Source organism: Arthrobacter sp. NPDC090010 (genome assembly GCF_044748305.1).
Lineage (GTDB): Bacteria > Actinomycetota > Actinomycetes > Actinomycetales > Micrococcaceae > Arthrobacter_E.
In genome coordinates, this window is sequence record NZ_JBIVFT010000003.1 from 112,688 (window position 1) to 165,925 (window position 53,238).

Sequence of the window (53,238 nt, forward strand, 5' to 3'; positions counted from 1 at the left end):
GAGTGCAGTCAGCGCTTCTTCAGGATCAAGAGCAACCGCATCCTTGCGCAAGCTGGAGTGCAGCACTTCCTCGTTCATGGCGATCAACACGACCGCCGCCTGATGAGCACTGAGTCCATTCGCCGGTTCCCGAGAGCCTCGCACCCTGTCGATCACCTCGGCGGCGCGCCGCACCCGGTACGTGTGCATTTCCTCCATGACACGACGGACCTCAGGGTTCCAGCTCTGAGCGTCGAACGCCGCCAGGACGATCCGCGGGCGCCGCAAGTACACCTCGTGATGTGCGGCGATCAGCTCCCGCCACCACGGGCCGGTCTCCCCGGCAAGGCGGCGCTGCGCTTCGTCGCCGGCCTCCAGAGCCTCCTTCACGAGACGCTTGAGCAAGGCCACCAGCACTTCTTCCTTCGAAGCGAAGTAGAAGTAGAAGCTCGAGCGCGACAGCCCGGCGCCCGAGGCCAGGTCCATCACCGTCACTTCGTCGAAGCTCTTGACCTCAAGGACCCGCTCCAGGGTCTGAAAAACGGCGGCCTCACGCTCATCGCCCGTCAACCGATCGACCTTCCGACGGCGGCCCACCTGATCTTCCACTAGCACCACACCACGGACCCTAGCACCGATCGACGACCCGTCCGGACAATCGACAGATCGTCGGGTTGATCGACGCCGTGTTGATTAATTTGATCATTGGTCAGATAATGGATGTCAGAGCTCCTGAGGCAGGCTTCCTCCCCAGGTACTCCTTCCTCAGGGCTCTGCAGGGGGAACGCTGCTCGGGTGAACGCAGCACGGCAAGGAGGAGCCCAGAAAAGTCACCCGTTTTCGCGCCGCGCGTGATGGACGCAGGTCATTAGGAGGCCCTACGTCCGAACTCCGCGTTCTGCCGCCATGCCGGAACAGTTCCGGGCGTGCCGTCCCACGGGACGGGCCGTCCGCGGCTGCCCGGATCCGATTCATCTGCACTGATCCGATTCATCCGCACCGAGTGAACAGAAGAACCGTGACCCGAAGCGTCGGGGCTGGAGAGCCCTGACGCGGTATGACGTACGCCGTGCTCACGCGGCAGACCAAGAAAGGCCTTTTCACCATGAAACGCACCACGACCGCAGTCGCCGAGCTGGGAAACAAGCAGGTCACCCGCCGCAACGTCACCCGGGGCGCCGCCTGGGCCGTGCCGGTCATCGCAGCCTCCGTGGCCGCACCGTCGGCCGTTGCTTCTGGCGGCGACTGGAACATCAGTGTCACAGCTGGGTGTTTCTCCCTGATCGGCATCAACACCGGCGCCGGCTACTCCATCTGCAACAGCGGGTCCGCCCCGATCCCGGCCGGCACGGTCTTCACGTGGACGGAGACCTTCGTGATCACCGCCACAGACGCCATCACCGGAACAGGCATGGAGGCCATCTGGAAGGGCGAGGACGTCCTCTTCGGTTACTGGGACAAGCCGATCACCGTCTCGAGGTGGTCCACGAAGCGCCGCCAAGTCGGGCTTTTCAAGTACGTGATCACCAAGACCCGCACCGTGACCCTCATCGTCCCGGCCGGAGGAATGGCACCCGGAACCTGCCTCGGTCTGGGCTACCGCCTCATGCTCTCCGTCCTCGGCAACATCGAAGGATGTCTGTCCTTCACCAGCGGCAACCCGGGTTCGGTAGCCGGCGACGAAAGCACCTGCTACAAGCCCAACGCAATCCTCGGCTGCAAGGGCGACACAGCAGACCCCGCCACCCTTCCAGACGCAGCAGCGACCGAGGCCCGGCTGAAGGCGCTCACCCCGCAGCAGCTCGATGTTTTCGCCGGCGACGCCGCGGACCTGGACTTCGACGAGGCCCTCGCCATGGCCGAGGCCCGCTGATCTGCAACTGCAACCGAGGCAAGCCGGGTTCGGGGCACCACAAGATCCCCGAACCCGGCGGAACATCACAGCATCATGAAACTCTTCACCACCATCACCGATCCGCACACCGGCGAACCCCAACTCCTGGAAGCCGAGGCACCGAGCTATCGCGAAGCGCTGGAAATGCTCCAGGAGAAGGTCCAGGAGCTCGCGTCCCTCACGGACCGTGAAACCGCCATCGCCGCCTGAAGGCCAGATCCACCAGCTGCTGCCATCCCGGCAGCTCCTCGACTTGGGCACCCAGTGATGACCATTGGGGGGCACTAGGTGCCCAAGATGCACGACCGCCGCTCAACGGCGCGTGCATCGGCTGTGCTCTTCCCACCTGGAAGGGAGGAGCACAGCCACCTTCGCAACGAATCTTCCCGGCCGGCCGGGACCTCGCCGATCAGTCAAAACCCTGACGGTGCCGATCACTCCCGGAACCTTCAGCACGCAACGAACCCATCGATCCGCACGTACTGGCCGCGTGGCACCGTCAGGGTGACCACCGTGCGCCAGTCCGGCGACCAGACCATGAGGGAACGCTCCGCGTCCGGGCCGGCATGAATCGTACGGTGCAGGTCAGCCACCCCAAGACCGTCGCCGCTTTGCTGGGCGGGAGGAGTCAACCTCCCGAGGGCCCGCCCGATGACGTCATCCGCCGCATCGTTCTGCTGGGTGAACTTCCCGGGTGTCAGAGACGCCGACCATGCCAGATCCGCCTTCTGGTTGACACACGCGCCGATGGCGACGACGGGGCGCACCGAAAGCAGACCCCTGCCGTTGAGAGCCGCAGAGAATTGCTCGATTGCGGTGCGGGCGCGGGCGGTATCGTCTCGCGGCGGCTGAGGTTCCGGACTGCACCCAGCACACAGCAGCGCCGTCGTCACGGCCGTGACGGCCACCCACCTGGGCGACCAGATCGATTTTCCGGGCACCATGAGTTGTTCAGCCTTCCTACGCAGATGACGGTGTCAGACATAAAGACAGAAAGGGTGCCCCGACGGATCTCGCATGACGACCACCGTCTCCTGCGGCTGATGTTCAGCACGGACCGCACCGCAGCTCATCGCCCAGTCAGTGGCGGCTTCCAGATCATCCACGCGTAGGTCCAGGTGCTGAGTGCTCGTCTGCTCTCCACTCTCTGCCGGCCAATGCGGGGGACGCCAATGCCTTTCCCATTCCAGATTGATGGTCAGCGGCTCTGCCCTGACCTGCGCCCACCCGGCGTCCTCGGGTTCACCGGGGCGCGCCGGCTCAGACACCGTGACCTCCCCCGAGAGCAGCGCGGCGTAGAAGGCCGCGAGCTGCCGCGGACGGGGCGTCATGATCGTTACAGAGGTCACGGTGATCGATGGACGCATCATGCGTCCAGCTGGCGTCGCAGTGAATCAGTGTCGAGATACTGGCGATCCTGAACGATCATGCCATCGCCATCGAGGACAAGAACCTTGGCGTACTCCAGAGTGAAATGTCGCCCCGGTGCATGGGGTATCAAAGCACGGCCGAATAACGTCAGATCCGCGGACGAGGTGCCCTGACCGGAGAGTTCGTACGCCACGCCGTCGGGTGAGCTGTAGACACTTCGCACCTCTTCCCGGTAGTCAGGGAATGCGGTGAACCACGCCAGACTCCACTCCAGGGTCTGAGCCAGATCAAGGCGGATCGTTGGGGTGAGCTGGAATCGATAAGAGTCAGCGCACCTCACACGCCAATCATCCCAGCGCTGCTCAGTCCAGGCCTGTTGCACGATACGTTGAACGTCGTTCGGATGCATGGGGGCTCTCTCCCTTGGCGCCACGCTCTCTTGGGTTTCGACGAATCACACGGCCCATTGCTCTGATCGGGAGCGAAACGGGCTCCTTTGCATACTAAGACTTGGCCAACGGGCGAAGTCAATGCCTCCAGAGACGTCGTTCTTCTTCACCCAGGACTTCCCTGACGGACGCCGCGGACCGACGGCTCAAGCATCATCGATATTTCGATGCAAGAGCCCTCGTCAGCCGTCCGTTCGTCTACCCTGAATGATCATGGACTTCACCATCCGGCCACGGACGGCCAGGGATCTCCCGGCCCTCGCCGAGCTGCTCGAACGGCAGCAGCCCGTCAGTCGCTATCCCGCCGTCTGGCCTTTCCCTGGCGGCGTCGAGTCCTTCCTCGTACGGACCACGGAACGCGGTTCCTGGGTCGCCGAACTCGCCGACGGCACACTCGCCGGCCACGTCTCCATCACACTGGTCGACGACGACGGGCTGGGACGGCATTGGGCGGACGCCCTTGATGCGGAGATCGACGATCTGCGCTGCGTCAGCGCCCTCTTCACCGACCCAGACCTCGCCGGAGCCGGTATCGGCTCGGCCCTGCTGGACCACGCGACGCAGCGCGCTTCCGCGGACGGCGGCCGGCCGGTGCTCGACGTCGTCGCGGCGTCAGAGCGCCCCGTGGCGCTCTACCAGAGGCGCGGCTGGCGGATCATCGCCACCGTCCAAGCGCACTGGCACCCTGGACTGGAGCTGCCGATCCACCTGATGGTGCTTCCCGGCACCGGTCACCGTCCCACAACGGCCTAGCGATTCCAGAACCGCAACCACTTCTGAACCACGCTGTTTGAGACATCAAGAAACCCTTCGATGACATGGAGCGGATCAGGACTCTCGCCCCATCCCACCTCGAGGCCATCAAGATGATCGTCGAGCTCCACGATCTCCTGTGCGATTTCAGGCCCGCCGTGTCCGATGACCGAGTGGGCCCATGCCGTGAACTCCCGCGTCGCAAGACGGCCTCCGATCACCTGCCGGGCATAGTGATTCGCGCCGAGCACGAGCGAATCCTCCTCCGTCATAAGGGAGGCCGGCACACCCAGGCTGGTGAGAGACGCTTCGATGAGATCGCCGAGTTCGAAGGTGCCGATGGTCCTGGGCACGCCTGCGAGCTCGCGGAGGGCTTCACCGTCCAAGCCCGCCGCGAGTGCACGGGCGGCAGCCGCGATCGCAAGCGGTGCAGCATCCTGCCTGATGAGCCACAAGGCGCGGGCGGTGATCAATTCGAGGACCGCTGCGGCTGCTCCTGATGGCTCTCCACTCATTTTCCAGTCCTGCTCATGTCCCAGATACTGCAAGAAGATCGACGGCGGCGCTTCGAACATCGGCCGAGTCAGAGTCGTGGCGCAAGCTGAGGACGAGAGCCATCAACCGTTCACGCAGCCGTCCGGCCTCCCCCAGGTGCTCCCACCATACGGAAAACAGCTGCTGTCCCGTCCCTGACTGGTCGTCCATCGTCAAGGTGTACGCCCGTACGAAAAGCTCCACGCCGAGCCGGTCACCGCGACCCAGGAGCGCATTCGCCACCGCCTCGCTCACTGCGGTGTCGGCATCAGCCACCAGAAGCTGAAGCAGGGCGTCCTCGTGACCCTCCGGAGAGTTGGCTGCCAGCCAAACACCTCCGACAGCACGGGACTGCCATCCCTGGTCATGAATCAACCGCACGGCAGACTCTTCGGAGACTGCGCTGCGTTCGGTCATGGAGCCATGATACGGACGCGGCCGGATCATGCACGCCGGCCAGTTCGTCTGCGGACCTCAGAGTGGTCATGGCTCAATCGCCGCCGAAGACATCGGGTTTGCCCCAGTTCTCACCTGGGGGCAGGGCCACAAGGGAGCGCGCGGCGTTGTTCTTCCGTTCGCTTCCCAGTCCCAGACGGAAAGCCTCAAGAACAGGATGTCCGGCCAGAATTCCCACGTCTTCTGCTTGCAGATGGGCCATCTCGACGAGTGCAAGCCGACGAAGGGCCGGCGCGGCCAGCAGCGGGGCGAGATCTTTGAGACCCTTCATGTTCTGAAGCCAGACGGTCTCAAGGCGAGCCGAGCGGGTGAAGTCGGGAAGCTTTTCGACCTGCTTCAGAGACTCCAGGAAAAGATAGCTCAGGCCTTCAAGACCAGAAATGGGGGAAAGGTCATGCAAGCCACGGACCATCCACAGCTCCAGATACTCCAAGTGGCCGATGGTGGGAAGAAGGGTAAGATCACGCGTTCCGCCGAGTTTGAGGTCCAGCGCCCGCAACCGGCCGAGGGTTTGCAGAATCGATAGATCGGGCAAGGTGATGGATCGGAGCGTCAGACTCCGGAGGTTCGTCAAAGCGGAAATGACACCGATATCTTTGGTCTGTCCTTCCAAGGAGAGCCTTCGCAGGGCGGTGAAACGCTCCAGTGGTTTGAGAGACAGCTTCTTCTTCGTCTGCCCGATCCCCAAAACCGTTGTGGAGGCAGGCAAGTAACCGAGGCCCTCAAGCGACTGAAGGGAGCTGTACATCGCATCGGCCGAGAACCTTTGCAGGCCTGGAAAATGCCGCAGGAAATCGAGATCGCGGATGGAACCGTCGTAGGATCCGAAAGCCCGGAGCGTGACCGAAGGGTACTGTGCCATCCACTCGGAAAGTGTCACGTAATCGCCGGGACTGAGCGCCTCGCTGAACTGCACCGTTTCGCATCGCGGGTCCAAAGGGCGCAGCATGTGCGAGGTGAGTGGGGAGCTGACGGTACGGATGAACGGATAGTCTCCGCTCAAGGGATTCACGTTCACTCAAAGACCTCTCTCATCCGGGAATCGTCACCCTGCCCGCACGACGGCGTCGGCGCGCCCGCGGGAGGCGCGGATCAGCCGGGCGTTGGCCTCGTCGCTGCCCAGAGCCCAGGCACGGGCGGCCTCGGGGCTTTTCCCAAACTCCTCATGACGGGCGACGAGCCGCTCCAGACGCAGTTCCTCCTCCGGCTCCACGAACCAGACCTCGTCCAGCACGTCGTGCACACCGGACCAGGCGCCATCGGACAGCAGGAGGTAGTTCCCCTCGGTGATGACCAGGGACGTCTCCCGAGGAATCGGCAAGGCACCGGCCACCGGCTCCTCGATCTCGCGCCGGAATTCCGGAGCGTAGACGACTTCTTCGTCCCGGGCACGCAACCGTCGAAGCAGGGACAGATAACCCTCGGCATCGAAGGTCTCCGGTGCTCCCTTGCGATCCTGCAGCCCGCAACGCTCAAGCACCGTACCCGCGAGATGGAAACCGTCCATGGGTGCCACTGCGGCGCGCTCCGGTCCGACATGTTCCAGAAGCCGCATTGCGAGGGTCGATTTTCCGGCGCCCGGGCAGCCCACGATCCCGAGAATCACCCGGGAGCCGGACGACGCCCGCTGTTCCAGCAATCCCGCGATCCGTTCGAACGCCTCGGGCAGGGACAGGAGCGCCGGTGTTTGCGCAGTGGTGTGGCCCATGCCGGAACCGTACCGCAACGGGCCGCCACGACCGACCCCGGCTGAGTTCCAGCTGGGAAATCGCGTCACGTTCCCGGATCCAGCGCACTAATTCTTCGGGGTTAGTCCACGAACCTGATGAAAGGGTCTCCCGCCATGTCCGTCGAATTGATCGACTCCACGGTCTTCCTGCTGGTCGCCGTCCTCGGAATCGCCATCCTGCTCGGGGTGACGGTCACCGCGTTCGTCCTGGCAGGACTGGGCTTCGCCGTCGTTCAGGGCCGCAAGGCGCTTCTGGGCAAAGGCCGTCGGACTGCGCCTCGCAGCAGCCAGCACCGTGCCGTCGTCGTCGATCAGCCGGCCGGAGTCATGCGCCACGTGGCCGCCCGCTGAACTCTTCCGCTGAACCCCTCCGCGCAGCACCGCTCAACACAAGGGGACTTGCGAACCGCCGGGAACCCTGGCAAGGATGGAAGTAACGCAGAAACGCGCCAGGGTATGAGGAACGGCTATCGCCTTCCCACCCGTTCCGGACATCGACCGGGCGACAAGCCCGCTGACGAGGAGGAAATCATGGGTATCGGCGACGACATCAAGCACAAGGCCGAAGAGCTCGGCGGCAAGGCCAAGGAAGCCGCAGGTAAGGCCACCGACGACCAGCAGCTGGAAGCCGAAGGTCAGAAGGACCAGGCCTCGGCGGGCCTCAAGCAGGCCGCTGACAAGGTCAAGGACGCCGCCGCCGACGCGGTGGAGAACGTGAAGGACGTCTTCAAGAAGTAGGCGGACCTCCACGGAGGGGCCGGGGAGTTGAACTCCCCGGCCCCTCCGTGCGTCTCCGGCCCTTGTTCAGCGCCGGATCGAAACCGGGCAGCAGAAAGGCCGGGGAACGCATCTCCCGGCCACATTTCCAGGATAGCCCCGCACGGGGGTCTTGCGGCAAGGCCCCCTACCCGGAGCAGAATGGGTGGCCGTGGCGCCGGAACCGGTGCCGGAATGCGGGGATTCACATGATCGACGTGATCATCGTCGGTGGCGGGCCGACGGGCATGATGCTGGCCGCCGAACTGCGCTTGCAAGGGGTCGACGTCCTGGTGCTGGAGCGGGATCCGGAACCCACCCAAGCGGTACGTGCCCTCGGCCTGCACCCACGCACCATCGAGATCATGGACCAGCGTGGGCTCCTGGACCGTTTCCTGGCCGAAGGTCGCCAATACCCGGGCATCGGACGCTTCGCCGGCATCGACAAGCCCCTCCCTGTGGAGCCGGGCTCAGGACACAGCTACATCCTGGGCATCCCCCAACCCATCACCGACAGGCTCCTGGCCGAGCACGCCACCGAGCTGGGGGCGGTCATCCAGCGCGGCTGCGAGGTCACCGGCGTCGTGCAAGACGACGACGGCGTGCAGATCGAGTTGAGCGACGGCCGCACCCTTCGTTCACGGTGGCTGGTGGGCTGCGACGGAGGGCGCAGCCTCGTGCGACGCCTGCTCGGCGTCACATTCCCCGGCGATGCCGCGACCACCGAGTGGATCCACAGTGAGCTTGAGGTGACCGCCTCCGCAGAGGACGTGGCCAGCGCGGTCGAGGAGATCCGCAAGGAACACCGGGGGTTCGGGATCGGGCCGGCCGGGAACGGGGCGTACCGCGCCGTGGTCCCCGCCGCCGCGGTGTCTGAGGACCGCACGATCCCGCCGACCCTGGACGAGCTCAGAAGCCGCTTGCGGGAGTACGCCGGAACGGACTTCGGCGTGCACTCACCTCGCTGGATCACGAGGTTCAGTGATGCCACCCGGCTGGCGGATCGGTACCGGGCCGGGCGGGTGTTCCTCGCGGGCGACGCAGCCCACGTGCACCCGCCGCTCGGTGGCCAGGGCCTGAATCTGGGGGTCCAGGACGCCTTCAACCTCGGCTGGAAGCTCGCAGCCGCCGTCAACGGCTGGGCTCCGGACGGGCTGCTGGACAGCTACGAGGCGGAACGGCACCCCGTCGCGGCAGATGTCCTGACGCTCACGCGGGCCCAGAGCGAGCTCATCTCACCGGAACCCGGGCCGCAGGCCGTGCGCCGTCTGCTGGCAGAGCTGCTGGACTTCGACGACGTCGGCCGCTTCCTCGCGGGCCGCATCAGCTCGCTGGGGATCCGGTACGACGTCGGGCCCGGACCGGACCTCCTCGGCCGCCGTGCACCGGACCAGCAGCTGAGTGGCGGTCGCCTCTTCGAGCTGCTGCGAAGCGGCCGGGGGCTCTTGCTCGACGGCCCTGGGTCCGAGGGCACTGCGCAGTTCGACGGCGCAGCACAGTTCGACGGCGCTGGGTCCGACGGCAGGCAGTCCGGCAGTGCGGGACTCAGCGTTGCGGGCTGGGAGAGGCGCGTGGATCGCGTCCCAGCCTCCCTCGCGCAAACAGGCACGGCATCGGCTCTGCTCCGCCCCGACGGCCACGTCGTCTGGCTCGGAGACACACAGGACGAGCTCAACGGCGCATTGCGGCGGTGGTTCGGCGAGCCGGAGCGTCGCGAACGCAGGGTCACTTGATCAAGAGGGGAGTCACGTAGAGTTGAACCGCCAGCTCACCTGCGACGGAAGTGAAGCACATGCCATCGTCCCCGGTTTCCCGGCGCGGACCGTACCTCAAAGGTGAGATGAGCAAAGAGCAGATCCTCGTGGCTGCCGCGAGTTGCTTTTCCGAACGGGGGTACCGGGGGGCTTCCATCGCCTCCATCGCCGAACGGGCGGGACTCTCCGACGCAGGTCTCCTGCATCATTTCGGATCCAAGGCTGAGCTGTACGAGGCGGTCATCTCCTTACGCGAACGTTCCTATTCCATGGCCGCGAACATTGGGCCTGAGGACAGCTTCCCGACCTTGCTGGAGGCGATCATCGAGGGCATGCGGGTCTCTCTCGAATCCCCCGACCTGCTGCGCTTTCGCGCCGTACTCGGAGGGGAGTCTCTGCTGTCCGGGCATCCCGCGCGCGAACATCTCGAGGATGTGTTCCACCAGAGCGTCGAAAGCATCGCCGACCGGATCCACCGTGACCGCGAGAGCGGTTTGGCAAAGCCGGGCGAAGACCCGAGACAGATCGCCCTGGAACTTCTCGCACTCAATGATGGTCTGCGGGCTCAGTGGGCCTTGGATTCCACCATGCTCGACCTGACTGCCGTCTTCGCCCGAGCGGCACGCGCGTTGTTGCCCCGGGCGGGCTACTGAATCAGCGAATCCTCCGCTGGTCTGACCGTTGGTCCGCGATAGCCGAACGGGAAAACCGGATTCTCGCTCGCCAGAGGCCTGTCCTCCGGCACGCGACACGCCGCGGCGTCGGAACGAGGGATCTCCAAAGGCAATGCCCCCTTGGGAATGATCCTTCCAAGCGCCATGCCGAGCACCAGGTCGTCTCTCACCCCGAAAGAAGCGATGGCGCCTTCGGAGTGCTCGACCAAGGGCCCTATCGCAGCCGCCCTGTCGCAATAGACATCGACGAAGGTCGGAACCTGACGACAGATGTCGGCGACTCGCTCGGCCTCTCCTGTCGGGACATCCAGGGATCCACGATGAAATCCCATCGTCCGGCCTGTCGGATCGACCTCGTAGGGAGCCTGCAGACGTAACACCGCCAGTTCTGCCAGTTCGGGCGCAGACACCGGCACGCCATACTCCTCAACCGTCGATGGGTCGATGCCCTCGGTATACAACCGCAGACCCCTCGGGCGCTGCTTACCAAGCGAATGGAGCGGGACTGCCGCGGCCTCCTGCGCCTGGAGCGCCACGGCCAGATGCTCAGCGGATCCGACGATCTCCTGGGCACGTTCCGGATCAACGAAACGGTTCTCGAAGAGACCAAGCCTGATCTTCAGCTCCAGAACCCTCAGGACCGCAGTGTCGAGGACTTCCGTGGGAAGGTGTCCTTCGCTGACCGCTCGTTCAGCGTTGTCGACGCACGTCTCGCCACCGAGGACGTCGACGCCTGCCTTGAGAAGCATGCTGATCCGCCGGGCGGGGTCCTGCTCGACGATTCCCCAAGACCTGGATGGCAGTGACACCCCATATCCGGGAAGGGTCATCTCTTCGATCAGGCCGTAGTCGCTGACTACCACGCCGCGAAATCCCATGTCGTCACGGAGCAATCCGTTGATCAGCTGGGCGTTGTAAGCGGCCGGGAGTTCCGGAAAGCGGGTTCCGCGAACGATCCCGTAGCTCGGCATCACTGCGGCGGCCCCCTGCAAGACTCCGGCGCGAAAGGGTTGAAGATGCAGATCCAGGGTCTCGTCAGTGAACACGGCATCAGAACCGTTTTCGAAGTGCGGGTCTTCCCCTCCCCGGCCCGTCCCGCCACCCGGAAGGTGCTTGAGCATCGCAGCTACGGAGCCTGAACCAAGACGTTCTCCCTGAAGACCACGCACGTAGGCTTCGACCATCCGCGATGCAAGGTCAGGGTCCGGGCCGAACGTTCCGGAGGTGCGGGCCCAGCGTGGCGCCGTGGAAAGATCTGCCATTGGATGGATGGCCTGAGCGATTCCGACGGCCCGGAACTCCGCTGCGACCATGCGGGCAAAGCGCTCCACGAGCTCGGGATCATTGCTGGCAGCCAAGCCCAGAGGTTCCGGCCCCATGGTGAACAGTCCACCGCTGGTGGCGGTGTTGATGTCGTGAGCTTTTCCGTGGCGAGGATCGGAAGACAGCAGAACGGGGATCCCCAGTCGCGTATCGGCTGCAAGTTCTTGAACCCGATTCGTCCAGAAGCAGAACAATGAAACGCTCGGCGCTCCCTGATTGGGAGACAATCCACCAAGCAGACGATCTTGGAGCAACTCGGTTGTCGGCGGGACCTCAAAAACCGGCGTTTGCTGGCCGGACAGGTCATCCCACGGCACGCCGTCGGAGGAGACCGTGGCACGGGCGGTGAACAACTGGCCGGCCTTTTCACGGAGAGTCATCCGACGCAGCAGGTCAAGGGCCCGTGTTCTGGCACTCAAAATGGGGTCCAGGTAAGGAATGGTCATGGTTGTAAGCTTTCCGATCTTCAGGTCACATCAGCAGTTCGCGGGGATTCACGATCTCAGGGTCCCGGCCCGCGGGGGGCCAGAAGTGGTTCTTAGGCTGAAGCCAGGCGCGATCGAAGAAGGTCCAGGTCGTCTGAGGAGAGGCCATTCGCCAGGAGATATGCGGCAGCCCCGCCATATTCTGCGTCCAGCGTGGTGAGAGCTGAATGCATGGCTGCGGCAGGGCTTCCCGAAACGACCTCGACAATCGCCGGCGACATCACGGGAACCATGCCGGAGACCCGCGAAAGCATCCGCTCCGCCCAGGGACCGGCGAGTTCGGGTTCACTCCGCGCATAGTCCTCCACCACAGATTCGCGCTCCGCACCAGCGAGGAGGAGGAGCATGGCCATCATGAGCCCGGTTCGGTCTTTGCCTGCCGTGCAGTGGATCAGGACGCCACCCTCGGCGTGGGCGACGTCGCTGGCTGCACGGGCGAACGTGTCCCCGTGCGTGCGCAGCAAGGTGCCGTAGAGAGCAGCAAGGCCACCGGACAGGATCGTTTCGAAACTACCGTTCGCCCCGTCGATGGGGTGATCCATTACCTGGAAACCTTCCGCAAAGGGGTGAGGTCCGGCCTTCTCGACGTCTGCACGGAAGTCGATCACGGTACTCAGACCGCGGGCCTGGAGCGCCGCCAGTGCTTCGGGCCCCGAACTTTCGGGCGCTGCGGAACGGAACAGGACTGACCGTTTGATCGCCCGACTGAGGCCGGGATGCTCAGCGGGATCACGGAAATTGGGCAGCTCGGATACGAGTTCGGGTTCGATGGTGCTCACGGGGTCGCCTTTCAAGGAACTGGTGGTGGTCCTGGGAGCCGGTTGTTTCACCGCGCGGCGAGGCTCATGTACGAGTCATCCGGCGGCGGCAACTGGACCGTCATGGTCAATGTAGCCGCCGATTCCCGGATTTACCAAGCGTTCACTAGGTTTTGGGGTTGCCGCCACCTTCGGCAACTTCACTGGTGGATGCACCCCTTCATTCCGTCCCAGTGAGATGACCATGAACCGACTGTCCCCACGCCAGCAGATGCGGCACGCCGCCGTGTTGGCGCTCATCGAGGGCGCCTTGATGGCCACCATCATTGCTCCCCTGGCGATCACCTTCCCCTTGAAGGTCCTGTCCCTTGTCCCGGCATCCGAGAAGGAAGGCGCCATCTCCGCCGTGAGCCTGGCCGGCGCGATCACAGCCCTGGTGTTCTTCCCGATCTGCGGCTATCTCTCCGATCGCACGGTCTCTCGCTGGGGCCGCCGTCGTCCCTGGGTCGTCGGCGGTGCCGCAATCGGCGTCGTCGGCTCGGTGATCGCCCTCAGCTCCGAGAACCTCGCTACGTTGATTCTGAGCGCCATCCTCATTCAGCTGGGCGCCAATGCCGGCCTGGCCAGCGTGAACTCGATGCTTGCCGAGCGCGTCTCTGACGAGCAACGGTCGAAGGCCAGTGGCTGGTTCGGAGGAGCCGGGTTCATGGCACTGATCCCGGCCATGCTGATCACCGGCTCCACCTCACAATTGCCCGTCCTGCAGTTCCTCCTCATTCCGGTCCTCGCCCTGCTACTCGCGACGCTCGGCTGCCGGTGGCTCGGCGAAGCGCCAGCAACACCGGAAACGGCACAGAAGGCCCGCTGGAGCGAGGTGTTCTCGTCCCTGCTGTTCAATCCCAAAAAGCAGCCCCTTTTCGGCTGGCTCTGGATCCAACGGGCCGTCCTTCAGCTGGGCTACATGCTCATGGGTTCCTTCGGCCTTTACTACCTCATCGTCCGGCTTCATCTGGGACCCACCGAGGCGGCATCACTGACCGGATTCTCTTCGATCGCCTCAGCCCTCCTGGGCATGGTTGCGGCAATCGCCTTCGGATACATCGCTGCTCGCATGAAGAGCTACGCCCCACTCGTGATCGCATCAATCACGGCCATGATCGTCGCGATGGGTCTGAAGGCCTTCACTGCAGACATCACAGACTACTGGCTGGCCCTCGTCCTTTCCGGACTGGCCCTGGGCGCCTACTATGCGGTCGATCTGGCCTTGGTGATGCGGGTGATTCCGGCGGGCGAGGAGGGCCGCTACCTTGGCGCGTTCAACGTCGCCAAGACCTTGCCGCAATCCGTGGCTCCTGCACTTGCGCCCTTGCTGTTGCTCATGGGAAACGGCGATCCGATCTCCGGCGGCCAGCAGAACTATGCGGCCGTCTACGTCTTCGGCGGCATCATGGCGGCACTGTCTTTCATCCCGCTCCTCAAACTACGTTCGATCCTCCGACGAGACCCCGCCACCACCGCGCCCCAGATTGCCCCGGCACCAGCGAGCGTCGAATGACCGCCGCCTAGCCACCCATCCTGTTCCGGGTCTTGGCGGTGGCCACCGCGGTCCACGGGTCCTCGGGCCAGGGGTGCTTGGGATAACGTCCACGCATCTCGGCCCGGACCTGCGCGTACGGGCCGGACCAGAAGGATGCCAGATCACCGGTCACCGCGAGAGGACGGCCCGCGGGCGACAGCAGGTGGAACAGCACGGGCACCCGGCCTCCCACCAGCCGCGGCGTCTCAGCCCAGCCGAAACACTCCTGGAGTTTGACGGCGACGACAGGCCGGGCGCCGTCGCCGGCTTCACCCGGAACCAGCGCCGGTTCGGGGTACTCGATCCGGACCCGACGGCCGCTCGGCACCTCGAGCTCCGCAGGCACCAGCTCCTCAAGACGTACGGCCTCCGGCCACGGCAGCAGCCGCCGCAACGGATCCAGCAAGTCGACGCTCCTGAGCGAAGCACCGGACCCCAAGGCTTCGAGCTCCGGGCCGAGCCATTCCGCCGCCCGCTCAAGCAACGCGGCGTCCGACACCTCGGGCCACGGCGCACCCAGTTCGGCATGCAACAGGGCGAGCCGCCGCCTCAGACCATCCGCAGCGGGAGAAAAGGAGAACAGCCCCAGACCGTCCCGGCGGAGGGCGCGGAGCACGGCATCCCGGCCCTCCTCCCGCGAGGGCTTCACCGGCGTATTGGAAAGCACGATGGCACCGAGCCGCCGTACACGACGCGCAGCCAGCCGTCCGCCGTCGAACTCCGCTTCCACCGCGTCGGAGAGCAGCCGCGCCGCCGCATGGCACGCGAATTCCTCGGAGACCGGCGCCGCTGCACGGATCACCGCGCCGGTCCCAGCGGCCTCCCGGCCACCGGTCCGGCTCGCTTCAGCGACCGCCAGCCACGGATGCCCGGCAAGGGAACTGCCGCTCGGCAAAGCGGCCCTGGTCCCCGAAGCGAAGAGGTAGACCTCCCGATCCCCCGGGACCCGGCGGGCCACCTGCGCCGGGAAAGCGAGCGCGACGACGGCGCCCACCTCGCCGCCGGGCCCCGGGGCGGGTGCCTGGTCAGACTCACCCGAAGCATCGAATTCAGCCCCGCTCGCAAGCCGTTCGAAGCGCCGCGCCTCGTCCTGCCATGCCTTGGCCTGCGGTTCGCGGCCGGACCGCAGGCCCCCGAGGAGCCGTACGAGGTCTGCCCCGGAAGCCCGGAATTCGCGGGCCACGAGAGCCACAGCCTCGGCGGAGGCTCTCGGCGTCAGCACCGCGGCGCCCTCCACCAGGGCGCGAGCGAGGCGCGGGTCCGCCGGAATGCCCGCCAGCAGGCGGCCCTCCTCGGTGGGCCTACCGGCGTCGTCCACTGCTCCCAGAGCCCGCAAGGTGTCCACGGCGTCGCGCAGGGCGGCGGACGGGGGCTGATCGGGCAGCGCGAATCCACGGTCTCCGGCCAAGACGGCAGGCAGCGCGCCCCAGCAGGCCAGGATGAGAGCGGCCTCCGTCAGTTCCGTCGCGAGGATCTCCGTGGTCGGTTGAGCAGGGGCCGCGGCAAAACTCCGCTCATCGCAGCAGCGCACCGCACGGCCGGGCCCCTGGCGGGCCGCGCGGCCCGCCCGCTGCTCTGCGCTGGCCCTCGAAGCGGCCACCGTGACGAGACCGCTCATCCCGCGGGCGGCGTCCCGGCGAGGTTCACGGCTGAGACAGGAGTCCACCACCAGGCGGACTCCGGGAACCGTGAGCGAGGATTCCGCCAGTGAAGTCGAAACGATGATGCGAGGCGCGTCGCCGGGACCGCGTCCGGACACGGCCCGTGATTGCTCTGCCGGGCCCACCTGTCCGTGAAGCTCCAGCACCTCCGTGCCAGGGGCCGCCCCACGGATCCTCTCGGCCACGAGCCGCACCTCGCGCGCACCCGGCACGAACACCAGTGCGTCGATGTCCCGGCCCGCGGCCCGGGCGGCACGGTGTTCCGTTGCGGCGACGTCCGCGACATGGTCGAGGAAGCCCCGGGTCACCCCGCGTTCGTCCAGACGCTGAACCGGTGTAGGGGCCCACGCGAGTTCCAGAGGATGCAGAGCGGACGGACAGTCCACCACGGGCACAGGGCCGTCGTCTCCACCGAGCAGGGTGGCGAAACGCGCAGCGTCCAAGGTGGCGGACATGGCAACCACCAGCAGATCATCACGGAGCTGGCGTAGTTCGCCGAGCATGGCGAAGAGCAGGTCACTGTCCAGCGCGCGTTCGTGAACCTCGTCGAGGATCACGGCATCCACCCCTGCGAGTTCCGGGTCCGCCAGCATCCGGCGCAGCAGGATGCCCGGCGTCACGAACTCCACCACCGCATCCCGGCTCAGGCGGCGTTCACCCCGGACCGTGAACCCGGCCTTGTCCCCGAGCGGGGAACCGTCCAGGCTCGCCAGGCGTCCGGCCGCGGCCCGTGCCGCCACTCGTCGGGGCTGGGTGACGACGACGCGCGGCCGCCCGCCCGGGTTCCGCACTGCGGCGAGTTCGGCGACCAGCGGGGGAACCAGAGTGGTCTTGCCGGTGCCCGGTGGGGCCTGTACGACGGCGGCGGAACCGGCGTCGAGCACGTCCCGCAACTGCGGCAAGGCGACGGCGAACGGCAAACCGGCACCGATCACCTCAAGATCGAACATCCTCACCCCTTAAACATCTCCCGCGAGAAGTCAGTTAAGCCGAGAAGTCAGTTAAGCACAGTCCGGCGTCCTCGCACTGTGCTTAACTGACTTCTCGCGGAGAGAGAGGCGGGAGTCCGGAACTACGACGACGGCGCGGGCCCGGGATCCGCCGGCGGGACCTGCGAGATCCGGACCACCCAGGCGCCGGGGCTGCTGACGGTAGCGGTCAGGCTCCGGGACGACTGGACAGTGAGAGTGCTGCGCATTCCGTCACCCACGACCCCGCAGTCCATACTTGCGCCGGAGCCATCCGAGAGCTTCACGGTTCCAATGCCTTTGCCGCGACACTGGAAATCGATGGCCAGGTACCCCGTACCCGTGGAGAACGGGCCCAGCGTGGCCCCGCCCGGGCTCGCGGAACGCCCTAACGCCAGCTCCTTCTCCGCGGGTGCAGACTGCCCCAGCGTGAGCTCGGAGGACGGCGCCGTGGTCTCCTGTCCCGGCACGACCCCGGGCACGGCGCTCGACGCACTACTCGTCTCCGGAGCGGCCGTCGCACCCCCGGTGCAGGCACTCAAGGCCAGGACCGCCAGGCCCAGAGCCATCAGCATTGGCGCGCAAGCCGCCGTCGTCCGCAAACCGTTCGTCTCTTTCACCCGCGCCTCCCCAAGCCGGATCCCGCTGCCCGGGACGTGAGGCGAAGATATCCGAGGCGCAAACGCCCGGTCAATGCCCCCGAAGGGGACGGCAGGACGCCGGGTCAGTCCTCGAAGTACTCGATCCGGGCGCCGATGGAGTTCAGCCGCTCGGCCAGGTCCTCGTAACCGCGCTCGATCACATAGATGTTGCGCAGGGTGGACGTGCCGCGAGCCGCCAGCATCGCCAGGAGGATGCACGCGGCGGGACGCAGGGCCGGCGGGCAGCCGATCTCCGCGGCACGCCACTTGGTGGGCCCGTTGACGTAGAGCCGGTGCGGATCCAGGAGCTGGATGTTGGCGCCGAGCCGGTTGAGCTCGGTCAAGTAGATGGCACGGTTCTCATAGACCCAGTCGTGGATCATGGTCTGACCCTCGGCATTGGCCGCGATGACCGCGAAGAACGGCAGATTGTCGATGTTCATGCCGGGGAACGGCATGGGGTGGATCTTGTCCACCGAGGCGTGCAGGGTGCTCGGCTTGGTGGTGACATCCACCAGTCGGGTGTGGCCGTTTCGGGCCGTGTACTCGCCGGAGATCTCCAGCTCCTGCCCCATGTGCTGCAGGAAGGCCAGCTCGATCTCCATGAACTCCATGGGCACGCGGCGCACGGTGACCTCGGAGTTCGTCACGATGCCCGCGGTGATGAGGCTCATCGCCTCGATGGGGTCCTCGGACGGGTAGTACTCGATGTCCACGTTGATGTGGCTGAGTCCCGTAATGCGCAAGGTGGTGGTTCCGATGCCGTCGATGCTCACACCGAGCATCTGCAGGTAGAAGCAGAGGTCCTGCACCATGTAGTTGGGGCTGGCGTTGCGGATCACGGTGGTGCCGGTGCGGTGCGCAGCGGCCATGATGGCGTTCTCCGTGACCGTGTCGCCGCGCTCGGTGAGAACGAAGCTGCGGTCCTTGCTGTCCGCCTCGGGGGCCTGAACCGTGTAGAAACCGGACTTGGCCTCCACTTCGAGCCCGAACTGACGCAGCGCCTGCATGTGCGGTTCGACGGTGCGGGTGCCCAGGTCACAACCGCCGGCGTACGGGAGCTGGTACTCGTCGCGCTCGTTCAGGAGCGGGCCGAGGAGCATGATGACACTGCGCGTGCGGCGTGCGGCATCGACGTCCATGGCGTCCAGGTCCAGCGACTCGGGGCGGCGGATGCGCAGATCGTTCTCGTTCAGCCACGTGCACTCGACGCCGATGCTCGCCAGAACCTCGACGATCCTGTTGACCTCCTCGATGCGCGCCAGACGGCGCAGCGTGGTGGTGCCGCGGTTGATGAGGCTGGCGAGCAGGAGCGCGACGCCGGCGTTCTTGCTGCTGTTGACGTCGACGGCGCCGCTGAGCTTGTGACCGCCCTCCACCTTCAGATGGGTCACGCGAGGCCGCGCGGGGGTGACGAGAGTGGCTTCGAAAAGATCCTCGAGCCGCCGGATCATGCGCAGGCTCAGGTTCTGCTTGCCGGTCTCCATGCGGGCCACGGCGCTCTGGCTGGTTCCCAGCTCCTCCGCCAGCTTGCCCTGCGTCCAGCCTTTGTCGCTCCGGGCGTCGCGGAGCCAGGAGGCCAGATGATCCATCGTCTCAGTCATGCGCACGAATATATCAGATGTGAGCTACTTTCCCGCAAGCACCGCCGAACGGGCGGCATTTTTGGGATACCCAAGTCGATTCGTGCGATATTTTTCGGTTTTCGCGTCACGATCCCGAGCCTCGCCCCACGGTGGCCCTGCCGAACTCAATAGACGACATTCCACGCGCCCACGACGATGGACACCCCCACCGACGCCACGGCCACGACAAGCGCACCCACCAGCACCCAAAGGTCGTCACGGGAGAGCCTGGACGGACGCGCCCAGCTACGCGGTCCCGCCCCGAACCCCCGCGCCTCCATGGTCACGGCCAGCCGCGAAGCCCTGCGGATGGACTGCACCAGCAGACCGAAACTCTGTCCCAGCTTCGCCCCCGCCGCGGAGAAGACGTTTCCTCCCGAACCCACGCCGCGAGCGCGCCGGGCCATGCCGAGGGTCTGCCATTCCTCCACCATGAGTCCCACCAGACGCAGGGCCGCGAGCGTGCCGAGCACGAAGCGATGCGGCAATCGAGCCAGCTGAGCCAGGGAATCGGCCAGCTCGGTCGGCTCGGTGCACGCCATCATGATCACCGCGGGCAAGGCGATCGCCAGCCCGCGCAAAGCGAAACCGACGCCCAGAAGCAGCGAGTGCTCCCCCACGCTCCAGATCGCGAACTGGAACAGGAGCGGACCCTTGTCCGGCGCAAGCAGGGCGGTGCTCCAGCCGCCCAGCAGCGCCGCACCGATCAGAGGCCACGCCCGCAACCACAACCGTCGCAGCGAAAGCCCCGCCAAAGGCAGCACCAGCACTTCACACACGACGGCGATCCCCGCCGAGAGCCAGTCGATGGACCAGATCAGGGCAAGGGTGATGATCACCAGCGCACCGAGTTTGGACAGCGGATTGACTCGTCCGAGGAACGGCTGAGCCCTCCGCGCGGCGGCGTAAGGGTCGACATCGGCCACGGGAAGGACCGGAAGAGCGCTCATGCGTCCCCTCCCGACATCCGGCCACTGGCCGGAACCGCGGCCGCAGGGCCCTCCGTCGCGTGGCCGGCACCACCGAGCACCAGCTCCGTGGCCCCGAGTGCCCGGGTGAAGTCGGCGTCGTGCGTGACGGAAAGCAACCCGACGCCGTCGGCGAGCAACTCCAGCAGCAAAGAGCCGAGTTCCGCCCAGGTGTTGGCGTCCTGACCGAACGTCGGTTCGTCCAGCACCAACAGCCTCGGATGAGCGGCCAGCACGGTCGCGACCGACAGCCGTCGCTTCTCTCCGCCGGAGAGCGTATAAGGATTGGCCTCCACCAGGGATTCCAGCCGCAGACGCTGCAGCAGCTCGTCCACTCGATCCTCACCTCGGCCCAGCTGACGCGGTCCGAAGCGCAGTTCGTCCAGGACGGTTCCGGTCACGAATTGATGTTCCGGTTCCTGGAAGACGGTGCCGATCCTCGTGATCAGTTCCTTCGCCTTCCAGCGGTGCGGCTCGGGGTGCCGGGGTTCGGATCCTCCCGCGGTCATCAAGAGTTCAGAGGCGACGACGGCGCCCCGCACCGGCGGCAGCAGGCCCGCCAGGGTGAGGGCCAGGGTCGACTTCCCGGCGCCGTTGGGGCCGGTGACCGAGAGTGCGTGTCCGGCTTTCAGCTTCAGGCCGACGTCGCTCAGGACAGGTTCCGTGGCCTTCGCGCCGAGTCCCCGGCGAGCGCGGACGGCACGGCTCACGGCGAGTTCGCGCGCCCGGAGGAGCACTGCGCCGCCGGATCCGCGGGAACCCGTTTCCCGGGTCGGACCGCTCAGCACGGGCACCCGACCCGGAATCCAGACGCCCTGCGCGGCCAGGGCCTCGCCCTGCGCGTCCAGCACCGCCCCGGGCGCACCGGACGCAAGCACGCCGGACGGCCCGGAACCGTCGGCCCCCAGCACCACCACGCGGTCCACGGCGTCCTTCCAGACGTCCACCCGGTGCTCCACCACCACCAGCGTCGCCCCCGAGCCGGCGACAGCACGGATCACGGCATCACGGACCTCCAGCACGCCGTCCGGGTCCAGATTCGCGGTGGGCTCGTCCAGCAGTACCAGGCCCGGCCGCATGGCCAGCACCCCGGCCAGAGCCAGACGCTGCTTCTGACCACCCGACAGCGCATGCGTCGGGTGATCCAGCGGCAAGTGCCCCAGCCCGACGTCGTCGAGCGCTCTGCGGACCCGGCCCCAGATCTCGGAGGGCGGCACGGCCAGATTCTCGGCGCCGAAGGCGACATCGTCGCCCACCCGGCCGAGCACCACCTGAGTCTCGGGGTCCTGCTGCACCAGCCCGGCCCGGCCGCGTGCCGCGCGAGGGGACGCGCCGTCGATCAGCAGAGTGCCGCTCTCGTCGGCTCCGTCATCCTCGGTGGAGCCGAGCACACCCGCCAGGGCATGCAGCAGCGTCGACTTGCCGGCCCCGGACGGACCGAGCAACAGGACCTTTTCGCCCGGTTCGAGGTCGAGGTCGAGGCCGGCGACGGCGGCGCGGTCACGCCCGCCGTGCCGCCAGCCCCAGCCCCGGGCGGTGACCCGGGCCGGATGGACCGAGGTGGAGGCCATGGCTCAGCCGAAGACCGGTTCGGACCCGGCCCGGCGGGACGCGAAAGCCGACAGTGCACCGGTCTTCGCCAGGCCTCGGGTGGCCAGCCACCCGAGCAGCCCACCGATCACGGCGCCGGAAATCACACAGAACAGGAGGTACACGGCCTGGGATCCGCCGTCCCAGGTGATGTTCCAGCCCCAGGGAAGGAAGTTGTCATTGATGGCGCATCCGAGACCCGCCACCGCGCCCGAGAACAGGGCCACCGGGAGGTTGAACTTCCGGTACAGGAAGATCGCCAGGACGATCTCCGCGCCCAGGCCCTGGATGGCTCCGGAGGCCACTACCGTCAGGCCGTACTGTGAACCCATCACGAGTTCCGAGCAGGCCGCGATGACCTCCACCAGCAGAGCGGCGCCCGGCTTGCGGATGATGAGGCCGGCGAGGACGCCCGGCAGCAGCCAGCCTCCGACGTAGAGCCCGGAGAGGGGCGGGAACGCGGTGGTCAGCGGGCTGATCAGATTGGCACCCTGATCCCAGGCCCAGAAGATCACACCGCCGGCGACGGCGATCAGTGCCGCCACCACGATGTCCACCACGCGCCAGCTGCGGCGCGTCGCGATTGTCTGTGTGGTCATGTCATCCTCCTGGGATTGCAGGAGGGGAGGTGCCGGATGGCACGTTCTGAGATGCTCGACTCCCTATCGCCGGTACTAACCGGATCAGGTTCGAGGGTCTGCGGTTGATCCGCACTCTCAGCGCCCACGCACCTCTCGGTGGCGGCGCTCCCCTGTCGTTTCTGGTGGACCACAGTTTATACCCGCCCGACGACGGTGTTGCGGTCCCGCTGTCACATTGGGAGCGTTGCCCCTAGGTGACGGCCGACCGACGCTGTTGCTCCCCCTGCCGAGCTCGCTGATTCCGGACCACGCCCCTGCCGAGCCCGCTAGTTAAGGGTCAAATCGCTCACACAACACGCGATCTCGCGCCGAACTAGCGAGATCGGCGGAACACAGCGCTGCATTAGACCGAGCCCGCTAGTCGGGGACTGCCCCTGGCTGAGCCCGCTAGACAGAACACCTCACCTCACGAACTCGCTAGTTATGGGTCAAACCGCTCACAAGATACGCGATCTCGCACCGAACTCGCGAGGTCGGCCGAACACGGTGCGTGGTTGACGTGGGCCCGGTCCACCGCCCGCGCCCAGGCCTCTGTTGCCCTCCTCACGAAACTTGGCCTCCTTCCGGACCGCTGGTTAGGCTCGCAGCCAAGTTCAGAACGAGCACGGGGAGTACGATGGCGCGCCGATCGCGAGCAGGATTGACCATGAAAAGCCTGGCGGGGGTCCTGGCCCTGAGCGCCTCGGCGACATTGCTGGGAGCCTGCGGCGCGCCGTCGTCCGCGACCTCGACGCCGAGCCCCAGCGCCCCGGCGAGCACTCCCGAGGCCCCGTCCGCAGCCCTGCTGGCCAAACTCGCCCCGCAGAATGCACGAACGCTGAGCAACCCTGCCAGTCCCAAAGCGACACTGGTCCTCTTCACCGACTACCAGTGCCCCTACTGCGCCAAGATGGATGCGCTCATGACCCGCGCCGTGAAGGAGTACGGCTCGCAGGTCAAGATCGTGGTGCGCAACTTCCCCCTGCCCATGCACCAGAACGCGCCGCTCGCCGCCAAAGCCGTGGAAGCCGCCGCGGAACAGGGCGCCCAGGCCCGGATGGCGGACGCCCTGTTCACGCACCAGTCGGAGTGGGCGAAGTCGGCTTCGGGCCAGGCGGAGGCCTTCACCTCCTACGCTCGCACTCTGGGCCTCGACATGGAACGTTTCACCAAGGACTTCACCTCGGCCGCGGTCGCGCAGCGGGTCCAGCGGGATCTCGACGACGCCACGGAGCTCGGCCTCCGCGGAACGCCGACCCTGGTGCTCGACGGGAGGCTCCTCGAAGTCGACTCCAGCAGCTACGACACGTTGAAGCTCCCCCTGGATTCCGTCCTCAAAAGCTGACGACCGCGGCTTCAGGGTCGCCCGATCAGTCCCCCAGCAAGGGCCTGCACCTGCCTCGATCGTGCTCTGTGGCACTAGTCTGTTACTCAGAAGGGACGGGCCGCAGACGTGACGGAATACACGAGTTGGCACAGCGAGCGAACCGGGACGCTGATGTGGCGGGTGCAAGCATCCGCCACTCAGCAGAGCGTCCTTCCAGATGGCGTCATGGACATCATGTGGTTCCAGAACCGCCTGGTGTTCGCCGGACCTGGCACGCGTGCCATGACCGTCTCCACATCACCCGGTGAGGTTACCGTCGGGCTCCGGCTTCCTCCGGGCGTGGCCCACACCCTGCTCCAGGTGTCCGCGCAAGAACTGGTTGACCTGAACGTCGATCTTCAGGCCGTGACCCCGCACGCGGCGGCTCTGGAACGCCGATTCGACGGCGATCCCGGCAAGCTATTGGAGCAAGTCCTGGCAGAGTTATGGCGACGGGCGGAACCTGACCACGGGCTCCTCTCGCTTGCAGCTTCGCTCGATCATTCAGCACACCAGGGGAAGCGTTTGGCAGAGATAGCCTGCGCCCACAACATGTCCGAACGGTCATTGCGCCGGATCCATGACCGCCTTTTCGGCTACGGCCCGAATAGTCTTCTGCAGATCCACCGCTTTCAGAAGGCCCTCCAACTCGTCCAGGATGGCTTGGCACTGGGAGACGCGGCTGCTTCCGCCGGGTATTTCGACCAGGCTCACTTCACGCGAGACGCGAAGAAACTGTCCGGACGAACGCCTGCGCGGCTCGCAGCCGGTCTTTGACCACGCAGTCCGTGGCTGCACCGCAGACGCGTTCTGGCCGATTCGTCCAATCATGAGTCCTCCGGACGAACCATGCTCGAAGCATGAGCATTGATATTGACCGCGCCCACGCTTTCATGACATCCCACGCACGACTGCTGGATCGCCACCGTTTTGACCTCGCCCTGAACATCGGAGAGGCGGAGCGGTCGAGGAACGGCATCATCAACAGCCTCGAAGCGTATCGAAACAGCGACGGCGGCTTCGGCTGGGGACTGGAGCCCGACCTCCGGGCGCCGGAAAGCCAGCCAGGCGGAGCACAGCATGCTTGGGAGGCCATCGCTGATACCGGCATCGCCGCACCCGAGACGTCCGGCCCCTTGTTGGAATGGCTTGAGAAGGTCGCGCTCCCGGACGGCGGTCTCCCTTTCGCCCTGCCGATTGAAGATCCGACCGCATGCGCACCTTTCTGGGTCCAGGCCGATTCGGGCAAGTCGTCGCTGCAGATCACCGCAGGCATCACCACCCACGCTCTCCGCTCGGCCCGGGTCGATGAATCGATCCTGTCGCATCCGTGGTTGAAGGGCTCGGTGGCATACTGCTTCAACGCGATCGCCGCCATCACCGAGGCACCGTTCGCGTACGTTCTGTCTGCGGCCCTCCAATTCCTGGACGCCGCCTCCGACACCCATCCACAAGCGCAAGCCCTGCTGACCGAGCTGTTCCGCTTCGTACCTCACACGGGTGCCCTTCCCGTGCTCGGCGGTGCTGACGGCGAAAGTCTCCATCTCCTGGACTATGCTCCGGAACCGGGCCGCCCGATCCGTGCGCTGCTCGGACCCGATGCGGTGGAGGCGGACCTCGATCGCGCCCAGTCGGCACAGGACGCCGACGGCGGCTGGTCTGCCGACTTCCCGAGCTACTCCGACGCTGCGGCCATGGAATGGCGTGGCTACCTCACGATACGTACGGCCTCATTGTTGAAGCTCAATGGGCGCTAGCCGAGGAAGCCCGAGACCGTCCGGAAGCGGTCTTTTCAGCAAGGTCCGTGGGGAAACGACTGGACCTGGCGAGCCGAACCCCTCCGGGGCGGCGAGCCGATGCATGGCACATGAGCGGTGAACGTCCACGGTATTTTGAGCCAGCGTTCAGACTCCGGTCGTAGCGTGGACATCGTCTCCAGAGAGAGATGTGCGAGTGAGTGAATCATGGCCCCGGCGTTGCCATACCGTGCCGGGGCCATACTCATGCCCGAGGCCGCATGGGCAAGGCCAGGGATTCACGGCTCGAAGCGGACCACGTTCCATTCGAGGATGCGCGGCTCCGCGAACCCCTCAGTGACGAAGGGGTCGTCAGCGATGAATCTCTCGGCGTCGTCCCGCGTGGAGAAAACTCCCATCGACCCGGCCGCCGGATCAGGCGTCAGGAACGGGCCCAGGGCGATCAGTCCGCCGCCGGCCGCACGGAATTCCCGGTAATAGGACTGATGCCGCGGAAACACCTCCATGAGCCGGGCCCGGTCGACGCCGTCACGCAGGGAGTACAACACCACGAATTCCATGCCCGGATCGTATCAACGGGCCATCTGCACGCACCCACCAGCACCCGGAGCCAGGCGCCCACCCTCTGCGACCCCGCCTCCCCTGCCAGGTGAGTTCGTGGGTTTCGGCTGAGTTCGTGGGAAAGACCCACGAACTCAGCCGAAACCCACGAGCTCGGCCGAAACCCAGCTCCCGTCCCGGCCCGCCACGAACTCGGCCGTTGGGACGGGCGTGCTCACGCCGAGCCACACTGTGACTTCGTTCACTTCACTCAATGCAAGATTGCACTGCGTGCACTGGCTGCCGTAGCATTTTTTCCATGGACTCCAGCACGGCTCTCGACGCGACACCCCGCGGCACGGGAGCACCCGCGGGCGGGAAGGACGAGAAGACTTCCCGCCGTGAGCTCAACAAGCAGGCCACCCGGGCCGCGATCATCGAGGCGTCCGTCCGGCTGCTCTCCGAGAACGGCATGGGCAACTTCACGGCCGAGGACCTGGCCGACGCCGTCGGGATCTCCCGCCGCACCTTCTTCAACTACTTCCCCAGCCCGGAAGCCGCCCTCGCCGCAACAGTCCAGAACTTCCTGGACGGCGCCATCGAGGAGTTCCGCAAGCGGCCCCTGGAGGAACCGCTACTGGACTCCGCCATCGCCGCCGTCACCTCACTGGTGGAGCCGGGAGCCCTGTCCCGGATGGCGCGGGTCTGCCTTCTGACGGAGAATCAACCTCAGGTGCAACGCTGGCAGCTCATGGCCTGGGAGGAGGCGAGCTACAAGCTCAGCGCCGTTGCCGTAGAACGTCTGGGAACTGAAGCAGACCCCTTCTTCGTCAAGACTATGGTGGGCGCCATCATCGGCGCGGGGAAGTCGGCCATGGAGTTCTGGCTGGAACACCAGCTCCCCCGTGACGGGAACGTGGCGGACACCGACAGCGCAGCGTTGCGCGTCCTCATCACCCAAGCACTCCAGTATCTTCGCAACGGCTTCGCCTGAGCACCACCCATCACCCGCTCCCGCACCAACCGGCATCGACAAAGGCAATAGACCATGGCACTCCTGCTCTACAGGCTCGGCAAGTTCTCCTACCGGCACCGCTGGTGGGTCCTCTCCTTCTGGCTCGTGGTCCTCTTGGCCGTCGGAGGTGCGGCCGCCGCATTCCACGGCAAGCTCACCAATGACTTCAAGATCCCCGGCACCGAGACCCAGCGGGTTCTGGACCACCTGAAGGAGGTCCTCCCGGAGTCCGCGGGCGGCACGGGATCCGTGGTCTTCGAGACCAAGGACGGCAAGGCCTTCACGGATGCGCAGAAGAAGAGCGTCCAGGACGCCCTGAAGAGCCTCAACGGGGCGGCCGAACTCCAGGGCACCATCGACCCCTTCGCGACCCAGGCCCAGGTGGATGCCGGCACCAGCAAGCTGAGCGACGCGGAGAAGCAGATCGCAGCCGGCCGGGCCCAGCAGGCCGCGGGCAACGCCCAGCTGGAGGATGCCAAGAAGCAGCTGGACACCGCCAAGCAACAGGCGGCAGCCGCCCAGGCATCCGGCGCCCAGGTCCCTGCGGCCCAGGCACAGGCCGCGGCAGCCCAGATCGCCGCCGCGGAGAAGGCTTACAACGACGGCCGTGCCAAAGCCGATGCCGCCGCCAAGGAACTGGACGCCCACCAGGCGGAACTGGATCAGGCCAAGCGCAAGGCGCAAGCGGCTCAGGGGATCCGCTTCGTCTCCAAGGACGGCGCCGTGGCCGTCGCCCAGATCACCTTCAAGGTCTCACTGAGCGCCGTCTCCACCGACGCCCGCGATCACGTCGTCAACACCCTGGAAGCCACCCAGAGCAGTGGCTTGAACGTCTATCCGAGCAAGGAACTCTCCGAGGACCTCGGCAGCCTGGCCGGACCGGCTGAGATCATCGGTCTCTGCGTCGCCGTGCTGGTCCTGATCATCATGCTCGGGACTCTCGTGGCCGCCGGGCTCCCGCTCCTGATGGCGATCGCCGGAGTCGGGGTCGGCGTGGGCGGCACCTTCGCACTGTCCGGCGCGATCCAGATGAACAGCATGACGCCCATCCTCGCCCTGATGCTGGGCCTGGCGGTCGGCATCGACTATTCCCTGTTCATCGTCAACCGGCACCGCAGTCAGATCCTGGCCGGCATGGACATGGAGGAATCGGTCGCACGCGCCACCGGCACCAGCGGCAACGCCGTGTTCTTCGCGGGCATCACCGTGGTCATCACGCTTGCGGCATTGGCCGTACCGGGCCTGCCGTTCCTGACCCTCATGGGCCTCGCCGCCGCAGCCACCGTGGCGATGGCGGTCCTCGTCTCCCTCACGCTGACGCCCGCGATTCTCGGGTTCATCGGGCGCCGCGTGGTGTCCAAGCGAGGCTGGCGCCGGGCTGCGGAGAAGGCGTCGCATCCCCTTTCGGATGACGACGACGCCGCCCGCGGCTGGGGCGCCTGGGTCACCAAGTGGCCGTGGCTGGCGGTGCTGGTCGCCGTCGTCGTGCTCGGCACGGTGGCGCTCCCCGCCAAGGACCTCCACCTGGCTCTCCCGGACGGCGGATCCGAGGCCGCGGATTCCTCCGCGTACAAGGCCTACTCCACCATCAGCAAGGCCTTCGGCGATGGCATGAACGGACCGATCGTGGTGGTCGGCGAGTTCCCGGCCGGGCTGAGCGAACAGGACGCCGAGGCGAAGCAACTGGATGTGGCGGACAAGCTCCGCGGCGTCCCGGGCGTGGTCGCCGCGGTGCCCGCCACCCTCAGTGATGACCGCCAGACGGCCGTCTTCCAGGTGATCCCGTCGCAGGGGCCGGCGAACCCGGACACTGTCACGGTGGTCTCCGATCTGCGTTCCGAAGCACAGCAGATCAAGCAGGATCTCAATGTGAGCATCGGCCTGACGGGTCAGACTGCGGCGAACATCGATGTGTCGAACAAGCTTGTGGACGCCATGCCGGTCTATCTCGCGATCGTCGTCGGCCTCTCGCTGATTCTTCTGCTGCTGGTGTTCCGCTCGATCTGGGTCCCGGTGCTCGCCACCGTCGGCTTCCTGCTCTCCCTGGCGGCCTCGTTCGGCGCCGTGGTGGCCGTCTACCAGTGGGGCTGGCTCGGCGGGGTGTTCGACGTCAGCCACCCGGGTCCGATCCTGAGCATGCTGCCCATCATCCTGATCGGCGTCCTGTTCGGCCTGGCCATGGACTACCAGGTGTTCATCGGCTCCGGCATGCGTGAGGCGTACGTCCATGGGGCGAAGGCGAGGAACGCCGTACGCATCGGTTTCCGGCATGCCGCCACCGTGGTCACGGCCGCCGCGATCATCATGACCAGCGTGTTCGCCGGCTTCATCTTCAACCACCTGACGATGGTCCGGCCCCTCGGCTTCTCCTTGGCGTTCGGCGTCCTGGTGGATGCCTTCGTGGTGCGCATGACGCTGATCCCGGCGGCCATGCACCTGCTGGGCGCCCGTGCCTGGTGGCTGCCGAAGTGGCTCGAGAGGCATCTCCCGGACGTCGACGTCGAGGGTGCCCGCCTGAACCGCGACACCCCGGTTCTCGCAGGCGCCGACGCCGGGATCGCAACCGCGGACTCCGCCGGTCCGGTTCCGCAGGAGGACGAGCGCCCCGGCAAGCGGAGCGCTGTCGCACGTCCCGCCGAGCCCGCCGCACACACCGGTTCGCACGCGCTCATCATGGCCCCGGACGGGACACCCCGGGACTTCGGCAACCCGATTCCGGGCGGCCGCCGGGAGGCCCGGCAGCGGGAGAGGATGATCGCCACGGGCATGATCCCCGTGGTTCCGCAGCCCGAACGGAGCGGTGATGACGAGCCGGAGTCCGACCCGGTCGGTGCCAGGCGCTGACCGGGCGGGACGAGTAGGCTGAAGAGCAGTAACGTCCGGCACAGCAAGGGAGAAACCATGCAGCTTCTGCTCAAATTGCTCGGCACGGCCGTGAGCATCGGCGCCGGGATCGTCGGCTCCAAGCTGGTGAACGCCGGCTGGGAGAAGGCCACGGGTAACAAGCCGCCTCAGAAGGGCGACGACGCCGAGGCGAGCCTGCGCGGCGCTCTCGCCTTCGCAGTCATCTCGGCCACTGTCAGCGCGGCCATCCAGGTGCTCACCACCCGCGGCACTCAGCGGGCCATCGCCAAGTTCAACAAGACCCGGGACATCGTCTAAACACGCTCCCGCGCGTCGCCCCTACAACGAGTGGGCACTTGATCACAGTCCCGGGCGGGAACACTGTGATCAAGTGCCCACTCGCGGTGTTTCAGCCCTCGGTGACGGTCCGTTCAGGGACGGTCCGCTCAGTGCTGGGGCGTATGGCTGTCATGGGCCGAGCAGTGCGACTGCCCTCCGTAGACCGGTACCGGCGCGGCGTCGACGGCCGCGTCATGGACCACTTCGCCGCCCACCAGGGTGAGTGCCGCCCGCTGTTCCAGCAGCGCGGCGGGATCCTGCTCGTGCTCGTAGAGATTGGAGCTCCAGGCCACCACGTCGGCCTGCGCGCCGGGCTTGATCACGCCGAGCTCATTCTCGGCGTGCCAGGCCCAGGCACCCTCGGCCGTGTAGCCGCGCAGTGTCTGGTCCAGGGTGAGCCGTTCGGCGGGTGTCCAGGCGTCGGAGCCGTCCAGACCGGCCCGGGTCAGCGCGGAGTAGAACCCCACCACGGGGTCCATCTCGCCCACCTGCCAGTCGCTGGAGAGGGCCACGTGAGCGCCCGATTCCATGAGGGAGCGGAAACGCCAGGCACGGTCCCAGCGCTGCTCGCCCACGTTCTCCATCCAGGTTCCGGCCACCAGATCCGGCGAGCAGTGCCGGGGCTGCATGGCCGCCGTGACACCGAGTTCGCGGAAGCGCGGGAGATCGGCCGGGTCGAGGCATTCGACGTGCACCACCCCGTGGCGGCGGTCACTCGTCCCGTTGGTGCGTGCGGCGTGTTCGATCGCGTCGAGCGCGAGGCGGATGCCGCCGTCGCCGGTCGCATGGGTGTGGGTCTGGAAACCGAGCCGGTCCAGCTCGGTGACGATCCGGGTGAGCTCGCCCAGCGCGGCGGAGGGGTGGCCGCGGTGGCCGGGGCGGTTGGCGTAGTCCTCCAGCATCCAGGCGGTGTGGGGTTCGATCACGTCGTCGGCGTAGAGCTTGATGGGGCCGAGGCGCAGGCGGTCGTGCTGCGGGGCGTCGTCCACGGCTTCGCGCAGCCGGCGGCGGAAGGCGTCGTCAGCGTCGACGGGGTGGAAGAGGGCCGCGATCACGCGCGAGGAGAGCTTGCCTTCCCGGATGGCGCGGTCCAGCAGCGGGACCTCGGCGAGCGGGACCTGGGGTTCCACCACGGTGGTGATGCCCGTGGCCGTGGCCATCTCCAGACTGGAGAGGAACTTCTTGTAGCGACGGTCCGGGGAGTACATCGGGATGTCGCGCTGGAGCCCCGCCAGGCCGGCCGTGGTCATGGCGCTCGTGTAGAAGTCGGTGACCCAGCCGGTGGGGTTCCCGTCCGCGTCCAGTTCGGGGTTGCCCCAGGGGATATCACCACCGTTGCTGATGCCCAGGAGGCGCAGCGCGGCCTCATTGAGCCAGACGGAGTGCTGGTCGTAAGTGGTGACGAAGATGGGCCGGTCCGTCAGCCCGGCCAGATCGTGGGCGTTCGGGCGACGTCCGTGCACCACGGAGTAGACGGCGTTCTCGGCGCAGATCCAGTCCAGCTCGGGGCGGCGATCCGCCAGTTCCTGGATGCGGCGGCGGACTTCTTCGAGTGTCTCGGCGCCCTCGAGGCTCACCGCGTCGGCGTCGAAACCGAGCAGAAGATGGTTGTGGGAGTCGATCACGCCCGGGGTGAGCAGGGCGCCGTCGAGGTCGCGGGTGCTGCGGGCCGCGGGGGCCTCGGCGGCGCTGCCGACGTAGCTGATGCGCCCGCCCGAGATGCCCACGGCCTCGGCCCAGGGCTGGGCCGGATCGAAGGTGCGGACGGTGGCGCGGGTCAGGAGGAGATCGAGCATGGGAGGGTCCTGTCGGAAGATCGAGGGAATTCTTTGACAGCGTCGTCAATGAATTATCCCCAGTGAAGCATTCCCCTCTGCTAACGTCAAGGCATGGCACGGCCCAGCAACCAGACCGCACGGCGGGAGAAGCTCGTCGCGGCGGCGCTGGACGCGGCATCCGAACGCGGGCTGCGGTCCATTTCCATGACCGACGTCGCCGCCAAAGCCGGTCTGACCAGGGGCGCCGTCCTGTACTACTACGAAGACCTGGACGAGCTGCTGATCGAAGCGCACCGCGCCGGCGTCGCGCGCCTCTGCGACGCGCGGGACGCCGTCATCGCCGGACTTCCCGACGCCGCGGCACAGCTCGGCGCCGCGATCCGCCATGGGCTGCCCAGCGGGCCGGATGACGCGCTGATGCGCCTGCTCTACGAATTCGACGTGCTGGCCGGCAACTCCACGCTGCACCACGAGCTGGTCGAGGGAATGTATCAACGGCAGCTCAGCACCTATCGCGGCATCCTGGAGCGGGGCGCGGGCGACGGGGATTTCGCCTTGCGCCTGCCTGTCGAGAGCCTCGCCATGAACCTGGTGGCCCTGGAGGACGCCTACGGTCTGCACATCGTGGCGGGGAACAGCCTCATGACCGTGGCCATCGCCGAACGCGCCATGCGCGAGGCGGCCGCAGCACTCGGGGCGGCGCCGGCCTGAGCGGGCCCGCCGCGTCTCTCCCGCGAGACGTCACTTGAGCACAGTGCGGCGCCTCCACACTGTGCTCAAGTGACGTCTCGCGAAGACAGGAAAGGCCTGCTACGCCTCCGGGCGCGCGTCCTCCGGACCGTCTTCGCCGGCACCGGTGACGACGGCGGCCAGGTCGTCCTCGCTCAGCAGTTCCGGGTGGCGGTGTTTGGTGCGGTAACCGGCACGGCTGACCATATGGGCCGAGATCGGCACGGTCAGCAGCTGGAAGAGCCAGGCGAGCAGCAGCAACGGCCAGACGAGCCAATTGCGCAGCTCGAGACCCAGCGACACCAGGACCAGCAGCAGGCCCAGGACCTGCGGCTTGGACGCGGCGTGCATACGGCTCATCAGATCCGGGAAGCGCACCATGCCGATCGCCGCGCCGAGGCTCAGAAGAGCACCCAGCACCAGACAGATGCCGCTGGCGATGTCCACCACGGCGTTCCAGTTCTCATCGGTCATCGCTGGGCTCCTTCCGGTCCTGGACGAAGCGCGCCACGGTCACCGAACCGATGAACCCGACCACCGTCAAGGAGATGACCAGCACCAGATTGTTCAGATGACGGTGCACCGCCATATCGATGCACAGCGCCGTGACCACGATGCTCAGCAGCACGTCCGTGGCGAGCACGCGGTCCAGGAGAGACGGGCCCTTGGCGATCCGGTAGATCGCCGCCGCAGAGGCCAGACCCAGCGCGACGATGGCCACGATCACGAACACGGGATTGATCACGCCGTCACCTCCCCGGCCTTCTCGGCCTTCAGATCCTTGAGCTCCGCGCGGGTTCCCATGATCCCGATCAGCTTCGCCTCGATCCGCCGCACATCGGCCCGGACCTTCACAGCGTCCGCCTCGGAACGCACATTGAGCGCGTGGAGGTACAAGGTCGAGGTGGAACGGTCCACGTCCACCACCATGGATCCCGGGATCCAGGAGCTCACATGGCCCACCGCCGTCAGGATCAAATCCGAATGGCTCCGCAACGGGACACGCAGCACCGCATTGCGGACCTTCGGGCCTTGGAACACCGCCACGAGGCTGACCTGGAAGGACGCCCACGCCATCCGGACGAGCACCTCTGCCGTGAAGATGACGGCCCGGAACACGTTGAAGCGGCCGGAGAGCTGCACGGGCGGCAGATAGAACACGCGGGTGACGGCCAGCGCCAGCAAGGCCCCGAAGACGAGCGTCCCCGGGCTGAAATCCTGCCAGAGCACAGCCCAGACCAGCACGAGCCAGATCAGCAGGGGCAGCTCCTGCAGGAAGCGGATCTTCTTGCGATGCGGGCTCATCGGGCACCTCCCGGGGTCTGTCCTGTGATCGGAGGAACGGCGGTCTCAGGGCCGAGCACCGCGTGAATGTACGAGCTGCGGTCCAGCATCTGGGCCGCCGAGCGGTCAGCCAGGCCGAAGAGAGGCCCGGCGAAGACCGTGAGGGCCACACCCAGCGTCACCAGAGCCGCCGTCGGCGCCACCATGCCGCGCGGCATGAGACGCCGCGCCGCAGTGCCCGTGGCGAGAAGCTCCGGGGCCGGGTCCTCGGCGTCGTCGACGGTCCGCCAGAAGGCACGGTTCCACACGCGGGCGATCGCCAGCAGCGTGAGCAGCGAGGCGAACACGCCGCCCACCACCAACACCATCGCCAGGCCGGTCCCTTGCGCCACACCCGCCTGCAGAAGCCCCAGCTTGCCCAGGAAGCCTGAGAACGGCGGGATGCCCGCCAGGTTCATGGCAGGGATGAAGAACAACACCGCGAGCAGCGGGGACAGTTTGCCCAGCCCGCCCAGGCGGTCCAGCGAGGAGCTTCCGGCCCGCAATTCGATCAGACCGGCCACCAGGAAGAGGGAGGTCTGGATCGTGATGTGGTGCGCCACGTAGAAGACGGCCGCCCCGAGCCCCGCCGTCGAGCTGAGCGCCAGGCCGAACACCATGTACCCGATATGACTGACCAGCGTGAACGAGAGCAGACGTTTGATGTCGTTCTGCGCCACCGCACCGAGGATGCCCACCACCATGGTCAGCAAGGCGACCACCATGAGTGGCTGGTTCAAAGTGTCGCCAGGGAAAAGCAGCGTCTCCGTCCGGACCATCGCATACACGCCCACCTTCGTGAGCAGGCCCGCGAACACGGCAGTGACCGGCGCGGGAGCCGTCGGGTAGGAGTCCGGCAGCCAGAAGGACAGGGGGAACACGGCCGCCTTGATGCCGAACGCGACCAGCAGCATCACGTGCAGCAGGGTCTGTATGCCAGGGTCCAGCTGCGCGAGCTTCACCGCCAGATCGGCCATGTTCACGGTTCCGGTGGACGCGTAGATCATGCCGATGGCGATCAGGAACAGCAGCGAGGAGACCACGGACACCACCACGTAGGTCACACCGGCCCGGATCCGGGCCTCCGTGCCGCCCAGGGTCATGAGCACATAGCTCGCCGTCAGGAGGATCTCGAAGCCGACGTAGAGATTGAAGAGGTCACCCGAGAGGAAGGCGTTGGAGACGCCCGCGATCAGGATCAGATAGCTCGGATGGAAGATCGAGACCGGGCCGTCGTAGCCCGACTCGCTGGCCCCCTGGGCCGAGGCATAGAGCAGCACGCACAGGCTCACAGCGGAGGAGACCACCAGCATGAGCGAGGAGAACGCGTCCACCACCATGACGATCCCGAACGGCGGGAACCAGGCGCCCAGCCGGACCGCGGTGGTCCCGCCGTCCCAGCTCGAGGCCAGCAGGAGGCATTCGAGAATCAGGGTCAGGGACAGCACGGAGACGCTGACCATCCGCTGCGCGCGGGAGTGCCGGATCAGAGTGAACGCGACCGCCGCGCCGAGAATCGGCAGCAGGACCGCCAGCGGGGCGAGATAAGCGAGGTTGAAGCTCATGCGCGGCCCCCGCTTCCCGGCTCATCGCCCTGCCCGGGTTCGACGGCGGGCGGCGCGCCGTCGTCGGACGAGGCGTGCACCAGCTCTTCCGGGGTTTCCGGGAACTCGGTGGTCTCGTCCGGGATGACGGCGTCGTCCTCGGCGTCGAAGCTCGGGGTGTTGGCCACTCTCTGATCTTCCGTGTCGTCGGAGATGATGTCCTGGCGACCCAGGACCCAGGTCCGGTAGATGATTCCCAGCATGAACGCGGTGACCGCGAAGCTGATCACGATCGATGTCAGGATGAGCGCCTGCGGGAGGGGGTCGTTGTAGTCGTGCGGGTCCGTGCCCTTGGTGAACAGCGGTGCGAGCCCGGCGTAGCCGCCCGTGACGAGAATGAGGAGATTGGTGGCGTTGGCCAGGAGCATGAGGCCCAGCGTGACGCGAGTCAGGCTCCGTTCCAGCAGGAGGTAGATCCCGCAGGCGTACAGCACGCCCATGATCACCAGCAGGGTCATATTGGCACTCATCGGGCAGCCACCTCGCTTTCCTCCTCAAGTTCGACGTCGATCTGCGCACCGAACCCTCGCAGCACATCCAGCACCAGGCCGATCACCACCAGGTACACCCCGATGTCGAAGAACGTGCTGGTCACGAACTTCACGTCGCCGAACACCGGGAGGGTGAAGTGCAGGATCGCGCTCTGGAACACGTTCCCGCCCATCAGCAGGGGCGCCAGTCCGGAGAGCGCGGCCAGTGCGAGGCCTGCACCCAGGACCAGTCCGGGACTCATCCGCACAGCCTCGGCCAGCTCGAAGCGGCCACCGGCCAGATACCGGATGGTCAACGCCATACCGGCCATGAGGCCTCCCGCGAAGCCTCCGCCGGGCAGATTGTGGCCGGCGAACAGCAAGTAGACGGAGAAGATCACCATGGTGTGGAAGATCAGCCGCGTCACCACCTCGAAGAGGATCGAGCGGCGCTCCGGGGCCAAGGTGCGTCCGGCGACCAGCCACGGATTGCGCACGACGCCGTCGCGTGAGCTGGGCGGAGCGCCGAACCTGCGCGCCGTGGCCAGGGCCGCTGCTTCGATGGACCCGTCCGGCTGAGGGCCGACCCTTCCGACGCTTCCGGTCTCCACTCCGGCACTGCGGCCGATCCGGTGACCGATGGACCGGACGAAGATCAGGCTGGCGACGCCGGTGGCGGCCAGCGCCAGCACTGAGATCTCGCCGAAGGTGTCCCAGGCACGGAGGTCCACGAGCGTCACATTGACCACGTTGAGGCCGCCGCCCTGCTCGTAGGCGAGCTTGGGGAAGTCGAGGGAGATGGGGGTGGCGACTCTGGCGTCCGTCGCGAAGAGGGCCACGATCACCATCGCGGCGCCGAAAGCGAGGCCGAGGATCACGCGGATGACACGGTACCTGCCTCCCGTGCGGTCCCGGAGTTCCGGGGGCAGACGGCGCATGGCGAGCACGAAGGCCACGAGAGCCACTGTCTCCACCAGCATCTGGGTCAGCGCCAGGTCCGGAGCGCCTTGCAGGGCGAAGATCAGCGCCATGCCGTATCCGGTGACGGAGACGAAGAGGACCGCCATGAAGCGCTTGTTCGCCCTGACCGCTCCGAAGGCTCCCACAATGATCCCCAGGCCGATGAGCCATTGCAGCGGCGAGCCGGGGTCGATCCAGTAGAGGTTGTCCGGGATGCCCTGCCCATGCCAGAGCAGCGTGATCAGCGGCACCGCCACGGCGACGGAGAGGATCACCACGAGGTAGAAGAACAGCGAACCGCGTTGCGTGCGGCCCGTGACCCAGACGGCCACGTCGTCCAGCGCCCCGATGACGTTCTGGTAGCCCTTCTCCGCCTCGGGGATCCGGGGCATCGCATCCTGGAAGCGGGTGACGCGTTCCCGTCCGAGCACCAGGAGCGTGCCCACCAGGAAGGTCAGTGCGGTCAGGCCGAGCGCGGGGGTGAAGCCGTGCCAGAGTTCCAGATGCCCTGCTCCGTGGCCCTCGGTTTCCCCATGGGTGAAAAGGGCCGCGTACGGCTGGACCCAGCTGTCCACGGGGGCCGGCCAGAGGCCGAGGAGCAGGCTGAGCGCGGCGAGGAGTGCGGGAGAGGCGAGGAAGGAGAACCGGATCGGCTTGAACGGGGTGGGCGGGACCCCGGGCTTCGTGGCGAAAGCACCCCATATGAACCGAGCGGAATATGCGAAGGTGAGCATAGATCCGAGGACGACGCCGGCCAGCACGATGTAGCCCCAAGGGCCCCGTGCGCCGCCGTCGGCCCAGTCGACCAGCGCCGTGAAGACGCTCTCCTTGGCCACGAAGCCCGCCAGGGGCGGGATCCCCGCCATGGATGCCGCGCCCAGCACGGCCACGACGCCGAGCGCCCGCGAGGAGCGGAACACCCCGGAGAGTTTGCGGACGTCACGGGTTCCGGTCTGGTGGTCGATGATGCCCACCACCAGGAACAGCGCTGCCTTGAACAGGCCGTGCGCCAGCAGCAGCCCGAGGCCGGCCAGCGCGGCCGCAGGCGTCCCGAGGCCCACCACCAGGGTCAGGAAGCCCAGCTGGGACACGGTGCCGAATGCCAGGATGAGTTTGATGTCCTTCTGGCGGAGTGCCCGGTAGCCGCCCACGAGCATCGTCACGAGTCCCAGACCCAGGACGACCGGAAGCCAGCTGTCCGCCCCTGAGAGCCCGGGCGCCAGGCGTGCCACCAGGTAGATGCCGGCTTTCACCATCGCTGCCGCGTGCAGATAGGCGCTGACGGGCGTGGGGGCGGCCATCGCCCCGGGCAGCCAGAAGTGGAAGGGGAAGAGGGCGCTCTTGGTGATCGCGCCGACCAGCACCAGAACGACGGCGACGTTCAGTGCCGCCATGGTGGCGCCGTCGTGCGCTTCGAGGAGTGCGGGCGCCCGCTCCAGGAGGCCGGAGACGCGGCTGGTGCCGGTGAGCTGAGCAAGCATGATGAGCCCGATCAGCATGGTCAGGCCACCGGCCGTGGTCACGATGAGGGCGGTGAGGGCCGAGCGGCGCGCGGAGAGGCGGGCCCGGGCATAACCGATCAGGAGGTAGGACAGGATGGTGGTCAGTTCCCAGAAGATGAACATCAGGATCAGGTCATCAGCCGTGACCAGGCCGAACATCGCGCCCGCGAAAGCCAGCAGCTGAGCGCCGAAGCCACCCAGATTGGCGTCCTTGTCCTTGAAGTAACGGGCGCAGTAGGCGAGCACCAGCGAGCCGACCCCGAGAACCAGAAGGCACATCACCCAGGCCAGCGGATCCATCCGGAACGTCAGGTCAAGCTGGAGTTGAGGAATCCAGTCCACATGTTCTGTGAGGCCTTCGCCGTACGCCGCCGGGTACTGGAAGAGCAGCCAGACGAAGGCGGCCGCCGGCGCTGCCGCCAGGAGGTAGAAGGCGTTCCGCCCCAACCGGGCGAAGAACAGCGGAGCCAGCGCGGCCACCACAAAGAGAGAACAGAGGACTAGGGTCACGTGGTCATCACCACTTCCGGTGTTGCTGGCCGCGGGCAGTCCTGTCGTCCGGAGGGGTTCCTTGAACAGGTGTCTTTCCATTCTATCAAGGGCATGTTTCCCTCCGGTCCCGGCGTCTTCGCGAGACGGCAGATGTTCATGGTGTTGACACGTGGGACTGCGATTAAATGCCTTCTCGCGAACCGCAGGCAAGGATAGGCCGCTACCATTCGTGCTATGACCTCCGAAGCCCTGCCTCCAGCACTGCGCGAACAACCCGCGCTCGAGCCCCGGAAGCGGCGCGGCATGGTGCTGGCCTGGGCGTCCTGGGACTGGGGTTCAGCCTCCTTCAACGCCGTGATGACCACCTTCGTCTTCACGGTCTACCTCACCTCCAAGTCCTTCGGCGGCGAAGACCACGCCTCGGGAGTGCTGAGCGCCGGGTTCGCCGTGGCCGGGTTCGCCATCGCGCTGCTCGCACCCGTCACGGGACAGCGGGCTGACAATGGCGGGCGGCGCAAGCTCTGGCTGGGCGTGTACAGCGGGATCGTGGTGCTGCTCATGGCGCTGTGCTTCTTCGTCCGGCCCGAACCCGGATACCTCCTCTTCGGCGTCATCCTCATCAGCGTGGGGCACGTGTTCTTCGAGCTCGCCGGGGTCAACTACAACGCGATGCTCACGCAGATCTCGACGCCGGCCACGATCGGCCGGGTCTCAGGCTTCGGCTGGGCGGCCGGTTACCTGGGTGGCATCGTCGCCCTGCTGCTCGTGCTCCAGCTCTTCGTGCAGCCGGCCTTCGAATGGTTCGGCGCCAGTACCGACGACGCGCTGAACATCCGGCTCGTGGCGCTGTTCTCCGCCGTCTGGTTCGGGCTCTTCGCGCTGCCGGTGTTCTTCCGGGTCCCGGAACCGCCGAAACTGGATGCCGGCGAACGGATCGGCTTCTTCCAGTCCTACGTCCTGCTGATCCGGCGGATCAAGGCGCTTTACCGCAAGGCCCCGCACACCATCTACTTCCTGCTGGCGAGCGCCGTGTTCCGTGACGGGCTCGCCGCCGTCTTCACCTTCGGCGGCGTCATCGCGGCCGGAACGTTCGGGTTCCAGCTCAAAGACGTCATCTTCTTCGCGGTGTTCGGGAACGTGGTGGCCGCCGTCGGGGCCGTCCTGGGAGGTTTCCTGGACGACCGGATCGGGCCCAAGCGCGTGATCGAGCTGTCCCTGGTGGGCCTCCTCATCGCAGGCACGGCCATCCTGGTCCTGGGCAACGGGGAATATTCCTTCTTCGGCATGGCTTGGCACGGAGCCCTCACCTTCTGGGTCTTCGGCTTGCTTCTGTGCCTTTTCGTGGGGCCCGCCCAGGCCTCGGCCAGGGCATTCCTGGGCCGGCTCGCACCGGACGGCGAGGTGGGCGAACTCTTCGGGCTCTACGCCACCACGGGCCGGGCCGTGTCCTTCCTGGCCCCGATGCTCTTCAGCATCTGCATCGCCGTCGCCTCCCAGCTGGTTCCGGCCGGCCAGGCGCAGCGCTGGGGCATCCTCGGCATCATGGTGGTTCTCCTCGCAGGCCTCCTGGTCCTGCTCCCGGTCAAGGCACCGGCCTCGTCTGCTCCGAGAGCGGGCGCTTAGTCACCGGCGTTGTGTGCTCAGTTGTGGTGGGTGAATCTCCGGAGCATCCGCCACAACTGAGCACGCAACGTGGTGGGACGCAGAACGGAGACAGCACTGCTCATCCACATAGCCGGACCCGCCCTCGCCGCTCCCGCTTGAGCTTGTTCCGATGGAGGCATGAGAGCACAAGAACTCCCCGAGACCTTCCTGAACTCCTCGTTCACCGTAAAGGAGGCCTTGGCCGCAGGAGTCTCCCGGAGTCGGCTCCGGGCGGCGGACCTGTCCGCACCGACGCGAGGAGTCCGCGTACCTCGTGGCGCAGACCTGACCCTCCTCGCACAGCTTCACGCCGTCACGGCACTCGACGATGCGACGACGGTCTCCGAGCTGACGGCGGCCAGGGCACGCGGCATCCCCTTGCCGTTCTGGGCGGATCAAAGGATCCATCTCTCCCGCACCCGGGGCGGCACCCATCCCCGCCGCACCGGCGTCATCGGTCATAGAACTCTCCTCTTGCCCGGCGAGGTGGAGTACCTCGCCGGAGTCCGCATCACCTCGGCGGCCAGAACCTGGCTGGACCTGGCGCACCACCTGCCGTTGGCTGACCTCGTCGCAGCCGGGGACCATCTGGTGAACGAGCACGGACCGGACCATCCGTTCCCGCGGACGCCGCTCTGCACCCCGGCGGACCTTCGGCGCGTAACCCTGGATCATCCCAAAATGAAGGGCAAGACGAACGCACTGGCGGCGTTGGAGCTGATCCGTCCCGGCGCGGACTCCCCGCAGGAGACCAGGATGCGCCTGATCCTCTTGGACCACGGCTTGCCCGAACCGCGGCTGAATGTGATCCTCTACGACAGCTGGGGCAAGCCGAACGTGTGGCCCGATGCCGCCTATCCGGAGCATCGCCTCAGCCTGCAGTACGACGGCAAGCTTCACGATGAGGCGCGTCAGTACGAGCGGGACATCGCGCGGGCGGCAATCACCGCGGAACTGGGCTGGGAGGAACTGCGAATCAGCGCTTCAGACCTCCGCGGTCCGCAGCCGGGAGTGGTCCGCAAGGTCCGCCGCGCCCTCCACAAATCCGGGAGAGCCGCCTAACCCGGCGTTGCGTGCTCGGTTGCGGCGGCTTCCGGCCCGGAACATCCACCACGACTGAGCACGCAACGAGCAGAGATTCCTGGGACTACGCTTAGTCCATGCACGTGGATGAAACCGAACTTCCCGGCCTCGGGGTGCGCAAGGACTTCATGACTTCCAGCGGGCGCAGGATCGGCGTGGTGGTACACCGGGACGGGACCACCGAGTTCATCCTCTCCACCTGGGACGATCCCGATACCTGCCAGGCCTCCATTCCCCTGAGCAGCCAGGAGGCCACCACCCTGGCCCAGCTGCTCGGCGGCCAATTGATCGTCAATCAGCTCACCGAGGAGCACCGCGACGTGCCGGGCATCGTCACGCGGCAGTTCTCCATCCTGCACGACTCCCCCTTCCGGGACCGGCCTATGGGAGACGCCTCGATCCGCACCCGTAGCGGCGTCTCGATCGTCGCGATCATGCGCGAGGGCGAGGTGATCCCCTCCCCGGGCCCCGACGTCGTGCTCCACCTGAGTGATCTGCTGGTGGCCGTGGGCACGCTCGAAGGCCTCGACAAGGCCGCCGCGATCCTCCGCAAGGGCTAGGAGTGGATCAGCTCGCCATCACCCTGATCGAACTCGGGGCGGTGGTCTTCGTCCTCGGCCTCCTGGCCCGGCTCGCCGGTCGCGTGGGCATGTCCCCCATCCCCTTCTACCTGCTGGGCGGGCTGGGTTTCGGCGCGGGCGGCGTCATTCAGCTCGAAGGCGTGCGGGAGTTCAGCCACCTCTCGGGCGAGATCGGCGTGATCCTCCTCCTGCTCATGCTCGGTCTGGAATACACCGCCGATGAGCTCTTCACCGGCCTGAAGAAATCCTGGCAGGCCGGTGTCATGGACGCCGTGCTGAACGCCGCCCCGGGAGCGGCGGTCGCCCTGCTGCTCGGCTGGGGGCCGGTGGGTGCACTGGTGATGGGCGGCGTCACGTACATCTCGTCGTCGGGCATTGCCGCCAAGACCCTCACGGACCTGGGCCGCCTCGGCAACCGGGAGACTCCCGTGGTGCTCTCGGTGCTGGTGTTCGAGGACCTGGCCATGGCCGTCTACCTGCCCATCCTCACGGCCACCCTCGCCGGTGTCGGCTTCCTCGGCGGACTGCAGGCCGTGGTGATCGCGCTGGCCGTGATCACCGTGGTGCTTCTGATCGCCATGAAACACGGCCAACGGGTCTCGGCGATCGTGCACAGCGAGAACGCCGAGGTCTTCCTCCTGACGGTGCTCGGGGCCGCCCTGCTGGTGGCCGGCATCGCCTCAGCACTGCAGGTCTCCGCCGCAGTGGGCGCCTTCATGCTGGGCATCGCGATCTCAGGTTCGACGGCGCACAATGCGACCCGCATGCTGGAACCTCTGCGTGACCTCTTCGCCGCCATCTTCTTCGTGGCGTTCGGGCTCAGCACGGATGCCACCGCCATCCCTCCGGTCCTGGGCTGGGCTCTGCTGCTGGCGCTGGCCACCACGCTGACCAAGATGCTCACGGGCTGGTGGGCCGCCCGACGGGCGGGGGTCGGCAAGCCTGGACGGATCCGCGCCGGGGCGGCACTGGTGGCTCGCGGCGAGTTCTCGATCGTCATCGCCGGTCTCGCCGTGAGCTCCGGTGCCGTACCAGGCCAGATGGCGGCACTGGCCTCGTCCTATGTGCTCATCATGGCGATCCTCGGCCCGCTGATGGCACGCTTCATCGAAAGCTGGGCCAAGCCCTTCATCAAGCCCCGCAAGGCCGCCCCGGCCGGCGCCGGGCCCTCGATGTGAGGCCCCGGCTCCGGCCGGTGGCGCAGCCTCAGGCTGCGAGCGCTTCCTCGGACATGGCGGGAGCCCCGGAACGGGCTCGGGTCGCCAGCACCTGACGGATCCGCCAGGCGGCGAAGATGGCCACCACGCTGATCACGAGGTGCATGATCAGGAACACGTCTCCCAGTCCGGCACCCAGCAGGACGCCCGCGATGAGCGGGCCCGCCGCAGAGAATGCCGTTTGCAGCGCGGCGACGACGCCGAGCGTCTGACCGACCATGCCGGCCGGCGCGAGCGACGCCGTCAGCGGGTTCAGCACGGGGCTGTAGACGGTCTCCCCCACGGCGAAGATGCCGTATGTCATCACGAACAGTGCCGGAGCGACGCCGGGCATGAACTGGGCCACGGAGAGCAGCAGCCAGGACACCAGCCACACGGAGCCGACGGCCATGAGCAGGGTCGCAGCGGGCCGCTTGGCGGTCAGACGCACGACGACGAGCTGCAACGCCACGATCACCAGGCAGTTCACGGCGGCCGCGGTCCCGATCACGGACGGTTCGGCGTTCAGCACCGTGAGCGCGTAGGCCGGCAGACCCGATTCGAACTGGGCGTAGAAGCCGAGGGCGAGCGTGATGGTCACGACGGCCGTCCAGCGCATGGCAGGGTCGGCGAAGATCACGCGCAGGGCCCCGCGAGGCCGGGGACCGCCGTCGAAGGCAGGATCAGAGGCGGGTGCGGCAATGTCGAGCCCCGGCACGGCGTCGCGCCGGAGTCCACCCGCGAGCGCGATGATCACGGAGGAGAGGACGAAGCCGGCTGCTGCCATGAGGAAGCCCACGGAGAGACCGTCCGGACGGCTGAGGTCCACCACGAGTCCGGCCAGGAAGGCACCCGCGGCCATGCCGAGTGATTCGCCGGTGAACTTGTAGGCGAAGACCTTGCGGCGGTCCTCACTGGAGGACCACTCGAGGGCCAGGACCTGCTTGGCGGGGACGGCGGCGGACAGGCCCAGACCGAACACGAGCATGCCCAGCAGGAAGGCCCACGGCTCGCTCACGAACATCAGCGAGCCCACCGCCACGGCACCGAGCAACTGGGCGACGACGGCCACCAGTACCGGGTTGAAGCGGTCCGCGAGACGTCCTGCCACGGGCGAGGCGAAGAGCGCACCGAGAGAGAAGAGCGAGGCGGCCGCCGCTGCGATGAGGGCACCCCAGCCGCGCGTTTCCGCCGCATAAGCGTACTGATAGGGAAGAACGGCTCCCCAGCCGAGAGAACCGATGGCGGACGCGAGGATCAAAAGCTTCGCGCGCATGAGTGCACCCCCTTGGGTCTGATGAAGGACTTTCTGATGAACGGGACGAGCCGCCCTCATCCCTTGCGGAGTGAGCGCGGCCACATTTATTCGATGTCGAATATTTCGACATCGAAATATTATCAGATCGAAGGGTCATGAGAGAATCCCTGAATGCCCCCACGCAAACCCAGCGCCCAGGAAGAACACCGTCAGAGCGTCGCGGCCTATGTCGCGGCGGGTGGCGAGGAGACCGTCCAGCGGGTCATCACGGCCGTGCAGTCACTGAACCGGAAGCTGGACCAGTGGTATGCCCGGCAATTGGCGGACCTGGACGTCACGGCCGGCGAATGGGGCGTGGTCACCGCCTTGGTGAAAGCGAAGGAACCGCTCACCCCGAGCCAGCTCGCGGATCTGGGCAAGGTGGCGCCGTCGTCCATGACGCACCGCCTGGACAAGCTCGCCCAGCGCGGGCTCATCGAACGGAGCCAGGACCCCGGCAACAGAACGCGCGTCTTCGTCAGCCTCACCGAGGAGGGCCGCCAGCTCTTCAACCTCGCCATTCAGGGCTCCAGCATCGTGGAGACGGATGTGCTGCAGGACCTCAGCAGCCCGGAGATGAAGGACCTCGCGCGGCTGCTGGAAGTCGTGATCGCCCGCCTGGACGACATCGAGGCCTGAGCGCGGTCAGTCCGTCAGGCGCCGGAGCCAGACGCGCAGCAGAGCAGCTTCCTCAGAACTCAGACGCGCTTCGCCGTCGTCAAGGGCCAGCAGCAACGACGACGCCGACTCCCCCACGGCACTCGGCGTCACGGCCGCCGGGGCACGGCTCCCCGTGATCGCCTCAAGACAGGCCTCCCGCAGCTCGGCGGAGAGGGCGTCGTCGTAATCCTCCTCCACGATGCAGTGCAGGGTGACCCCCACATTGGCCGCGAGGATCAGATCCGCGGCACGCTCCGCACTCACCGCCAGCCGGCCCTGCGCCTCGGCGCGACCCGTCAGCTTCCGGAGCATCCCGGTGGCACGCCCCTGAGCCTCGGGACGGCTGCCGGGCACCACCTGCCCGTACATGAGGGCGTAGAAAGCGGGATTCGCCACGCCGAACTCGACATGAGCATCCCAGCCGCGGCGGATGTCCTCCAGAGGGTCCGCCCCAGGCTCCAGCCCGTCTTTGACGCCGAGATAAAGCTCGAAGCCGTGGTCGATCACCGCTTCCAGAAGGCCCTGCTTGCTGCCGAAGAAGTGGTAGAGCGTGGGCAGCTTGACCCCTGCGGCATCACAGATGGCCCGCAAGGGGACCTCCTGGCCCGGAGACGCCGCGACCAGACGGGCCGCCGCCTCCAGAAGCCGCTGCTTGGTGTCAGGGTCTTTGCCCGCTCCCGCCGAATCCGTCATGACTCCACAGTCTCCCCCATACGGCGGGACGCGGCCACAGTGGACGGGAGCTCCAGGAGCACCACCAGCAGGACCATGACGACGGCGGCCGCGGCGGTGGCGCCGACAGTGGTCTCCCCGGGGACCAGGGCACACGCGGCCAGGACGACGGTGAGCGCCAGGAAAGCGACGCTCGCACGGCGCGTGAGCGACTTCCGCAAGGTGATGAACCATGTGGTGGCAAGGAACAGCGCCACCGGAACGGTCAGGGTCGCAGCCGCTCCGACGACGCCCAGCCCCGACTCCCCGGACACGATGTCGACCGCCACCTCGATGCCGGCCGAGAAGGAGGCCGCCACCGCGAAGATCACGTAGTGCCCGTAGCCGAACAGCAAGCTGTCCCGCATGTTCGTGAAGTGCTCGTGATGCTCCCGGGAGAAGTAGACCCACCACATGCCGGCCGCCAGCACCAAGGCGCTGCCTGCCAGCATCAACAGGGCTCCGAAGTGCTCGCGATGGCCCGCGGCGTCCACCACGGCCGTCGTGGATGCCAGCACGGACTCGCCCAGGACGATGAGGGTGAAGCACCCGTAACGTTCGGCGATGTGCTGCGGATTCCACGGCGTCTGCCCGCGCTTCTCAGCCCAGACCGGGACGAGGATCTCCGTCAGAAGCAGCGCGAAGAAGAGCACGGGGTCACCCTGGCCGGGCAGGACGAGGCGCACGATCCAGAGGATCTGGACCGCGCCAACGCCGGCGGCATAACGCAGTGCGGTGGCCCTCAGCGACGGATGCGAAACCGCCGCCCGCAGCCATTGCCCCACCAGGGCGATCCTCATGAGCACATAGCCGAAGGTGACCACCAGGAAGTCCTGATGCTCCATGGCAGGTCCCACCCCGGCGGCCATCACGAGCGCTCCACCCATCTGGACGATCGTCAGCAGGCGATACAGCCAGTCATCGGTGTCGAAGGACGTGGCGAACCACGTGAAGTTCATCCAGGCCCACCAGATGGCGAAGAACACCATGATGTAGGAGCCCAGCCCGGCGACCACGTGGCCCTCGGCGTAGAAGTGATGCAACTGCGCGGAGACCATGGACACCGCGACCACGAACACGAGGTCGAAGAAGAGTTCCAAGGGACTGGCCGCACGTGCGATCTCCCGCGGGTCGCGAGGCTTCATACGCCTCAGTCCGAGGGGGGCTGTGGTCATGGCTCCTCCTGACAAGCTCAGCCTTCGCGAATGGTCATGGACGCGAGTTTCCCTCCGGACACCGCGAAGGTGAAGCTGCTCAGTCCATTGGCGTACTCGCTGCGCCAATCGGCCACCACGGTGACCGATCCGGCGTCCTGAGTGACATTCTGCACCGTCATGACGCCCCGGGCGCCGATGAACTCCTTGTCACTCCACGATTTGATGGCCTTCCGGCCGGTAAAAACCCTACCCCAGTCGTCTACGAACCCGTCGGTCGGGAAGAAGTCCAGGAAGGCCTCCTCATCGTGCCGGTTGACGGCCTCCACGAAGGCGTCGACGGGCGCGGGCAGTGCTGCGTTCTCTGACATGGCTGTTTCTCCTATCGGGTGGTGTATCCGCCATTGGCGAAGATGGTCTGGCCGGTGATCCACCAGCCGTCGGTGGCGAGGAAACGCACGATCGGCGCGATGTCCTCGATCTGCGTCAGCTGGTTCCCCATCGCCTGGGACTTGTGGAACGCCACCCGTTCCGGAGTCTCCTGGCCGTAGAAGAACGGGGTGTCCATGGGACCAGGGGCCACCGCCGTCACGGAGATGCCCCGCGGGGCGAACTCCTTCGCGGCGGCCCTGGTGAAGTGCTCCACGGGCGACTTGCCGCCCGCGTAGGTGGAGTATCCGTCCGTGAAAGCAGCGAGCAGAGAGGTGACGATCGTGACGATCCTGCCTCCGTCGCTCAGAGTCCGCCCGGCCTCCTTGATGAAGAAATAAGCGGACTTCGCATTGACGTCCATCATCTCGTCATACTCGGCTTCCGTCGTCTCGGCGATGGGCTTGCGCAGCACCTTGCCGACCGTGTTCACCGCGATGTCGATGGACCCTAGCTTCGCTGCCGCGTCCCGGAAGAGCGCCTCGACGGCGGCCGGGCGGGTCAGATCCCCGCTGAGCACCACTGCGGTGCCGCCGGCGGCCTCGACCGCCGCCGCTGTCTCCAGCGCGGCCTCCCGGCTCGACTCGGAGTTGTAGTGAATCGCCACATTGGCACCGTCGGCGGCCACCTGGCGACTGATGAGACCCCCGAGGTTCTTCGCCCCTCCGGCGATCAGGACGTTCTTCCCTTGCAATGACTGTTCCGACATGATCGACCTTTCGCGTGTATCAATGTTTATATCGACGATATACGCGGGCGCACGAGATGTCCAGACCCATGAAAGAGGGCCCCACGGGATTCCGTGAGGCCCTCGCCACGAGGCGTCGGAAAAGCCGGCTCAGGCGAAGTTGCCGAGTTCCAGGACCAGCCCGCCCGGAGCGCGCACGAACGCCGCACGCTGCCCCCATTCGCGGTCGGCCGGCTCACGCAATGACTCGGCACCCGCGCCGAGCGCCTTCTGATACGCGGCGTCGACGTCGTCCGAGACGAAGCTCAGCACCCCGGTGATGCGGTCCGCCTCGGCGGCCGCAAGCGGCTGGTCCGGCAGGTGATTGCCGGCAGCCTCCAAGGTGCCGAAGGCGAGCTTGGTGTCGCCCGTCGCGACCTCCGCATAGCCCTCGCCGTAGACCTGCGCCTGCAGATCGAAGGCGGCGGTGAAGAACTCGGCGACATCCTTGGCATTGGAGACGTAGAACATGCTCTTGGCGTAACGCATGGAAACTCCTAGTGGTACCGATACGGGCATTTCCCGCATTCACCCACTTGACGCACGGGCCGTCAGGAATGTGACATGAAGCTGGGAAATGTCACATCCGGGCCGCCGGAATCGTCGACAGGGTATGGAGAACATGGAATCCGAACTCGAACTCGCCGTCCTCTTCGAGCAGGAACGGCCTCGGCTGCTCGGCATCGCGCACCGCATTCTGGGTTCCTCGGGGCCGATGGGTGCCGATGACGCCGTCCAGGAGGCCTGGTTCCGGCTCAGCGGAACCGATCAGGAGGTCGAGAATCTGGCGGCCTGGCTGACCACCGTGGTCAGCCGGATCTGCCTGGACGCCCTCCGCGCCCAGAACCGGCACGATGCCCTCGCCGCTCAACTCGCCGAGCAGGTGGACTCCCACCACCCCGGGCCCGAAGAACAGGCCCAGCTCGACGACTCCCTCAGCGTCGCACTGCTGGTGGTGCTGGATACGCTGAGCCCCGCCGAGCGCGTGGCGTTCGTGCTTCACGACCTCTTCGGTTCGCCGTTCGAGGACGTCGCGGCCGCCACCGGCCGTTCAACCGCCGCAGCCCGCCAATTGGCCAGCCGTGCCCGGCGACGAGTGCGCGGCCTGGGCGCGGCGGAGGGCGAACAGGAGGCCGAACACGCGGACGACGACGGCGGACGGGCGCCACGCGCCGGTGCCGAACGCCGCATCGTCGAAGCCTTCCTGACGGCCGCCAAGGGCGGCGACCTGGGCGCGCTCGTGAAACTGCTCGACCCGGATGTCGTCATGACCTCCGACGCCGCCGCATCCGCGATGGGCTCCCCCGCACTGAAGCTCGGCCGCGACGAAGTCTCCGGTTTCTTCAACGGCAAGGCCAAAGCGGCGCGCTTCGCGATGCTGGGTGGCGAACCCGGACTGGTCTGGCAGTACCGCGGCGTGGTCCAGGTGGCCTTCACCTTCCAGCTGCGCGGCGGCGTGATCCACTCGGTCCGGCTGATCGGGGACCGCGAGGAACTCGACCGGCTGACGGCCTGATAGAGCTCAGGTCCCGACTCTTCGGCTGCCCTTGACCTGAACCGGACTCCAGCTGGCACGCTGATCCGTATGCACACAACGACACCTCCTGCAGACAACGGAGAGCACCCTGCGTGGCTTGGCGCCATGCACTTCGGGACCCGAGTGTCGGTTTCCGATTCCCACCGCCTTCTCGACGCCGCCATCGAGTGCGGCGTGACCCAATGGGACACCGCCAACAATTACTCCTTCTGGGCGTCCAACGGCACTGGTGACGAATCGGAGCTCACCCTCGGAGCATGGTTTTCGGCACATCCCGGGGCGCGGGACCACGTCACGATTGCGACGAAGGTGGGCGCCCGGCCCTCCCCCGGATCGCGCAGCCTCGACTCCGTCCTTGGGCTCTCTGCACCGTCAATACGAAGCCAGGTGGAGGGCAGCCTTCGACGCCTCAGGCTAGATCACGTCGATCTTCTCTACGCACATATCGACGACCACACCGTTCCCCTTGAAGAGACGATCGAAGCCCTCCAGGGAGAGGTCCTCCGCGGCACAGCCCGTGCGATCGGCTGCTCCAATATCTCGGCAGGCCGCCTCCGTTCTGCGCTGCAGGTTTCAGACGACGGCCCACGGTACAGCGTGGTTCAGAACCGATTCAGCTACCTCACCCGACCGCAGGGGTCGGACCTTGGACGGCAGGTTGTTCTGGATGGCGACTGCGCTGAAACAGCCAGAAGTCACCGAATGTCGATTGTCGGATACTCGCCGTTGCTCGAAGGCGCCTACACGCGAGGCGACCGCGAGTTCCCTCGACCTTACCGGCATGCCCAGCACCGGAAGCAGCTCGCATCCCTGGCTCAGGCATCCGCAGCAACCGGGCTGGACCCGGGCCAGATCGTCTTGGCCTGGATGACTCAGCGCACAGTCCCTGTCATCCCTGTCATAGGGGCGTCCACTGCGGAGCAGATCAAGACAGCAGTTGCCGCCTTGCAGATGCGCCTGCCCGACGAGATCGTGACGAGGCTCGACGCTGATCGGGAGCTCGGAAATGACTGAGACATACTCAATCGGCACCGTCGCGGAGCGGCTCGGACTCACTATCGACACGCTGCGGTACTACGAGCGCGCGGGCATCGTCCCACCGGCCCATCGGGACTCCGGAGGAAGACGCCGATACGGATCGAACGATCTGCATCTTCTTGAAGTCCTGCTCCATCTCAGGGACACCGGAATGCCCTTGTCCACTATTGCCGAGTTCACCCGACTGGTTCAATCGGACCCTGAAGGAGTCCCTGAACGGCTCCAGCTGCTCCGGGCGCATCGCGCGATCATTACCGAACAGATTGCTCGGCTGAACCGCTCCCTGGCGGTGGTCGAGTCGAAAATCTCGGACTACAGCGCCCGCTCATCTCTGAGAGAGAAGCGGGCCTGAGCCTCAGTCAAGACCCGCTCGGAGCGCTTCGAGGTGCTCCGGCCCGATCCCACAGCAGCCGCCGATGATGTCCGCGCCTCGCTCGCGCCAGCGTTCCACCCAGGCCAGGTAACCGGCCGGGTCCAGATCCTCGCGCAGCTCGTCCAGCCCGTCATTGGCCGTGGCGTCCTCCGACTGCGGTGGGAAGGCATTGGCATAGACACCGAGTTCCAGGCGCGCTCCAAGACGCCCCACGGCAAGCCATGCCTCGTCGAGGGCGTCCCCCATCACCTCGGGCCGGCTGCAATTGAACAGCATCGCCTCCGCTTCGAGCGCCACGGCCGCTTCCACAGCATCCGTGATGCTCTCGCCGGAACGCAGCACGGAGGAACCGTCCTCCTGCTCATCACGCAAAGTGAAGGAGATCCAGAACGGCTTTCCGTCCGCCGGAAGGCCGCTCCGGACGGCCCTGGCCTCAACGAGCGAGCTCTGAGTCTCCGCAAGCCAGAGATCGACCTGCCCTTGAAGCCCTTCGACGAGGGGCTTCAGAACCTCCTGCGCACGCCCGGCGTCGAACAGATCCGGACGGTAAGAACCGAAGAGCGGCGGCAATGAGCCTGCGACGCGGACCTGCGGTGCGCCGTCGTCGTCCGCGTCATCCGCCGCGGCACGCGCCAGCCGGCCGGCCCGCTCCGCAAGCATTCCGGCCTCCGCGGCGAACCGCTCCTCACCGAGATGGAAGGGGACGAGCGCGTAGCTGTTCGTGGTGATGACGCGGGCCCCGGCCTCGATGAAGTCCCGGTGCACCGCCTGAACGTGCTCCGGCGCCTCGATCAGGGCGAGCGCCGACCACTCGGGCTGCCGGAAAGGCGCCCCACGGCGCGCCAGCTCACGGCCCATGCCGCCGTCCAGGAGAGTCAGTGGCACTCAGATGTCCGTGCGGTGGAAGTTCAGATGGCTGCGGCTCGGAGTCGGTCCACGCTGCCCCTGGTAGCGGTTGCCGTACTCCTGCGAACCATAGGGGTGCGCCGCGGCAGACGTGAGCCGGAAGAAGCAGAGCTGGCCGATCTTCATGCCCGGCCACAGCTTGATGGGCAGCGTCGCCACATTGGACAGCTCCAGGGTGACGTGCCCCGAGAAGCCCGGGTCGATGAACCCGGCGGTGGAGTGGGTCAGAAGACCCAGGCGGCCCAGCGAAGACTTGCCCTCGAGCCGCGCGGCGATGTCGTCCGGCAGCGTCACCGTCTCATAGGTGGAGCCGAGCACGAACTCCCCGGGGTGGAGGATGAACGGCTCGTCACGCTCCACCTCGACCAGGCGCGTCAGCTCGGGCTGCTCCTGAGCGGGGTCGATGTGGGCGTACTTGTGGTTGTCGAACAAGCGGAAGAAGCGGTCCAGGCGCACGTCGACGCTGGAAGGCTGCACCATGGAGGGGTCGAAGGGATCCAGGGAGATCCGGCCGTCGGCCAGTTCAGTACGAATGTCGCGGTCAGAGATCAGCACGGGTCAAAAATACCGCACGACGACGCCGAAACGTGTCTCAGGCCGCGTGCTGTGACGGAGCTTC

Annotated in this window: 56 protein-coding genes and 1 riboswitch (2 of these 57 only partly in view); of the genes, 23 read left to right on the forward strand and 33 right to left on the reverse strand. The window is 66.7% G+C overall.

The genetic code is table 11. The annotated features are described in order from the left end of the window. On the reverse strand, window positions 1-597 hold the 5' portion of the coding sequence (locus ACIPXZ_RS05905) for a TetR/AcrR family transcriptional regulator (protein WP_400591306.1). 33 nt of this gene lie to the left of the window's left edge; the window shows 597 of its 630 coding nt (coding positions 1-597); its start codon is at window positions 595-597; its stop codon lies beyond the left edge, outside the window. A gap of 487 nt (window positions 598-1,084) precedes the next feature. On the opposite strand from ACIPXZ_RS05905, the gene ACIPXZ_RS05910 reads away from it, so the two are divergent. Next, window positions 1,085-1,852 carry a hypothetical protein gene (locus ACIPXZ_RS05910; RefSeq protein WP_400591308.1) on the forward strand — a complete coding sequence of 256 codons (768 nt, stop codon included), beginning with the start codon at window positions 1,085-1,087 and terminating at the stop codon, window positions 1,850-1,852. A gap of 75 nt (window positions 1,853-1,927) precedes the next feature. After that, complete coding sequence (locus ACIPXZ_RS05915) at window positions 1,928-2,083, forward strand: hypothetical protein (RefSeq protein WP_400591310.1); 156 nt, start codon at window positions 1,928-1,930, stop codon at window positions 2,081-2,083. A gap of 239 nt (window positions 2,084-2,322) precedes the next feature. On the opposite strand, the gene ACIPXZ_RS05920 is transcribed toward ACIPXZ_RS05915, so the two are convergent. From ACIPXZ_RS05920 to ACIPXZ_RS05930, 3 genes are read right to left on the reverse strand one after another with little or no spacing between them, the layout of a single operon-like run. After that, window positions 2,323-2,817, reverse strand: a complete 495-nt coding sequence (locus ACIPXZ_RS05920) for a hypothetical protein (protein ID WP_400591311.1) — start codon at window positions 2,815-2,817, stop codon at window positions 2,323-2,325. Window positions 2,818-2,850: 33 nt separating this feature from the next. Further along, window positions 2,851-3,243 carry a VOC family protein gene (locus ACIPXZ_RS05925; protein ID WP_400591313.1) on the reverse strand — a complete coding sequence of 131 codons (393 nt, stop codon included), beginning with the start codon at window positions 3,241-3,243 and terminating at the stop codon, window positions 2,851-2,853. After that, window positions 3,240-3,653, reverse strand: a complete 414-nt coding sequence (locus ACIPXZ_RS05930) for an ester cyclase (RefSeq protein ID WP_400591314.1) — start codon at window positions 3,651-3,653, stop codon at window positions 3,240-3,242. Before ACIPXZ_RS05930 ends, ACIPXZ_RS05925 begins: the two co-directional genes overlap by 4 nt. 253 nt (window positions 3,654-3,906) lie before the next feature. On the opposite strand from ACIPXZ_RS05930, the gene ACIPXZ_RS05935 reads away from it, so the two are divergent. Further along, a complete protein-coding gene (locus ACIPXZ_RS05935) occupies window positions 3,907-4,446 on the forward strand; it encodes a GNAT family N-acetyltransferase (RefSeq protein WP_400591316.1) in 540 nt (179 codons plus the stop codon). Here the strand turns inward: ACIPXZ_RS05935 and ACIPXZ_RS05940 are convergent. The 4 genes from ACIPXZ_RS05940 to ACIPXZ_RS05955 form a co-directional block, all read right to left on the reverse strand. After that, on the reverse strand, window positions 4,443-4,961 hold the full coding sequence (locus ACIPXZ_RS05940; protein ID WP_400591317.1) for a hypothetical protein: 519 nt from the start codon (window positions 4,959-4,961) through the stop codon (window positions 4,443-4,445). The genes ACIPXZ_RS05935 and ACIPXZ_RS05940 overlap by 4 nt on opposite strands. A gap of 13 nt (window positions 4,962-4,974) precedes the next feature. Continuing rightward, complete coding sequence (locus ACIPXZ_RS05945; protein WP_400591319.1) at window positions 4,975-5,397, reverse strand: hypothetical protein; 423 nt, start codon at window positions 5,395-5,397, stop codon at window positions 4,975-4,977. A gap of 73 nt (window positions 5,398-5,470) precedes the next feature. Then, window positions 5,471-6,454, reverse strand: coding sequence for a hypothetical protein (locus tag ACIPXZ_RS05950; protein ID WP_400591321.1), 984 nt, complete (start codon window positions 6,452-6,454; stop codon window positions 5,471-5,473). Between the two features lie 27 nt (window positions 6,455-6,481). Next, window positions 6,482-7,213 (reverse strand): nucleoside/nucleotide kinase family protein, encoded by a 732-nt coding sequence (locus ACIPXZ_RS05955; RefSeq protein WP_400591323.1) that lies wholly within the window; start codon window positions 7,211-7,213, stop codon window positions 6,482-6,484. Window positions 7,214-7,279: 66 nt separating this feature from the next. Between ACIPXZ_RS05955 and ACIPXZ_RS05960 the strand changes: the two genes are divergently transcribed. The 4 genes from ACIPXZ_RS05960 (at window position 7,280) to ACIPXZ_RS05975 (ending at window position 10,328) form a co-directional block, all read left to right on the forward strand. Beyond that, window positions 7,280-7,516, forward strand: a complete 237-nt coding sequence (locus tag ACIPXZ_RS05960; RefSeq protein WP_400591325.1) for a hypothetical protein — start codon at window positions 7,280-7,282, stop codon at window positions 7,514-7,516. Between the two features lie 180 nt (window positions 7,517-7,696). Beyond that, a complete protein-coding gene (locus ACIPXZ_RS05965; protein WP_400591327.1) occupies window positions 7,697-7,903 on the forward strand; it encodes a CsbD family protein in 207 nt (68 codons plus the stop codon). A gap of 227 nt (window positions 7,904-8,130) precedes the next feature. Next, entirely contained in the window at window positions 8,131-9,654 is a 1,524-nt protein-coding gene (locus tag ACIPXZ_RS05970; RefSeq protein ID WP_400591329.1) for an FAD-dependent oxidoreductase, read from the forward strand. A 107-nt stretch (window positions 9,655-9,761) separates the two neighbouring features. Then, entirely contained in the window at window positions 9,762-10,328 is a 567-nt protein-coding gene (locus tag ACIPXZ_RS05975; RefSeq protein WP_400591331.1) for a TetR/AcrR family transcriptional regulator, read from the forward strand. Here ACIPXZ_RS05975 and ACIPXZ_RS05980 read toward each other — a convergent pair. After that, on the reverse strand, window positions 10,322-12,118 hold the full coding sequence (locus ACIPXZ_RS05980; protein WP_400591333.1) for a glycoside hydrolase family 3 protein: 1,797 nt from the start codon (window positions 12,116-12,118) through the stop codon (window positions 10,322-10,324). The genes ACIPXZ_RS05975 and ACIPXZ_RS05980 overlap by 7 nt on opposite strands. Before the next feature lie 92 nt (window positions 12,119-12,210). Beyond that, window positions 12,211-12,936 (reverse strand): tyrosine-protein phosphatase, encoded by a 726-nt coding sequence (locus ACIPXZ_RS05985; RefSeq protein WP_400591335.1) that lies wholly within the window; start codon window positions 12,934-12,936, stop codon window positions 12,211-12,213. A gap of 223 nt (window positions 12,937-13,159) precedes the next feature. Here ACIPXZ_RS05985 and ACIPXZ_RS05990 point away from each other — a divergent pair, with 223 nt between their 5' ends. Next, complete coding sequence (locus ACIPXZ_RS05990) at window positions 13,160-14,470, forward strand: MFS transporter (protein ID WP_400591337.1); 1,311 nt, start codon at window positions 13,160-13,162, stop codon at window positions 14,468-14,470. A 7-nt stretch (window positions 14,471-14,477) separates the two neighbouring features. Here ACIPXZ_RS05990 and hrpB read toward each other — a convergent pair whose 3' ends face one another. From hrpB to ACIPXZ_RS06020, 6 genes are all read right to left on the reverse strand, one after another. After that, window positions 14,478-17,102 carry an ATP-dependent helicase HrpB gene (gene hrpB, locus ACIPXZ_RS05995; RefSeq protein WP_400591339.1) on the reverse strand — a complete coding sequence of 875 codons (2,625 nt, stop codon included), beginning with the start codon at window positions 17,100-17,102 and terminating at the stop codon, window positions 14,478-14,480. Between the two features lie 122 nt (window positions 17,103-17,224). Continuing rightward, the gene (locus tag ACIPXZ_RS06000; protein ID WP_400591341.1) at window positions 17,225-17,740 is read right to left on the reverse strand and encodes a hypothetical protein; all 516 of its coding nucleotides are present in this window, start codon (window positions 17,738-17,740) and stop codon (window positions 17,225-17,227) included. A gap of 104 nt (window positions 17,741-17,844) precedes the next feature. Continuing rightward, complete coding sequence (locus ACIPXZ_RS06005) at window positions 17,845-19,365, reverse strand: UDP-N-acetylglucosamine 1-carboxyvinyltransferase (RefSeq protein WP_400591343.1); 1,521 nt, start codon at window positions 19,363-19,365, stop codon at window positions 17,845-17,847. Between the two features lie 146 nt (window positions 19,366-19,511). Then, window positions 19,512-20,336, reverse strand: a complete 825-nt coding sequence (locus tag ACIPXZ_RS06010) for an energy-coupling factor transporter transmembrane component T family protein (protein WP_400591345.1) — start codon at window positions 20,334-20,336, stop codon at window positions 19,512-19,514. Continuing rightward, window positions 20,333-21,925, reverse strand: a complete 1,593-nt coding sequence (locus ACIPXZ_RS06015; RefSeq protein WP_400591347.1) for an ABC transporter ATP-binding protein — start codon at window positions 21,923-21,925, stop codon at window positions 20,333-20,335. Before ACIPXZ_RS06015 ends, ACIPXZ_RS06010 begins: the two co-directional genes overlap by 4 nt. Window positions 21,926-21,928: 3 nt before the next feature. Then, window positions 21,929-22,543: an ECF transporter S component gene (locus ACIPXZ_RS06020; protein WP_400591349.1), complete on the reverse strand. Its 615-nt coding sequence runs from the start codon at window positions 22,541-22,543 to the stop codon at window positions 21,929-21,931. 43 nt (window positions 22,544-22,586) lie between these two features. Beyond that, a riboswitch (TPP riboswitch) is annotated at window positions 22,587-22,707 on the reverse strand. Between the two features lie 524 nt (window positions 22,708-23,231). Between ACIPXZ_RS06020 and ACIPXZ_RS06025 the strand changes: the two genes are divergently transcribed. The 3 genes from ACIPXZ_RS06025 (at window position 23,232) to ACIPXZ_RS06035 (ending at window position 25,687) form a co-directional block, all read left to right on the forward strand. Then, a complete protein-coding gene (locus tag ACIPXZ_RS06025) occupies window positions 23,232-23,909 on the forward strand; it encodes a DsbA family protein (RefSeq protein WP_400591351.1) in 678 nt (225 codons plus the stop codon). 153 nt (window positions 23,910-24,062) lie between these two features. Next, window positions 24,063-24,707, forward strand: a complete 645-nt coding sequence (locus ACIPXZ_RS06030; protein WP_400591928.1) for a helix-turn-helix domain-containing protein — start codon at window positions 24,063-24,065, stop codon at window positions 24,705-24,707. 83 nt (window positions 24,708-24,790) lie between these two features. After that, entirely contained in the window at window positions 24,791-25,687 is an 897-nt protein-coding gene (locus ACIPXZ_RS06035; protein WP_400591353.1) for a hypothetical protein, read from the forward strand. A 278-nt stretch (window positions 25,688-25,965) separates the two neighbouring features. On the opposite strand, the gene ACIPXZ_RS06040 is transcribed toward ACIPXZ_RS06035, so the two are convergent. Next, window positions 25,966-26,247 carry a YciI family protein gene (locus tag ACIPXZ_RS06040; protein WP_400591355.1) on the reverse strand — a complete coding sequence of 94 codons (282 nt, stop codon included), beginning with the start codon at window positions 26,245-26,247 and terminating at the stop codon, window positions 25,966-25,968. Between the two features lie 299 nt (window positions 26,248-26,546). Here ACIPXZ_RS06040 and ACIPXZ_RS06045 point away from each other — a divergent pair, with 299 nt between their 5' ends. From ACIPXZ_RS06045 to ACIPXZ_RS06055, 3 genes are read left to right on the forward strand one after another with little or no spacing between them, the layout of a single operon-like run. Further along, window positions 26,547-27,221 (forward strand): TetR family transcriptional regulator, encoded by a 675-nt coding sequence (locus tag ACIPXZ_RS06045; RefSeq protein ID WP_400591357.1) that lies wholly within the window; start codon window positions 26,547-26,549, stop codon window positions 27,219-27,221. 54 nt (window positions 27,222-27,275) lie between these two features. Next, entirely contained in the window at window positions 27,276-30,086 is a 2,811-nt protein-coding gene (locus tag ACIPXZ_RS06050; protein WP_400591359.1) for an MMPL family transporter, read from the forward strand. A gap of 57 nt (window positions 30,087-30,143) precedes the next feature. Further along, window positions 30,144-30,404 carry a DUF4235 domain-containing protein gene (locus ACIPXZ_RS06055; protein WP_400591361.1) on the forward strand — a complete coding sequence of 87 codons (261 nt, stop codon included), beginning with the start codon at window positions 30,144-30,146 and terminating at the stop codon, window positions 30,402-30,404. Window positions 30,405-30,532: 128 nt separating this feature from the next. Here ACIPXZ_RS06055 and ACIPXZ_RS06060 read toward each other — a convergent pair whose 3' ends face one another. After that, window positions 30,533-32,221, reverse strand: a complete 1,689-nt coding sequence (locus ACIPXZ_RS06060; RefSeq protein ID WP_400591363.1) for an amidohydrolase — start codon at window positions 32,219-32,221, stop codon at window positions 30,533-30,535. A 93-nt stretch (window positions 32,222-32,314) separates the two neighbouring features. Between ACIPXZ_RS06060 and ACIPXZ_RS06065 the strand changes: the two genes are divergently transcribed. Then, the gene (locus ACIPXZ_RS06065; protein ID WP_400591365.1) at window positions 32,315-32,914 is read left to right on the forward strand and encodes a TetR/AcrR family transcriptional regulator; all 600 of its coding nucleotides are present in this window, start codon (window positions 32,315-32,317) and stop codon (window positions 32,912-32,914) included. 99 nt (window positions 32,915-33,013) lie between these two features. Here the strand turns inward: ACIPXZ_RS06065 and mnhG are convergent, their stop codons facing one another. From mnhG to ACIPXZ_RS06095, 6 genes are read right to left on the reverse strand one after another with little or no spacing between them, the layout of a single operon-like run. Further along, the gene (gene mnhG, locus ACIPXZ_RS06070; protein ID WP_400591367.1) at window positions 33,014-33,406 is read right to left on the reverse strand and encodes a monovalent cation/H(+) antiporter subunit G; all 393 of its coding nucleotides are present in this window, start codon (window positions 33,404-33,406) and stop codon (window positions 33,014-33,016) included. Further along, on the reverse strand, window positions 33,396-33,674 hold the full coding sequence (locus ACIPXZ_RS06075; RefSeq protein WP_400591929.1) for a monovalent cation/H+ antiporter complex subunit F: 279 nt from the start codon (window positions 33,672-33,674) through the stop codon (window positions 33,396-33,398). Before ACIPXZ_RS06075 ends, mnhG begins: the two co-directional genes overlap by 11 nt. Continuing rightward, complete coding sequence (locus ACIPXZ_RS06080; protein ID WP_400591369.1) at window positions 33,674-34,237, reverse strand: Na+/H+ antiporter subunit E; 564 nt, start codon at window positions 34,235-34,237, stop codon at window positions 33,674-33,676. Before ACIPXZ_RS06080 ends, ACIPXZ_RS06075 begins: the two co-directional genes overlap by 1 nt. Then, window positions 34,234-35,820 (reverse strand): Na+/H+ antiporter subunit D, encoded by a 1,587-nt coding sequence (locus ACIPXZ_RS06085; RefSeq protein ID WP_400591371.1) that lies wholly within the window; start codon window positions 35,818-35,820, stop codon window positions 34,234-34,236. Before ACIPXZ_RS06085 ends, ACIPXZ_RS06080 begins: the two co-directional genes overlap by 4 nt. After that, a complete protein-coding gene (locus ACIPXZ_RS06090) occupies window positions 35,817-36,329 on the reverse strand; it encodes a Na(+)/H(+) antiporter subunit C (RefSeq protein WP_400591373.1) in 513 nt (170 codons plus the stop codon). The genes ACIPXZ_RS06085 and ACIPXZ_RS06090 overlap by 4 nt, the downstream gene beginning before the upstream one ends. Further along, the gene (locus ACIPXZ_RS06095; RefSeq protein WP_400591931.1) at window positions 36,326-39,301 is read right to left on the reverse strand and encodes a Na+/H+ antiporter subunit A; all 2,976 of its coding nucleotides are present in this window, start codon (window positions 39,299-39,301) and stop codon (window positions 36,326-36,328) included. Before ACIPXZ_RS06095 ends, ACIPXZ_RS06090 begins: the two co-directional genes overlap by 4 nt. 285 nt (window positions 39,302-39,586) lie before the next feature. Between ACIPXZ_RS06095 and ACIPXZ_RS06100 the strand changes: the two genes are divergently transcribed. From ACIPXZ_RS06100 to ACIPXZ_RS06115, 4 genes are all read left to right on the forward strand, one after another. Further along, the gene (locus ACIPXZ_RS06100) at window positions 39,587-40,906 is read left to right on the forward strand and encodes an MFS transporter (RefSeq protein ID WP_400591932.1); all 1,320 of its coding nucleotides are present in this window, start codon (window positions 39,587-39,589) and stop codon (window positions 40,904-40,906) included. A gap of 159 nt (window positions 40,907-41,065) precedes the next feature. Then, the gene (locus ACIPXZ_RS06105; protein ID WP_400591375.1) at window positions 41,066-41,989 is read left to right on the forward strand and encodes an endonuclease domain-containing protein; all 924 of its coding nucleotides are present in this window, start codon (window positions 41,066-41,068) and stop codon (window positions 41,987-41,989) included. Window positions 41,990-42,087: 98 nt separating this feature from the next. After that, the gene (locus tag ACIPXZ_RS06110) at window positions 42,088-42,570 is read left to right on the forward strand and encodes a cation:proton antiporter regulatory subunit (protein WP_400591376.1); all 483 of its coding nucleotides are present in this window, start codon (window positions 42,088-42,090) and stop codon (window positions 42,568-42,570) included. A gap of 2 nt (window positions 42,571-42,572) precedes the next feature. Next, window positions 42,573-43,769 (forward strand): cation:proton antiporter, encoded by a 1,197-nt coding sequence (locus ACIPXZ_RS06115; protein WP_400591378.1) that lies wholly within the window; start codon window positions 42,573-42,575, stop codon window positions 43,767-43,769. A 28-nt stretch (window positions 43,770-43,797) separates the two neighbouring features. Here ACIPXZ_RS06115 and ACIPXZ_RS06120 read toward each other — a convergent pair whose 3' ends face one another. After that, on the reverse strand, window positions 43,798-45,063 hold the full coding sequence (locus ACIPXZ_RS06120; RefSeq protein ID WP_400591380.1) for an MFS transporter: 1,266 nt from the start codon (window positions 45,061-45,063) through the stop codon (window positions 43,798-43,800). Window positions 45,064-45,216: 153 nt separating this feature from the next. Between ACIPXZ_RS06120 and ACIPXZ_RS06125 the strand changes: the two genes are divergently transcribed. Beyond that, complete coding sequence (locus tag ACIPXZ_RS06125) at window positions 45,217-45,723, forward strand: MarR family winged helix-turn-helix transcriptional regulator (protein ID WP_400591382.1); 507 nt, start codon at window positions 45,217-45,219, stop codon at window positions 45,721-45,723. A 6-nt stretch (window positions 45,724-45,729) separates the two neighbouring features. On the opposite strand, the gene ACIPXZ_RS06130 is transcribed toward ACIPXZ_RS06125, so the two are convergent. The 5 genes from ACIPXZ_RS06130 to ACIPXZ_RS06150 all read right to left on the reverse strand — a co-directional run bounded on the left by ACIPXZ_RS06130 (window position 45,730) and on the right by ACIPXZ_RS06150 (window position 49,254). Continuing rightward, entirely contained in the window at window positions 45,730-46,437 is a 708-nt protein-coding gene (locus tag ACIPXZ_RS06130; protein WP_400591384.1) for a TetR/AcrR family transcriptional regulator, read from the reverse strand. Continuing rightward, window positions 46,434-47,630 carry a low temperature requirement protein A gene (locus ACIPXZ_RS06135; RefSeq protein ID WP_400591386.1) on the reverse strand — a complete coding sequence of 399 codons (1,197 nt, stop codon included), beginning with the start codon at window positions 47,628-47,630 and terminating at the stop codon, window positions 46,434-46,436. Before ACIPXZ_RS06135 ends, ACIPXZ_RS06130 begins: the two co-directional genes overlap by 4 nt. Window positions 47,631-47,647: 17 nt before the next feature. Beyond that, window positions 47,648-47,980 (reverse strand): nuclear transport factor 2 family protein, encoded by a 333-nt coding sequence (locus ACIPXZ_RS06140; protein ID WP_400591388.1) that lies wholly within the window; start codon window positions 47,978-47,980, stop codon window positions 47,648-47,650. A gap of 11 nt (window positions 47,981-47,991) precedes the next feature. Further along, entirely contained in the window at window positions 47,992-48,747 is a 756-nt protein-coding gene (locus tag ACIPXZ_RS06145; RefSeq protein ID WP_400591390.1) for an SDR family oxidoreductase, read from the reverse strand. A gap of 129 nt (window positions 48,748-48,876) precedes the next feature. After that, on the reverse strand, window positions 48,877-49,254 hold the full coding sequence (locus tag ACIPXZ_RS06150) for a VOC family protein (protein WP_400591392.1): 378 nt from the start codon (window positions 49,252-49,254) through the stop codon (window positions 48,877-48,879). 133 nt (window positions 49,255-49,387) lie between these two features. Between ACIPXZ_RS06150 and ACIPXZ_RS06155 the strand changes: the two genes are divergently transcribed. The 3 genes from ACIPXZ_RS06155 to ACIPXZ_RS06165 all read left to right on the forward strand — a co-directional run bounded on the left by ACIPXZ_RS06155 (window position 49,388) and on the right by ACIPXZ_RS06165 (window position 51,692). Beyond that, window positions 49,388-50,281, forward strand: a complete 894-nt coding sequence (locus ACIPXZ_RS06155; protein ID WP_400591394.1) for a sigma-70 family RNA polymerase sigma factor — start codon at window positions 49,388-49,390, stop codon at window positions 50,279-50,281. A 126-nt stretch (window positions 50,282-50,407) separates the two neighbouring features. Next, entirely contained in the window at window positions 50,408-51,316 is a 909-nt protein-coding gene (locus tag ACIPXZ_RS06160; RefSeq protein WP_400591396.1) for an aldo/keto reductase, read from the forward strand. Then, a complete protein-coding gene (locus tag ACIPXZ_RS06165; protein WP_400591398.1) occupies window positions 51,309-51,692 on the forward strand; it encodes a MerR family transcriptional regulator in 384 nt (127 codons plus the stop codon). Before ACIPXZ_RS06160 ends, ACIPXZ_RS06165 begins: the two co-directional genes overlap by 8 nt. A gap of 3 nt (window positions 51,693-51,695) precedes the next feature. Here ACIPXZ_RS06165 and ACIPXZ_RS06170 read toward each other — a convergent pair whose 3' ends face one another. The 3 genes in view from ACIPXZ_RS06170 to ACIPXZ_RS06180 are tightly spaced (at most 37 nt apart) and all read right to left on the reverse strand, a layout consistent with a single transcriptional unit that may run on beyond the window. After that, window positions 51,696-52,598 (reverse strand): homocysteine S-methyltransferase family protein, encoded by a 903-nt coding sequence (locus ACIPXZ_RS06170; RefSeq protein ID WP_400591400.1) that lies wholly within the window; start codon window positions 52,596-52,598, stop codon window positions 51,696-51,698. After that, window positions 52,599-53,174 (reverse strand): dCTP deaminase, encoded by a 576-nt coding sequence (gene dcd / locus ACIPXZ_RS06175; RefSeq protein ID WP_400591402.1) that lies wholly within the window; start codon window positions 53,172-53,174, stop codon window positions 52,599-52,601. 37 nt (window positions 53,175-53,211) lie between these two features. After that, window positions 53,212-53,238: the final stretch of a hypothetical protein gene (locus ACIPXZ_RS06180; RefSeq protein WP_400591404.1), read on the reverse strand. Its footprint extends 423 nt past the window's final position; 27 of the gene's 450 nt are visible here — the last part of the coding sequence; its start codon lies beyond the right edge, outside the window — the gene reads right to left on this strand; its stop codon occupies window positions 53,212-53,214.

What these genes read in the sequence shown, in the direction of transcription:
- ACIPXZ_RS05990 (WP_400591337.1), top strand. Translation starts at nt 13,160, where the DNA reads ATGAACCGACTGTCCCCACGCCAGCAGATGCGGCACGCCGCCGTGTTG.
- ACIPXZ_RS06125 (WP_400591382.1), top strand. Translation starts at nt 45,217, where the DNA reads ATGCCCCCACGCAAACCCAGCGCCCAGGAAGAACACCGTCAGAGCGTC.
- ACIPXZ_RS06165 (WP_400591398.1), top strand. Translation starts at nt 51,309, where the DNA reads ATGACTGAGACATACTCAATCGGCACCGTCGCGGAGCGGCTCGGACTC.
- ACIPXZ_RS06035 (WP_400591353.1), top strand. Translation starts at nt 24,791, where the DNA reads ATGAGCATTGATATTGACCGCGCCCACGCTTTCATGACATCCCACGCA.
- ACIPXZ_RS06160 (WP_400591396.1), top strand. Translation starts at nt 50,408, where the DNA reads ATGCACTTCGGGACCCGAGTGTCGGTTTCCGATTCCCACCGCCTTCTC.
- ACIPXZ_RS06140 (WP_400591388.1), bottom strand. Translation starts at nt 47,980, where the DNA reads ATGTCAGAGAACGCAGCACTGCCCGCGCCCGTCGACGCCTTCGTGGAG.
- ACIPXZ_RS06155 (WP_400591394.1), top strand. Translation starts at nt 49,388, where the DNA reads ATGGAATCCGAACTCGAACTCGCCGTCCTCTTCGAGCAGGAACGGCCT.
- ACIPXZ_RS05945 (WP_400591319.1), bottom strand. Translation starts at nt 5,397, where the DNA reads ATGACCGAACGCAGCGCAGTCTCCGAAGAGTCTGCCGTGCGGTTGATT.
- ACIPXZ_RS05980 (WP_400591333.1), bottom strand. Translation starts at nt 12,118, where the DNA reads ATGACCATTCCTTACCTGGACCCCATTTTGAGTGCCAGAACACGGGCC.
- ACIPXZ_RS06065 (WP_400591365.1), top strand. Translation starts at nt 32,315, where the DNA reads ATGGCACGGCCCAGCAACCAGACCGCACGGCGGGAGAAGCTCGTCGCG.
- ACIPXZ_RS06135 (WP_400591386.1), bottom strand. Translation starts at nt 47,630, where the DNA reads ATGACCACAGCCCCCCTCGGACTGAGGCGTATGAAGCCTCGCGACCCG.
- ACIPXZ_RS06020 (WP_400591349.1), bottom strand. Translation starts at nt 22,543, where the DNA reads ATGACCACACAGACAATCGCGACGCGCCGCAGCTGGCGCGTGGTGGAC.
- ACIPXZ_RS05925 (WP_400591313.1), bottom strand. Translation starts at nt 3,243, where the DNA reads ATGATGCGTCCATCGATCACCGTGACCTCTGTAACGATCATGACGCCC.
- ACIPXZ_RS06045 (WP_400591357.1), top strand. Translation starts at nt 26,547, where the DNA reads ATGGACTCCAGCACGGCTCTCGACGCGACACCCCGCGGCACGGGAGCA.
- ACIPXZ_RS06050 (WP_400591359.1), top strand. Translation starts at nt 27,276, where the DNA reads ATGGCACTCCTGCTCTACAGGCTCGGCAAGTTCTCCTACCGGCACCGC.
- ACIPXZ_RS06005 (WP_400591343.1), bottom strand. Translation starts at nt 19,365, where the DNA reads ATGACTGAGACGATGGATCATCTGGCCTCCTGGCTCCGCGACGCCCGG.
- ACIPXZ_RS05940 (WP_400591317.1), bottom strand. Translation starts at nt 4,961, where the DNA reads ATGAGTGGAGAGCCATCAGGAGCAGCCGCAGCGGTCCTCGAATTGATC.
- mnhG (WP_400591367.1), bottom strand. Translation starts at nt 33,406, where the DNA reads ATGACCGATGAGAACTGGAACGCCGTGGTGGACATCGCCAGCGGCATC.
- ACIPXZ_RS05975 (WP_400591331.1), top strand. Translation starts at nt 9,762, where the DNA reads ATGAGCAAAGAGCAGATCCTCGTGGCTGCCGCGAGTTGCTTTTCCGAA.
- ACIPXZ_RS06145 (WP_400591390.1), bottom strand. Translation starts at nt 48,747, where the DNA reads ATGTCGGAACAGTCATTGCAAGGGAAGAACGTCCTGATCGCCGGAGGG.
- ACIPXZ_RS06025 (WP_400591351.1), top strand. Translation starts at nt 23,232, where the DNA reads ATGAAAAGCCTGGCGGGGGTCCTGGCCCTGAGCGCCTCGGCGACATTG.
- ACIPXZ_RS06080 (WP_400591369.1), bottom strand. Translation starts at nt 34,237, where the DNA reads ATGAGCCCGCATCGCAAGAAGATCCGCTTCCTGCAGGAGCTGCCCCTG.
- ACIPXZ_RS05910 (WP_400591308.1), top strand. Translation starts at nt 1,085, where the DNA reads ATGAAACGCACCACGACCGCAGTCGCCGAGCTGGGAAACAAGCAGGTC.
- ACIPXZ_RS06100 (WP_400591932.1), top strand. Translation starts at nt 39,587, where the DNA reads ATGGTGCTGGCCTGGGCGTCCTGGGACTGGGGTTCAGCCTCCTTCAAC.
- ACIPXZ_RS06090 (WP_400591373.1), bottom strand. Translation starts at nt 36,329, where the DNA reads ATGAGTGCCAATATGACCCTGCTGGTGATCATGGGCGTGCTGTACGCC.
- ACIPXZ_RS06130 (WP_400591384.1), bottom strand. Translation starts at nt 46,437, where the DNA reads ATGACGGATTCGGCGGGAGCGGGCAAAGACCCTGACACCAAGCAGCGG.
- ACIPXZ_RS05930 (WP_400591314.1), bottom strand. Translation starts at nt 3,653, where the DNA reads ATGCATCCGAACGACGTTCAACGTATCGTGCAACAGGCCTGGACTGAG.
- ACIPXZ_RS05960 (WP_400591325.1), top strand. Translation starts at nt 7,280, where the DNA reads ATGTCCGTCGAATTGATCGACTCCACGGTCTTCCTGCTGGTCGCCGTC.
- ACIPXZ_RS06015 (WP_400591347.1), bottom strand. Translation starts at nt 21,925, where the DNA reads ATGGCCTCCACCTCGGTCCATCCGGCCCGGGTCACCGCCCGGGGCTGG.
- ACIPXZ_RS06105 (WP_400591375.1), top strand. Translation starts at nt 41,066, where the DNA reads ATGAGAGCACAAGAACTCCCCGAGACCTTCCTGAACTCCTCGTTCACC.
- hrpB (WP_400591339.1), bottom strand. Translation starts at nt 17,102, where the DNA reads ATGTTCGATCTTGAGGTGATCGGTGCCGGTTTGCCGTTCGCCGTCGCC.
- ACIPXZ_RS06085 (WP_400591371.1), bottom strand. Translation starts at nt 35,820, where the DNA reads ATGAGCTTCAACCTCGCTTATCTCGCCCCGCTGGCGGTCCTGCTGCCG.
- ACIPXZ_RS05920 (WP_400591311.1), bottom strand. Translation starts at nt 2,817, where the DNA reads ATGGTGCCCGGAAAATCGATCTGGTCGCCCAGGTGGGTGGCCGTCACG.
- ACIPXZ_RS06040 (WP_400591355.1), bottom strand. Translation starts at nt 26,247, where the DNA reads ATGGAATTCGTGGTGTTGTACTCCCTGCGTGACGGCGTCGACCGGGCC.
- ACIPXZ_RS05965 (WP_400591327.1), top strand. Translation starts at nt 7,697, where the DNA reads ATGGGTATCGGCGACGACATCAAGCACAAGGCCGAAGAGCTCGGCGGC.
- ACIPXZ_RS06030 (WP_400591928.1), top strand. Translation starts at nt 24,063, where the DNA reads ATGTGGCGGGTGCAAGCATCCGCCACTCAGCAGAGCGTCCTTCCAGAT.
- ACIPXZ_RS06055 (WP_400591361.1), top strand. Translation starts at nt 30,144, where the DNA reads ATGCAGCTTCTGCTCAAATTGCTCGGCACGGCCGTGAGCATCGGCGCC.
- ACIPXZ_RS05970 (WP_400591329.1), top strand. Translation starts at nt 8,131, where the DNA reads ATGATCGACGTGATCATCGTCGGTGGCGGGCCGACGGGCATGATGCTG.
- ACIPXZ_RS06110 (WP_400591376.1), top strand. Translation starts at nt 42,088, where the DNA reads ATGCACGTGGATGAAACCGAACTTCCCGGCCTCGGGGTGCGCAAGGAC.
- ACIPXZ_RS05915 (WP_400591310.1), top strand. Translation starts at nt 1,928, where the DNA reads ATGAAACTCTTCACCACCATCACCGATCCGCACACCGGCGAACCCCAA.
- ACIPXZ_RS06010 (WP_400591345.1), bottom strand. Translation starts at nt 20,336, where the DNA reads ATGAGCGCTCTTCCGGTCCTTCCCGTGGCCGATGTCGACCCTTACGCC.
- ACIPXZ_RS06060 (WP_400591363.1), bottom strand. Translation starts at nt 32,221, where the DNA reads ATGCTCGATCTCCTCCTGACCCGCGCCACCGTCCGCACCTTCGATCCG.
- ACIPXZ_RS06120 (WP_400591380.1), bottom strand. Translation starts at nt 45,063, where the DNA reads ATGCGCGCGAAGCTTTTGATCCTCGCGTCCGCCATCGGTTCTCTCGGC.
- ACIPXZ_RS06150 (WP_400591392.1), bottom strand. Translation starts at nt 49,254, where the DNA reads ATGCGTTACGCCAAGAGCATGTTCTACGTCTCCAATGCCAAGGATGTC.
- ACIPXZ_RS05935 (WP_400591316.1), top strand. Translation starts at nt 3,907, where the DNA reads ATGGACTTCACCATCCGGCCACGGACGGCCAGGGATCTCCCGGCCCTC.